This window comes from Halovenus halobia (genome assembly GCF_051414135.1).
GTDB lineage: Archaea > Halobacteriota > Halobacteria > Halobacteriales > Haloarculaceae > Halovenus > Halovenus halobia.
Genome location: NZ_JBLKOA010000006.1, coordinates 1 through 56297, shown reverse-complemented (window position 1 = coordinate 56297; position 56297 = coordinate 1). Strand labels below are relative to the sequence as shown.

The 56297-nt window shown below is 61.2% G+C and carries 52 protein-coding genes, 1 tRNA gene and 2 pseudogenes (1 of these 55 running past the window's edge); 27 read left to right on the top strand and 28 right to left on the bottom strand.

All coding sequences use genetic code 11. The features are described from left to right. Together ACMGFM_RS13190 and ACMGFM_RS13185 are read left to right on the top strand one after the other, a co-directional pair. A protein-coding gene (locus ACMGFM_RS13190; protein WP_436903113.1) for a methyl-accepting chemotaxis protein crosses the window boundary here: on the top strand, positions 1–361 show its 3' portion. Its footprint begins 1205 nt before the window's first position; the window shows 361 of its 1566 coding nt (coding positions 1206–1566); its start codon lies off the left edge, out of view; its stop codon occupies positions 359–361. A gap of 3 nt (positions 362–364) precedes the next feature. Then, entirely contained in the window at positions 365–1423 is a 1059-nt protein-coding gene (locus tag ACMGFM_RS13185) for a sensor histidine kinase (RefSeq protein ID WP_436903112.1), read from the top strand. A 1-nt stretch (position 1424) separates the two neighbouring features. On the opposite strand, the gene ACMGFM_RS13180 is transcribed toward ACMGFM_RS13185, so the two are convergent. The 3 genes from ACMGFM_RS13180 to ACMGFM_RS13170 are packed head-to-tail and all read right to left on the bottom strand — an operon-like array spanning position 1425 to position 3947. Beyond that, positions 1425–2249 carry an SDR family oxidoreductase gene (locus tag ACMGFM_RS13180; RefSeq protein ID WP_436903111.1) on the bottom strand — a complete coding sequence of 275 codons (825 nt, stop codon included), beginning with the start codon at positions 2247–2249 and terminating at the stop codon, positions 1425–1427. Between the two features lie 46 nt (positions 2250–2295). Continuing rightward, complete coding sequence (locus tag ACMGFM_RS13175) at positions 2296–3021, bottom strand: endonuclease V (protein ID WP_436903110.1); 726 nt, start codon at positions 3019–3021, stop codon at positions 2296–2298. Positions 3022–3023: 2 nt separating this feature from the next. Then, positions 3024–3947, bottom strand: coding sequence for a rhomboid family intramembrane serine protease (locus ACMGFM_RS13170; protein WP_436903109.1), 924 nt, complete (start codon positions 3945–3947; stop codon positions 3024–3026). A 161-nt stretch (positions 3948–4108) separates the two neighbouring features. Here ACMGFM_RS13170 and mptA point away from each other — a divergent pair, with 161 nt between their 5' ends. Next, positions 4109–5044 (top strand): GTP cyclohydrolase MptA, encoded by a 936-nt coding sequence (gene mptA / locus ACMGFM_RS13165; protein WP_436903108.1) that lies wholly within the window; start codon positions 4109–4111, stop codon positions 5042–5044. Between the two features lie 62 nt (positions 5045–5106). Then, a complete protein-coding gene (locus ACMGFM_RS13160) occupies positions 5107–5496 on the top strand; it encodes a hypothetical protein (RefSeq protein ID WP_436903107.1) in 390 nt (129 codons plus the stop codon). On the opposite strand, the gene ACMGFM_RS13155 is transcribed toward ACMGFM_RS13160, so the two are convergent. The 3 genes from ACMGFM_RS13155 to ACMGFM_RS13145 form a co-directional block, all read right to left on the bottom strand. Beyond that, complete coding sequence (locus ACMGFM_RS13155) at positions 5497–6417, bottom strand: sulfite exporter TauE/SafE family protein (RefSeq protein ID WP_436903106.1); 921 nt, start codon at positions 6415–6417, stop codon at positions 5497–5499. 222 nt (positions 6418–6639) lie between these two features. Further along, positions 6640–7443 (bottom strand): TrmB family transcriptional regulator, encoded by an 804-nt coding sequence (locus ACMGFM_RS13150; protein WP_436903105.1) that lies wholly within the window; start codon positions 7441–7443, stop codon positions 6640–6642. A gap of 72 nt (positions 7444–7515) precedes the next feature. Then, positions 7516–9150, bottom strand: a complete 1635-nt coding sequence (locus tag ACMGFM_RS13145) for a DUF255 domain-containing protein (protein WP_436903104.1) — start codon at positions 9148–9150, stop codon at positions 7516–7518. A gap of 91 nt (positions 9151–9241) precedes the next feature. Between ACMGFM_RS13145 and ACMGFM_RS13140 the strand changes: the two genes are divergently transcribed. Both ACMGFM_RS13140 and ACMGFM_RS13135 read left to right on the top strand, forming a co-directional pair. Beyond that, positions 9242–10318, top strand: coding sequence for a DUF373 family protein (locus tag ACMGFM_RS13140; protein WP_436903103.1), 1077 nt, complete (start codon positions 9242–9244; stop codon positions 10316–10318). 41 nt (positions 10319–10359) lie between these two features. Further along, positions 10360–10464, top strand: a tRNA-Arg gene (locus ACMGFM_RS13135). Positions 10465–10999: 535 nt separating this feature from the next. On the opposite strand, the gene ACMGFM_RS13130 is transcribed toward ACMGFM_RS13135, so the two are convergent. Continuing rightward, positions 11000–11560: a twin-arginine translocation signal domain-containing protein gene (locus tag ACMGFM_RS13130; protein ID WP_436903102.1), complete on the bottom strand. Its 561-nt coding sequence runs from the start codon at positions 11558–11560 to the stop codon at positions 11000–11002. A gap of 132 nt (positions 11561–11692) precedes the next feature. Between ACMGFM_RS13130 and ACMGFM_RS13125 the strand changes: the two genes are divergently transcribed. Further along, positions 11693–12199, top strand: coding sequence for a DUF2062 domain-containing protein (locus tag ACMGFM_RS13125; protein ID WP_436903101.1), 507 nt, complete (start codon positions 11693–11695; stop codon positions 12197–12199). A gap of 474 nt (positions 12200–12673) precedes the next feature. Here ACMGFM_RS13125 and ACMGFM_RS13120 read toward each other — a convergent pair whose 3' ends face one another. After that, complete coding sequence (locus ACMGFM_RS13120; RefSeq protein WP_436903100.1) at positions 12674–13342, bottom strand: DUF6517 family protein; 669 nt, start codon at positions 13340–13342, stop codon at positions 12674–12676. A 130-nt stretch (positions 13343–13472) separates the two neighbouring features. On the opposite strand from ACMGFM_RS13120, the gene ACMGFM_RS13115 reads away from it, so the two are divergent. Both ACMGFM_RS13115 and ACMGFM_RS13110 read left to right on the top strand, forming a co-directional pair. Continuing rightward, positions 13473–14339 carry a PhzF family phenazine biosynthesis protein gene (locus ACMGFM_RS13115; RefSeq protein ID WP_436903099.1) on the top strand — a complete coding sequence of 289 codons (867 nt, stop codon included), beginning with the start codon at positions 13473–13475 and terminating at the stop codon, positions 14337–14339. A 41-nt stretch (positions 14340–14380) separates the two neighbouring features. Then, complete coding sequence (locus ACMGFM_RS13110) at positions 14381–15190, top strand: DUF8155 domain-containing protein (protein ID WP_436903098.1); 810 nt, start codon at positions 14381–14383, stop codon at positions 15188–15190. An 8-nt stretch (positions 15191–15198) separates the two neighbouring features. On the opposite strand, the gene ACMGFM_RS13105 is transcribed toward ACMGFM_RS13110, so the two are convergent. From ACMGFM_RS13105 to ACMGFM_RS13095, 3 genes are all read right to left on the bottom strand, one after another. Next, a complete protein-coding gene (locus ACMGFM_RS13105) occupies positions 15199–16182 on the bottom strand; it encodes an ornithine cyclodeaminase family protein (protein ID WP_436903097.1) in 984 nt (327 codons plus the stop codon). Positions 16183–16237: 55 nt separating this feature from the next. Beyond that, entirely contained in the window at positions 16238–17245 is a 1008-nt protein-coding gene (locus ACMGFM_RS13100) for a threonine aldolase family protein (protein ID WP_436903096.1), read from the bottom strand. 204 nt (positions 17246–17449) lie between these two features. Next, positions 17450–17962, bottom strand: a complete 513-nt coding sequence (locus ACMGFM_RS13095) for a hypothetical protein (RefSeq protein ID WP_436903095.1) — start codon at positions 17960–17962, stop codon at positions 17450–17452. Positions 17963–18409: 447 nt separating this feature from the next. On the opposite strand from ACMGFM_RS13095, the gene ACMGFM_RS13090 reads away from it, so the two are divergent. From ACMGFM_RS13090 to ACMGFM_RS13080, 3 genes are all read left to right on the top strand, one after another. Further along, entirely contained in the window at positions 18410–20002 is a 1593-nt protein-coding gene (locus ACMGFM_RS13090; RefSeq protein WP_436903094.1) for a bifunctional N(6)-L-threonylcarbamoyladenine synthase/serine/threonine protein kinase, read from the top strand. Between the two features lie 186 nt (positions 20003–20188). Then, positions 20189–21166 carry a transcription initiation factor IIB gene (locus tag ACMGFM_RS13085; RefSeq protein WP_436903093.1) on the top strand — a complete coding sequence of 326 codons (978 nt, stop codon included), beginning with the start codon at positions 20189–20191 and terminating at the stop codon, positions 21164–21166. Between the two features lie 61 nt (positions 21167–21227). Beyond that, positions 21228–21407, top strand: coding sequence for a DUF7836 family putative zinc-binding protein (locus tag ACMGFM_RS13080; protein ID WP_436903092.1), 180 nt, complete (start codon positions 21228–21230; stop codon positions 21405–21407). Here the strand turns inward: ACMGFM_RS13080 and ACMGFM_RS13075 are convergent. Genes ACMGFM_RS13075 through ACMGFM_RS13065 form a run of 3 tightly spaced genes read right to left on the bottom strand, consistent with a single transcriptional unit; the run spans position 21399 to position 22696 of the window. Continuing rightward, on the bottom strand, positions 21399–21803 hold the full coding sequence (locus ACMGFM_RS13075) for a translation initiation factor IF-2 subunit beta (RefSeq protein ID WP_436903091.1): 405 nt from the start codon (positions 21801–21803) through the stop codon (positions 21399–21401). The two genes, ACMGFM_RS13080 and ACMGFM_RS13075, sit on opposite strands and share 9 nt — an antisense overlap. A gap of 39 nt (positions 21804–21842) precedes the next feature. Further along, positions 21843–22355 (bottom strand): acyltransferase, encoded by a 513-nt coding sequence (locus ACMGFM_RS13070; protein ID WP_436903090.1) that lies wholly within the window; start codon positions 22353–22355, stop codon positions 21843–21845. A 38-nt stretch (positions 22356–22393) separates the two neighbouring features. Continuing rightward, positions 22394–22696, bottom strand: coding sequence for a cupin domain-containing protein (locus ACMGFM_RS13065; protein ID WP_436903089.1), 303 nt, complete (start codon positions 22694–22696; stop codon positions 22394–22396). 102 nt (positions 22697–22798) lie between these two features. Here ACMGFM_RS13065 and ACMGFM_RS13060 point away from each other — a divergent pair, with 102 nt between their 5' ends. Further along, positions 22799–23035 (top strand): DUF2249 domain-containing protein, encoded by a 237-nt coding sequence (locus ACMGFM_RS13060; RefSeq protein WP_436903088.1) that lies wholly within the window; start codon positions 22799–22801, stop codon positions 23033–23035. On the opposite strand, the gene ACMGFM_RS13055 is transcribed toward ACMGFM_RS13060, so the two are convergent. Next, positions 23026–23274 carry a helix-turn-helix domain-containing protein gene (locus ACMGFM_RS13055; RefSeq protein ID WP_436903087.1) on the bottom strand — a complete coding sequence of 83 codons (249 nt, stop codon included), beginning with the start codon at positions 23272–23274 and terminating at the stop codon, positions 23026–23028. The genes ACMGFM_RS13060 and ACMGFM_RS13055 overlap by 10 nt on opposite strands. Before the next feature lie 127 nt (positions 23275–23401). Between ACMGFM_RS13055 and tnpA the strand changes: the two genes are divergently transcribed. After that, positions 23402–23791: an IS200/IS605 family transposase gene (gene tnpA / locus ACMGFM_RS13050; protein ID WP_436903086.1), complete on the top strand. Its 390-nt coding sequence runs from the start codon at positions 23402–23404 to the stop codon at positions 23789–23791. After that, positions 23788–25026, top strand: coding sequence for an RNA-guided endonuclease InsQ/TnpB family protein (locus tag ACMGFM_RS13045; protein ID WP_436903085.1), 1239 nt, complete (start codon positions 23788–23790; stop codon positions 25024–25026). The genes tnpA and ACMGFM_RS13045 overlap by 4 nt, the downstream gene beginning before the upstream one ends. 71 nt (positions 25027–25097) lie before the next feature. Here ACMGFM_RS13045 and ACMGFM_RS13040 read toward each other — a convergent pair whose 3' ends face one another. Then, positions 25098–25514 (bottom strand): hypothetical protein, encoded by a 417-nt coding sequence (locus ACMGFM_RS13040; protein WP_436903084.1) that lies wholly within the window; start codon positions 25512–25514, stop codon positions 25098–25100. A gap of 182 nt (positions 25515–25696) precedes the next feature. Between ACMGFM_RS13040 and ACMGFM_RS13035 the strand changes: the two genes are divergently transcribed. Beyond that, entirely contained in the window at positions 25697–25840 is a 144-nt protein-coding gene (locus ACMGFM_RS13035; RefSeq protein WP_436903083.1) for a hypothetical protein, read from the top strand. Between the two features lies 1 nt (position 25841). Here ACMGFM_RS13035 and ACMGFM_RS13030 read toward each other — a convergent pair whose 3' ends face one another. Continuing rightward, the gene (locus ACMGFM_RS13030; protein ID WP_436903082.1) at positions 25842–26852 is read right to left on the bottom strand and encodes a DHH family phosphoesterase; all 1011 of its coding nucleotides are present in this window, start codon (positions 26850–26852) and stop codon (positions 25842–25844) included. Positions 26853–26898: 46 nt separating this feature from the next. Further along, positions 26899–28218, bottom strand: coding sequence for a hypothetical protein (locus ACMGFM_RS13025; RefSeq protein WP_436903081.1), 1320 nt, complete (start codon positions 28216–28218; stop codon positions 26899–26901). Positions 28219–28418: 200 nt separating this feature from the next. Here ACMGFM_RS13025 and ACMGFM_RS13020 point away from each other — a divergent pair, with 200 nt between their 5' ends. Further along, positions 28419–31370: a PKD domain-containing protein gene (locus ACMGFM_RS13020; RefSeq protein ID WP_436903080.1), complete on the top strand. Its 2952-nt coding sequence runs from the start codon at positions 28419–28421 to the stop codon at positions 31368–31370. 8 nt (positions 31371–31378) lie between these two features. After that, positions 31379–33928: a CARDB domain-containing protein gene (locus ACMGFM_RS13015; RefSeq protein WP_436903079.1), complete on the top strand. Its 2550-nt coding sequence runs from the start codon at positions 31379–31381 to the stop codon at positions 33926–33928. A gap of 1 nt (position 33929) precedes the next feature. On the opposite strand, the gene ACMGFM_RS13010 is transcribed toward ACMGFM_RS13015, so the two are convergent. From ACMGFM_RS13010 to ACMGFM_RS12995, 4 genes are all read right to left on the bottom strand, one after another. Beyond that, entirely contained in the window at positions 33930–34355 is a 426-nt protein-coding gene (locus ACMGFM_RS13010; RefSeq protein WP_436903333.1) for an endonuclease/exonuclease/phosphatase family protein, read from the bottom strand. Positions 34356–34357: 2 nt separating this feature from the next. Beyond that, positions 34358–34681 carry an endonuclease/exonuclease/phosphatase family protein gene (locus tag ACMGFM_RS13005; RefSeq protein ID WP_436903078.1) on the bottom strand — a complete coding sequence of 108 codons (324 nt, stop codon included), beginning with the start codon at positions 34679–34681 and terminating at the stop codon, positions 34358–34360. A gap of 75 nt (positions 34682–34756) precedes the next feature. Beyond that, complete coding sequence (locus ACMGFM_RS13000; RefSeq protein ID WP_436903077.1) at positions 34757–36550, bottom strand: L-aspartate oxidase; 1794 nt, start codon at positions 36548–36550, stop codon at positions 34757–34759. Positions 36551–36611: 61 nt separating this feature from the next. Beyond that, positions 36612–36794, bottom strand: a complete 183-nt coding sequence (locus tag ACMGFM_RS12995; RefSeq protein ID WP_436903076.1) for a hypothetical protein — start codon at positions 36792–36794, stop codon at positions 36612–36614. A gap of 384 nt (positions 36795–37178) precedes the next feature. On the opposite strand from ACMGFM_RS12995, the pseudogene ACMGFM_RS12990 reads away from it, so the two are divergent. From ACMGFM_RS12990 to katG, 5 genes and pseudogenes are all read left to right on the top strand, one after another. Beyond that, a pseudogene (locus ACMGFM_RS12990) lies at positions 37179–37437 on the top strand (DUF4260 family protein). Positions 37438–37503: 66 nt separating this feature from the next. Beyond that, complete coding sequence (locus tag ACMGFM_RS12985; protein ID WP_436903074.1) at positions 37504–37980, top strand: Lrp/AsnC family transcriptional regulator; 477 nt, start codon at positions 37504–37506, stop codon at positions 37978–37980. 229 nt (positions 37981–38209) lie between these two features. After that, complete coding sequence (locus ACMGFM_RS12980; RefSeq protein ID WP_436903073.1) at positions 38210–39679, top strand: proton-conducting transporter transmembrane domain-containing protein; 1470 nt, start codon at positions 38210–38212, stop codon at positions 39677–39679. Beyond that, a complete protein-coding gene (locus ACMGFM_RS12975) occupies positions 39669–42056 on the top strand; it encodes a DUF2309 domain-containing protein (protein WP_436903072.1) in 2388 nt (795 codons plus the stop codon). The genes ACMGFM_RS12980 and ACMGFM_RS12975 overlap by 11 nt, the downstream gene beginning before the upstream one ends. A gap of 106 nt (positions 42057–42162) precedes the next feature. Further along, positions 42163–44307, top strand: coding sequence for a catalase/peroxidase HPI (katG, locus tag ACMGFM_RS12970; RefSeq protein ID WP_436903071.1), 2145 nt, complete (start codon positions 42163–42165; stop codon positions 44305–44307). A 16-nt stretch (positions 44308–44323) separates the two neighbouring features. Here the strand turns inward: katG and ACMGFM_RS12965 are convergent, their stop codons facing one another. Then, positions 44324–44473: a hypothetical protein gene (locus ACMGFM_RS12965; protein ID WP_436903070.1), complete on the bottom strand. Its 150-nt coding sequence runs from the start codon at positions 44471–44473 to the stop codon at positions 44324–44326. A gap of 50 nt (positions 44474–44523) precedes the next feature. Next, positions 44524–46407 carry an ATP-binding protein gene (locus ACMGFM_RS12960; RefSeq protein ID WP_436903069.1) on the bottom strand — a complete coding sequence of 628 codons (1884 nt, stop codon included), beginning with the start codon at positions 46405–46407 and terminating at the stop codon, positions 44524–44526. A gap of 283 nt (positions 46408–46690) precedes the next feature. On the opposite strand from ACMGFM_RS12960, the gene ACMGFM_RS12955 reads away from it, so the two are divergent. Both ACMGFM_RS12955 and ACMGFM_RS12950 read left to right on the top strand, forming a co-directional pair. Further along, positions 46691–47965, top strand: a complete 1275-nt coding sequence (locus ACMGFM_RS12955) for an MFS transporter (RefSeq protein WP_436903068.1) — start codon at positions 46691–46693, stop codon at positions 47963–47965. 83 nt (positions 47966–48048) lie between these two features. Next, a complete protein-coding gene (locus ACMGFM_RS12950) occupies positions 48049–48906 on the top strand; it encodes an alpha/beta fold hydrolase (protein WP_436903067.1) in 858 nt (285 codons plus the stop codon). Positions 48907–48992: 86 nt separating this feature from the next. Here the strand turns inward: ACMGFM_RS12950 and ACMGFM_RS12945 are convergent, their stop codons facing one another. From ACMGFM_RS12945 to ACMGFM_RS12935, 3 genes and pseudogenes are all read right to left on the bottom strand, one after another. Continuing rightward, positions 48993–50333 carry an MATE family efflux transporter gene (locus ACMGFM_RS12945; RefSeq protein ID WP_436903332.1) on the bottom strand — a complete coding sequence of 447 codons (1341 nt, stop codon included), beginning with the start codon at positions 50331–50333 and terminating at the stop codon, positions 48993–48995. A gap of 203 nt (positions 50334–50536) precedes the next feature. Then, positions 50537–51115: pseudogene (gene pgk / locus ACMGFM_RS12940) on the bottom strand (phosphoglycerate kinase); the annotation flags it as partial. A gap of 1682 nt (positions 51116–52797) precedes the next feature. Beyond that, the gene (locus tag ACMGFM_RS12935; RefSeq protein ID WP_436903066.1) at positions 52798–53514 is read right to left on the bottom strand and encodes a DUF5518 domain-containing protein; all 717 of its coding nucleotides are present in this window, start codon (positions 53512–53514) and stop codon (positions 52798–52800) included. A 301-nt stretch (positions 53515–53815) separates the two neighbouring features. Between ACMGFM_RS12935 and ACMGFM_RS12930 the strand changes: the two genes are divergently transcribed. After that, entirely contained in the window at positions 53816–54259 is a 444-nt protein-coding gene (locus ACMGFM_RS12930) for an LURP-one-related family protein (RefSeq protein WP_436903065.1), read from the top strand. Positions 54260–54450: 191 nt separating this feature from the next. On the opposite strand, the gene ACMGFM_RS12925 is transcribed toward ACMGFM_RS12930, so the two are convergent. Continuing rightward, positions 54451–54771, bottom strand: coding sequence for a hypothetical protein (locus ACMGFM_RS12925; RefSeq protein ID WP_436903064.1), 321 nt, complete (start codon positions 54769–54771; stop codon positions 54451–54453). Positions 54772–55327: 556 nt separating this feature from the next. Here ACMGFM_RS12925 and ACMGFM_RS12920 point away from each other — a divergent pair. Continuing rightward, positions 55328–56227, top strand: a complete 900-nt coding sequence (locus ACMGFM_RS12920; protein ID WP_436903063.1) for a CNNM domain-containing protein — start codon at positions 55328–55330, stop codon at positions 56225–56227. Positions 56228–56297 lie beyond the last annotated feature (70 nt).

Here is a 56297-nt window from a genome sequence, read left to right as displayed (position 1 = left end):
GCGCGCCAGTTCGCTCGCCGATGTGAACAGAGAAACGGCCACGCGTCGGGACAAACCGCTACTAATCGTCGGCAACATCGCTGGCGAAATCGCGCTGCTCGGTGAGGAGCAGGCCCGGCAGGCCCGCTACGAGAACGATTCGACGGTGTTCAATCCCGCCGATACGGTCTGTAACGTCGTAGACGAGCGGACCGTCGACGAGAGTTTTGGTGCCTTCTACGCCGGGGCGGCCGACCAGGTGCTCGAACTGACTGGCGACGGACCGAATCGAGAACTCACGCTGCGGAGCTCACCCACGGGCTCTGCACCGCCACGCCCGCTCCCCGCGACGAGCACTCCTGTCTCTCCCCGCGGTGATTGACCGATGGACCCACCCGACAACACGCGCGGTGGTCAACCACCTCACCAGAGTGACGGCACGTCAGACCGTTTTGGTCATCTCTTCGACCTGATCGGCGACGCGGTCATCGAACTCGAATTCGTCGACACGACACCAATCGTCCGGGCTGTCAATCCTGCCTTCGAGGAGATCTTTGGCTACGACAGCGAGCAGGTGCTCGGCGAGTCACTCAACGACTACATCATCCCGGAGTCGCACGACACCGACGCGAACGCGTTTGACGAGCGGACGGCCGCCGGCAAATCCAACCACGCGATTGTCCGCCGTCGTACGGCGACCGGACTCCGGGAGTTTCTCTACCGTGGGGTTCCCTACGAGCGCGAAGATGGCCGCCGTTTTGGCTTTGCTATCTACTCTGACATCACCGAACAGCGAACCTACGAACGCCACATCAAGGTGATTCACCGCATTCTCCGGCACAATCTCCGGAACGAACTCTCGGTCATCCTCGGGACAGCACAGTTGCTCGAAGCTGACGCCGACCGCGAGACTGTCCAGTCACGAGCAGCGACGATCGAGAAACACGCGCACGAACTCGCGAGCATCGGGAAAGAGGCCCAGACGCTGGAAGGGCTGCTGACCAACGACCGCCAGCCAGAACCCCGTGATGTTGTGCCGATCTGTGCCGACGCTGCTGAAGAAATCCGGGGTCACACCACGGGAACGGTCGAAGTGGAGCTTCCTGACCGCCTCCAACTGCTGGTAGTGCCTGAACTCTCGACGGCACTCGAAGCGCTGATCGAAAACGGACTTGCTCACAACGACAACGATGACCCAACAGTGTGCGTCAGCGGTGGGTACGAGGCCAAACGGGCTGTCGTCGAAATTGCCGACAACGGCCCCGGAATCCCCGACTCCGAGCGCGAACCTGTCTTCGCCGACGGCCAGATCACCCAGCTTCAGCACGGCACCGGGCTGGGTCTCTGGCTGGCTCGCTGCACGGCCGAGGTCTGTGACGGCCACCTCGAATACGACCGCGTGGATGGCTGGACGGTCGTTCGGTTAGTGTTGCGCCCGGCGTGAGCTAGAACAGCTTCCGAATGAATCCGAAAATCCCGTCCCGGAGTCGGTCCGGCAGAAACCGTGTGTAGGCAGTCAGTTTCGCGAATCCGCCCACTGGGTACCGCGGTTCGGGGTCGCTGAGCGAGGCCGCGTCGTGGATGACCGTCGCAACTTCCTCGGCTTCGAGCGCGAACGGCAACGAATTTGAGGTCAGCGTTGCGTCCTCGATTGCCTCGTAGACCCAGCCGTACTCCCGAGTCTGGGGTAACGCTTCCATCTCATCCTCCGCGCGGCCGCTGAATTCCGTCTTGACCGGGCCGGGCTGGACAACTACCACGTCGATACCGAGGTCAGCAACCTCTGCCCGGAGCGCGTCACTCATCGCTTCCAGTGCGAACTTCGAGCCGGCGTAGGGACCGGCTCCGGGCGTCGAAATCCGGCCGTAGACCGAGGAGACGTTGACAATGGTGCCGTCGCCCTGCCCGCGCATCAGGGGTAGCACCTCGCGAGCGAGTCGATGTGGCCCGAAGACGTTCACCTCGAACTGTTCGCGGACTCGTTTCGTCGAGATGTCCTCAAGTGGGCCGTACTGTGCGAAGCCAGCGTTGTTGACCAGACAGTCCAGCCGGCCAGCCTCCTCGTCGATTCGCGAGACGACACGCTCGATGTCACCAGCTTTCGTCACGTCGAGTTCGGCTGTGTGGCAGCCAGCCTCGCCCAACTCGGCGATGTCAGATTCGGTGCGTGCCGTCGCGTACACCTCCCACTCCTCGTCGAGAAAGGCCTCGGCGCTCTCGCGACCGATTCCCGACGAACAACCCGTGATGAGTACCGTCTTGTTTGGCATATCCGGCTGGATGGCCGGCACGGTGTTAAGTTCCTGCCATCTCCGTTCAGGTGAGTTCAGCCGCGTAGGCGTCGGCCAACCGCGTTGGCTCCGGAAGCTTGTAGTCCCCGCCGCAGGCGTCGACGATGTCGGTCGCTGTCTCGGCGCTGACGCGGTGGCCGGGGCTGACGTACAGCGGGTTGATATACTGTGTTCCGGAGTCGTACTGGCGGCTCTGGAAGGCGTAGCCGATGACGGTTCCATCAGGGGCGGTCACGTCGCTATCGGCCTCGATTGGGACGCGAGTACTCTCGGACAGTGGCTCGCCGAGGGACTCGCGGGGCCGACCGCAGAGCAGATTTTTCGCCACACCGAGTGCCGGCGTGTCGACTGCGACGCCGATGTGTGTCGCCAGCCCAGCTTCCCGGAAGTGGATTCGACCGCTGCCGTCGAGGACGAGCACGTCGGGGTCGGTGTCGACTTCTTCGAGGGCTGCGAGAATCGCGCCGCCTTCGCGAAAACTCAGCAGACCGGGAATGTACGGAATCTCTGTCTCTACGCGGGCGTGAGCGCGCTCGATGACCTCGCCATCCCGGAGCACGACGACTGCGCTGGTTGCCTGTCCGTCAGCAAATCCCTGGTCGACGCCAGCAATCAGTGTCTCCGAACCGAGCGGGTCGGTTCCCAGGTCGTCAGTAAAGACAGCCTGCTCGGCAATCTCCCGCTGGAGTGTCTCCATCTCCGTGCGACTCAACGCCGGGTCAGGACGAAACTCGGGGTGGTGAATCTCCATGTTCAGAATGGACCGCGACCGCCACCCGGCCCGCCGGGGCCGCCCGGTCCACCGCCCCCACCACCGAAGCGGACCTGCTGGGGCAGCCGAATCTTGTCTTTGATGCGGTAGCCGTAGGCCAGCCCAATGAGGACGCCGACGAGGTGGGCGGTGTGAGCAATCCCGAACGCGCCAGGTTGTCCGATGCCGATGAATACGGCGCTGACGACGACTGTCCCGGCGGTAATCAGCCAGATTGGTGCTGGAATGATGAAATACAGGTAGACGGTGAGGCCGGGGTTCATAATCGTCAACACGCCCATCAACGCCAGTGCCGCGCCGCTTGCCCCGACGACACCGGGACCGAGCGCTGCCTGTCCAATGGCCTCCGGGGCAATCTGTGCGAGGCCGGCGACGACGCCGCTGCCGAGGAACAACAGCGCGAACTGTTTCGAGCCGATATACTGCTCGACGAGTCGGCCGAAGAAGAATATCACGAGGCTGTTGACGAAGATGTGTGTCACACTCCCGTGGGCGAACACCGAGGTAACCCACGTCCAGACATACAGTGGATTCTCCGGCGAGAGGACGAACAGCGAGTTGTGGACTGCGCTGCCGGCCGTGACGGTCACGAGTCCCTGTAGAATGAACGTGACCCACATCAACCCGAGAAAGACGAACGTCATGTTCCCTCGGAAATAGGCCAGCGGGCCACCGGGTCCGGTGTCGATTCCGAGGCGGCCCAGCAGGCTTGCCTCCGAACTGTTGCCCGAGTCAACCGTCTCCTCGAAGCCGCTGTCGAAGACGGGGCCGGCCTGTTCCCACTCGTTGAGACCCGGACAGTCGTGTGATTCCGGCAGCCGGTGGTCGCCGCAGAACGTGCCGCCACAGTGCCGGCAGTTGTACGGCATACTCTCCTCCTCACCGCAGATATCACACTCTGCCATTGTCTCTCGTTCGTACGGCACTCGCAAATGAATTGTGTTTGCACCGACAGACGACCACCACTCCCGTCACCTCGCGTGACTGCAAAGTTCGTTGCTGAAATCCCGAACGAACGTTACAGGAACCGAAAGCAATAACCCCGTTTCTCCCATATAATGGTTCGATGAGTCAGCAACTGCCGGACGTGCAGGCCTCCAGTCCTGAGGTCACTGTTGGACTCAACCGCGTTGGTGTCACAGGCGTCGAGAAACTGGTCAAGGTCGCTCGTCCCGACCAGCGACCAATCATTCTCATGGCCGAATTCGAGGTCTTCGTTGACCTCCCATCATGGCGGAAGGGTGCCGATATGAGCCGGAACATGGAAGTGATTGACGAGACGCTGGAGGAGGCGGTCAGTGAACCGACCTACCGCGTCGAAGATGTCTGTGGTGACACTGCCGAGCGACTGCTCGACAAACACGAGTACACCACCAAAGCCGAGGTACGGATGGAAGCCGAGTACGTCATCAGAGAGGAGACGCCCGAGAGTGGGCGTCCCACTCAGAGTTCGGCGGACATTATCGCCGCCGCGACTGCCACAGAGGAAGAGGGAACGACCGAAAAAATCGGTGCCCGCGTGACGGGAATGACGGTCTGTCCCTGCTCGCAGGGGATGTCAGCCAGTCGCGCCCGCGAGACGCTCCGAGGGCTGGATATCGACGACGACACAATCGACAAGTTCCTCGAAGAAGCGCCACAGCCAGGGCACTCCCAGCGCGGCCACGCAACCCTCACCATCGAGAGTTCCGGTGCGCCCGAGGTCGACCTGAACGAACTGATCGAAGTCGCCCGAGACTCGATGAGCGCTCGCATCTACAACATGGCCAAACGGCCCGACGAAGACCACATGACCTACCAGTCCCACCAGAACGCCAAGTTCGTCGAGGACTGTGTTCGGTCGATGGCCGAGGGTGTCGTCGACGAGTTCCCGGATCTGCCGGACGACGCTATCGTGACGATGAAACAGTCCAACGACGAGTCCATCCACCAGCACAACGCACATGCCGAACGTGTCGCTGAATTCGGGACGCTGCGGTCGGAAGTCGACGGCCAGAACTGACCCGCTATAATTGCTGTTTGAGTCTTCTGAACGCCTTTTTATGCTCGGCGTGAGGACTCACTATGAACAGTCCACTCTCCGACGACGGCAAGTTCGATATCACAATCGCCGTCGGTGCGTTCGTTGCCCTGTACTGGATTCTCTACATCGACCCGCTGACCGGCGAGTTGCTCGGGCTGGCCCTCGGGAGTCTGCCCGTCCTCGCCGGCGTTGCCCGCTACGTGGAGCCTGAGCAGTACGTGAGCCAGACGCTGGTCGGGCTGGCCGCGGTTGCACTCGGCGGCGCGGCCCCGGCCACAATTTTGAACGATACGCCGGCCGCTGACTGGCTGGTCGGCAGTCAGCCGCTCCCGCTGGCGCTTGGATGGCTGCTCGTTGTCGTCATCCTCGCGCTCGTCGCGCGGCGCTCGCTCCGGACGGTAATCACCGCCGACGGCCCCGCGCCGACGTAATCACAACAGTGCCGGAATCGCGTTCCTGAAGATGTTGAGCGAGATGACGAACAGCAGCGCCACGACGAACCAGTTGAACTTCTCCTCGTCGATCTCGAGTCGGCGGAGATACGTTCCGATGAGCAGGCCGACGATAGTTACGACGGCGATGACCGACCCCAGCCACAGGCGATAGGCCGTCATCAGGTCCGTGAACAGCACCATCTGGACGATTCTAACGGTGAAAATCGTCGCTAGAACCATCGAGAGACCGCCGATGTATCGCTCGGTGTCACGCTCGAAGGTGTGGAAATACGCCGGGAGCAACGGCCCAAGATTCGCAACCGCGAGCAGGAAGCCCTGCAGGAACCCGGCTGTTCCGAGTGCCACCGGATTATGCGTCTCCTCGACGGTTACAAACCCCTGGACAACCTGGAAGACGACGTAGCCGAAGATGACGACACCAATCAGGAACGGGACAATCGGGCCGGTCCTGAATTCGGCGAGAAAGCTGACCCCGAGTACGGACCCGACGATGGCTAACAGCAGAAGCGTCCACTCTTCACGGACGAAGGCCAATCCAGTGTCTGTCTCGCCAATTTGAAACATATTGAGCATCCACGGCGGAATCGCGAGTACCACGACAGCGAGCGTCGGGTCGATTACCGACGCGAAAATCGGGGTGGTCACGATGGCATACCCGAAACCGACCATTCCTTTGATTATCCCTGCGAGGATTGCCACGAGCAGACACACGACCAGAAAGCCCCGCGAGATGTCGGACTGGAGCCCCTGGCTCAGATTCCCGAAACCGGGAAAGAACACGACTGACCCCGCGACGACTGTCAGCGTCGCGACGACCATGACAACTTCTCGGTACTGCAACGAGACAACATTCGAGACGAACTGGGTTGGATTGATTCGTGGCTCCTGTGAACTCATGATGTCCTCCGCGAGAGAGGTCTTCGATACGTTACCGGCCGAGAGTACATTCAGCTTCTTTTATCGGAGACGCGTGCGCCTGTCCCCGTCGCCGCGACAGCCGCTATGTTTCCTTTCCAGGCCCCGATAGCCGGAGCTACAGGAGTCGTTGCTCTCGAAACCTGTCATAGAATGCGGCAAAAGTATCTGGAAGTCTGGGGAGCTCAGCGACGCTCGCTCACCTCACAGTTCGAGTTCTGTCGCTTCCTCCCACCGTGGGTCGAAGGCACTTTTGACGTTTGCGGCAAACTCCGTATCTTTGAGATTGATGATCGCAAACAGCTCAGAGGCGTCAGTCGGATGGGGCACCTCGATACAGACCTCACCCTGGTCGATCAGCGCGAAGGTGGCGGTGACGTCCTCGCCGACTCGAACCTCGAAATCCGAGTGGTTCTGCAGGTGATAGCGGTAGCGGCGGCCGACGCTTTCGGGCAACTGTGAGACGACGTTCGGATGCAGCAGAATCGAGACGTGAACGCCGCGTTCGATGGCGGCTTCGAGTTCTTCAGCGATCTCTTCGCCGACGATGTCTAGGTCCACGTAGGAGGCTGTCGTCGCGGCGACGAAGTTAACCCGTTCCTCGGCGGCCTGAATGCGCTCGACGAGCAACTCTGCGGCCTCGTCGCCGCCGAGTGCCGCCGTCCAGAACGGCTCGTCGACGGGGTCGGCCGTCTCGAGTTTGTCCTCCAGTTCTGTGGCGATATCCTCGTACTGCGTAATCTTCTCTTCGAGTTCGTCGCGTTTGTTCTCGAGTAGTCGGTCGAGAGCAGTCTCAGGTTCGACGGCGACGTACTTTTTCGGGCGGCTTGCGGTCTGACTCCGGATCAGGTTGTGTGTCTCCAGACTGTTGAGTACGTCGTAGATTCGGCCCATCGGGACGTCGCTAGTCCGCGACAACTCCTTTGCCGTTGTCGGGCCGGTCTGCAGTAGCGACCGGTACGCGCGTGATTCGTACTCGGACAGGCCGAGATCCCTGAGACTTGTCATTACCTACCCTCTCTGTGTCCAGTGGCATAAACGGATCGGCTGTTTTATGAAATTCAAAACTAGTTTTCGGTTTTACTCTGTGAGCAGCGACTCCAGTTCCTGCGGGGTTGTTGCCGTTCCCTCCTCGCTGCCGTCGACGACGAGTCGTGCGGTTCCATCGGGGAGGTCAGCGGCGGCGCTGTCGGTCTCGTCTGCTGGCCGCGGTGCGACCACAGTTTCGTGGTCGGTGAGGCGCAAGGCAGCACGGTGCAGATCCGTTCCAGCTTCCGTTCCGACCTCGACAACCTGTGGGCTCTGGAGGCGTGACGCGGCGGAGGCAAACTCCGCGACTTCGACGCCCATCCGGTCGGCGGCACCGGCGAAGGCTTCGATTGCGTCGCGTGCGGCGGCCTCGTACTCGTCGTTGCCGGTCAACAGCGCTAGGTCGAGCAGCGCTTGGGCAGCGTTGATGTTCGTATCCAGCGGTGACAGCGCCGTATCGAGCAAAGCAACATCTCCGGCCGGCCCGTCGTGGAACTCGCCGCTGTCTGCCTGCAGATTCTCGACCATCCACTCGGCAACCGCTGTTGCAGGCCCCGGTTCGCCCAACACAGCCCACGATGTTGTTAGTCCCTGCAACACTCGGGACTGGTCGAGCAGCAAACCGGACTCACCGGTGTCCTCCGCAGTCTGGAAGTGTGTCACCTCGCCGTCGTCGATTAGCGTCTCGGTGAGATGCGTGCGGGCGCGACGGGCGTACTCTCGGGCTGTGTCGTCGTCAGTGTAGGCGACGTACTGGAGGAGCCCGTCGATAGCGACGCCGTTGCGGTCTGCCAGCACCGTCTCGTCAACCGGCGGCGCGTCGGCGTCTTCGCGGGCGGTTGGGTCGAGGGTGAAATACTCCTCGTCGCCACCCTGACTGGCTGCGAAGCCGTCGCCGGTCCACAGCGTCGTGGTCAGATAGTCGACACCCTGCTCGGCGGCGTTACGGTAGGTGTTGTTGCCGGTGTAGCGGTAGCCGTGTGCGAACGCACGAACGATAGCTGCGTTCTCGTCGAGCAGTTTCTCCCGGCGGGCCGCACCCCAGTTTCGGTTGCGCGCAACTCGATAGAAGCCGCCGTCGTAGGTATCGAGCAGGTGTGTGTGGATTGCTTCGAGTGTGCGTGTCGCCTGGTCCGGTGCCCGAACGAGCGCGAACTCGATGGTTCGGGGCATCGGGAACTTCGTGTCGCTGCCCCACCCACCGAACTCCTCGTCGTAGGCGCCCAGCAGTTGCTCGACCATATGCTCCTCGACGCGGTCGGTAATTGGCCCGTTCGGTGGCACGTCATCCTGGACTGCTCGTGGTTTCGAGCCAGCGTCCTCGCCTTTCGTATCCCACGTCTCACGGACGCTGTCGAGGATACCTCGGAAGCCGTCGACGCCGAGCAGCGTCGCGCCGGTGAGGATATCTCCCGACGGGGTCAGAAAGACAGTCGAGGGGAAGCCGCCCATGTTGTACCGCTCGCGGACGCGGGGGTGGCGGTCGGCGTCGACTCGAATCGGGACGAAGCCGTCGTTGATGTTCGCGGCGATGCGCGGTTCGGCGTAGGTCGTCTCCTCCATCTCGGCACACTCCTCGGCCCAGGGAGTGACCAGCGAGAGAAGCACTGGTTTGCCCGACCGCTCGGCGATATCGAAGGCGGCCTGGCCCCAGTCGTTCCACTCGACTTTCGTGGCGTCAGTCATACACCCGCTTCGGGAGTGAGCCCTAAAGCCGTTTCAATCCCTGTCTGTCAACCCCGAAGACAGATAACGCGGCCGTGCATATCTCCGAGCAATGCTGCTGGTCCTGTGTGTGGACCTCGACGACGACCTCGGCCGCAAGACCGGGGTTGAGACGCCCGTGGTCGGCCGGGACGCGGTCCGGGACTCGGCGGTTGCGCTGGCCACGGCCGACCCCGAAGACAGCGATGTGAACGTCCTGTTCCAGGGTATTCATCTCGCCGAGGAGATCACAGAAGAGTCCGTCGAGGTCGCTGCTGTCACCGGTATCGACGGCCGCGAAGTCGAAGCCAACCGACGCGTCGGCGAAGAGGTCGACCGCGTGCTTGCCGAACTCGCCACCGGTGAGGACGTCCGCGCGGTGGTTGTCACCGACGGCGCACAGGACGAGAGCGTGATTCCGGTCATTCGCTCGCGAGTGCAGATCGACAGCGTTCGCCGCGTTGTCGTCCGCCAATCACAGGACCTCGAATCGATGTATTACACGATCAAGCAGGTGCTCGACGACCCCGAGACCCGCGGGACGCTACTGGTCCCGCTCGGTATTCTGCTCCTGATCTATCCGCTGACGATTCTCGCCAACGTGATTGGCTTTCCCGGCACGGTCTTCGGCGTTGTCTCGGGGATGCTCGGGCTGTACATACTGGCGCGTGGTCTCGGCGTCGTCGAGTGGGTTGACCGCGCTGTCGAGACAACTCGCACGGCGCTGTTCACGGGCCGGGTGACGCTCATCACCTCGCTCGTCGCGGCGGCGTTGCTGGTCGTCGGCGGCGTCAGCGGTGTCGGAACGGTCGACAGTATGGGCCGGGACAGCCTCGGCGCAATCGAAATCGTCGCCGCGCTCATTTTCGGTTCGATCGAGTGGGTTGCCGCCGCCGGCGTCACGAGTAGTTTCGGTCGCGTGACCGACGAGTATCTCTCCGGTGAGTTCCACTGGCGCTATCTCAACGCCCCGTTCTACGTGCTCGCGATTGCCGGCGTGTTGCACGGGCTGAGCGCATTCTTCCTCGACCAGGGCTCGCTCGAATATCTGGCCATTATGTTGACCGGCGGGACGCTGCTCGGACTGGCGAGTACGCTCTCCTTTGCCGTGGCTGAGTCCCGGGCCGGTGACCGAATCGACGCGGCCTAGAACGCAACAACGAAATATGTCCACTCGCAGATCATAGACGAGGGCACGTAGCTCAGTCCGGATAGAGCGTCGGACTTCTAACGCTGGTACGGCGTGTGGCGGCGGAAGTCATCCGACGGTCGTGGGTTCGAATCCCACCGTGCCCGTGAAGCCGCTGAACGACAGTGAAGCGTGCTGAACCAACGCACGCAGGGGATTCGGACCACGGCAGACCGAGCGGGCGTGGTTCGAGCGAAGCGAGAACCACGGTGCGAACGGCGACGCCGTGAGCGAAGCGAGGTCTGGCCTCGGGTGAGAATCCCACCGTGCCCGTCCACCTTTTTCATCGTCGCCTTTCCTCGCGGCCAGAGGCCGCTGCGGGAAGGCTCCTCGAAAAACGTGGGTGAAAAAGGCCGACGGCTCGGTTATCCCTCGCCGTCGGTGAAACGCCTCGCTTCGCTCGGCGTATGCTCAACACACCACAGATCACTCAATTCGCATCTGTACTGAGTGAATCCGCAATTGATCCCTGCATCCTGATTGAATAGCTACAGTCCCGATATCACAAGACGGCAGACGAATCTATTCGTCGTCTTCAGACGGAAGCTCGTCAAACGCTTCCTCGATTTTCTCCGGCGTCTCCGCTACCGCTTCGTCGCTCACGGGCTGCTCCTGTCGTTCATTCCATCTCATCGTTCAAAATCACAATACATCAGACATGAAGTGGAGGTCAGATTCTGCAGTGCCGTCCTGTGAGAGATACCAGTCCGTGAATGTCTTCGGCTCTGCGACGACAAGATCGCCATCCATATTCGAATGTCCTTTGCCACAGAGTTCGTAACACTGTGCTTCGTACACACCGACCTCACTCAGGGACACTTGGACCAGTGTCTCTAAGTTTGGAAGAACATCTCGTTTTAGTCTGAGTTCCGGGACGCCGTAGTTGTGCGGGACATCACGGGAGGAAAACGTCAGTTGGACGGGCTCATTCTTTGGAAGGACAAGCGCGTCGTTGTCGTCGGTCACATCCAGGTCAACCTCGTAGTTGTCACTGTGGAGGCCGCTGTGGTACTCGTACTCCCAGCCGAACTGATAGCCGGTAACGTGAACCTTCAGGATGTTTGGACGGCTGTCGACACTCTGGTCAGGCTTCTCTTCGTCAGCCGGGGTCGTTGAACCGCCGCCGAGACAGCCGGGAACAGCCACAGCACCCGCGACGCCGAGGGTCTTGAGCGCGCGCCGACGCGTATACTCGCCAGCCATTATCGCCACTGTACCACAGGACTCTCAAATATCTATCGAAAATATAACATTACTCTCCGCTATACCGGTCTGGAGACCAACGTATATCTCTAAGGAAAGCGTTGATATATTCCACGCTCGTAGCTACAGTGAATGGTTCGCCAGCGGGTTGAGGAAACTCTCATAGAAGTCAAAGACCGGCTGATTACGGCCTTTGTCGAGGACCACACGTCTCACGAGGTGGCGTTTAGCTACTCCCTTGGCGTGTTCATCACCGCCCTTCCCTCGCTGGGCACCGGATTACTCGTATTTATCGCGCTGGCCTTTCTGTTCGACCGCATCAGCAAAATCGCGCTGTTTGCTTCTGTCGTCGTCCTCAACCCCGTCGTCAAGTGGGGTGTCTACGGCGCGAGCTACTCGCTGGGGCGGCTGATTCTCGGCCCCGTGCCGGGCGTGACGTTCAGCCGGGCCGACGTGTCGCTGTCGGCCGGGCCAGACATTCTGGTCCGACTCTGGCTTGGGAATCTCATCCTCGCGATAATCTTCGCCGTCGTCGGCTACTTCGTCGCCTTGCGTGTCGTCAACGAGTTCCGCCGGCGGGTCCACAGCGACGACCACCCGGACACCGCCTTTCCGACCGAACCGGCGACCGACGAATAAGTTATATGCTGAACAGGCGCAATACCACGTCGTTTACGGCGTGGATACGCGCCGTCACATTGGGAATTGCAAATGTTTTTGATGGACGGCAGCGTATGTTTTAGTGTCGGCGCACTGGTTACGACCCCAGTGTAGCTGAGCGCCCGACAACTGGCGGTTCGAGTGTCCGCCCACGCTGGAAACAGAGTGTGCCCCACACGGGAATCAAACAACAAGCACCGGGCGAACATCTGCGATGCAAGTAACACCGAGTCCGTTAACGCCGACCGAAGCGCCTGTGGCAAAAACAACACAAGTGCTTCTTCTCGGTTGAGGATAGGTGTACCGGGGGCTTGGCACTCCCAGGAGACTGTCCATCGACCGGCCACACACCGATTCCAACGGTGTACTGGCTTGGCAGTCTGTAAACCTGACATTCCCAACGCAGCGGTGTGGTGCCGTGGGATTCCTTCCGCCTTCAGGCGGAGGAGGATGTCAACCGCTCTCTTGAACCGATTTCATCAGCTGGAGGACATTTTGTTCTTCGCCAGGCAGCGTGGTCGGATAGCCGCCGACGGTGACGAGGAAGTCACTGCCGAGTTCCACCGCTTTGCTGATGTGTAAGTAGAGTTCGACCGGATTGCCCTCGAACTGTGCGTCGGCACGGAACTTGGTCTGCGTCGTCTCTTCGCCGTTGATACTGATGTCCTCCGACGACTCTTCGCTCGGTGCCGCGACGCTGTCGTACTGCTTTTGGACCATTCTGGCGATGCGCCTGGCCGTCATGTCTTTGACTGGATTGAACTTTTTGCCGAGGATTTCGACCTGCGGCGTCGTCAGCGCCGTGAAAATTGCTGCGTCAGCGTCGCCAAGCCCTGGCAGCTGGACTGATTTGCGGTGTTCGGCAATCTTGTTCGTCACGGTTACCGTTCTGCTCTCGCCGCCGGCCTCGAACTCTCGTTCGATCTCCTGGTCGGAGACGCCGTTGAGTTCGTAGTTCGTCTCGCTGAGGACACTGTCGGGCACCTGTGACGGGCTGGCCTCGAATTCAGCCGAGCCCCCTGTAATGAAATCGAGACAGCCAGCGAGGCCAGCCGTTGCTGTTGCCCCTACTCCGGCGAGGTACGCTCGCCGCGAGCGTTGCGGTCCGTCGTTCCCAGTCATACTCGTGTTCGGGCGACCAAGATAAATAGCCCTTGTGGGCCAGGATGAGACACAGTTTGATTGCGTCCAGCGAGAACACCTCGCCGACGAACGACGGCGAGCTTTTACTGGATGGCACCGAACGAGCAGTATGTCCAGCCCGTTTTCCATTGTCGACGTATTCGCCCGCGAACGCTACGCTGGCAACCAACTTGCCGTCATCACCGACGCCGCGGAGCTCGACAGAGAGACGATGCAAAAAATCGCCGCGGAGATGAACTACTCTGAAACAACATTCGTTACCGGCGAGCCAACTGACGGCGCGTGGCCGGTCCGAATCTTCACGCCGACAGACGAGGTCCCCTTCGCCGGCCATCCCACCCTCGGGACTGCCGACGTCATCCGACGACGCCTCGCTGACGGCGACCCTGACGAAATCGTGCTCGACTTGCAGGTCGGCCGTGTTCCGGTCACCGTCGACGGTGACCGCCTGCAGATGCGCCAGCAACCTCCCGAGTTCGGCGAGGGACTCGACCACGACACCCTCGCGGCGGTGCTCGGACTCGCCCCCGACCAACTCGACCACGAGTTCCCGGTTAGGGTCGTCTCGACGGGACTCCCGACGATTATTGTCCCGCTCAGGGACCGTGACGCGCTGACTGCTATCGACCTTGACCTCGACGCCTACGAGAACCTCGTTGGCGACCGGGACGCAAAACTGGTTCACGCGTTCTGTCCCGACCCACGGGACTCCGAGAACGACCTCGCAGCGCGGATGTTTGCACCCGCGCTGGGCGTCCACGAGGACCCCGCGACCGGCTCAGCAAACGGCTGTCTCGCCGCCTATCTCGCCGCCGAGGAGTACTTCGGGTCGCCGACAGTCACCGCCCGCGTCGAACAGGGCTACGAACTCGGCCGTCCGTCGCTGCTGGTGCTGAGTGCTCGGCCCGAGGGTGACGAGATTGCTGTCGAGGTTGGCGGCGACGTCGTTCCGGTCGCTCGCGGCGACCTACTGTAACCACCGATGGGTCTATAGTTCGCTCGGCCAAGGCTGTACTGATGACAGCCACGTTGGGACCGGAGCAGCTATTCCAGTACTACCGGTTCTCGCTGTACAACTCTCCGTTTACCGCCCACGACGAGGGCTGTGCAATCGACCTCTATCCCGAGACGGGGGCGCCCTCCCCTGTTGCCGGCGAGGTTATCGAGACGAAAACAGTCACAGCGCCCTCGAAACCCTACGCCGCCGAGCACGACCACCTCATCCTCATCGACACCGGTGAGTACGTTGCTCGCACGCTCCACGTCGACCCTGCCGTCGAGGCTGGCGACGAAGTCGAGGTTGGTGACTCGCTGGGGACACTCGTCCGCGCGGGCTTTTTCGCTCCGTGGGTGCCAAACCACATCCATCTGGGCTTTCGCACCCACGACGCCAATCCCTACCGGGCGTCGGGGTCGCTCCCAGTCACCGCCAACGTCGAGTTGACCGGCGTCGAGTGGGATGGCACCGGGACCGTAACTGACGCAGGAGAGACGTGGGCGCGACTGGACGCCCCCGTCCATCCTGCCCCCGGCGAACAGTTTGCGGGCATCGAGAGCGGTGGCGGTGTTCTCGACGGTGGGTTCCCGCACTACGACGGTGGTGGTGTCCTCGCCGGTGGCACGGAAGCGACCCTCGCGGGCCAGTCTGTGGGCACCCTTGCAGACCGAACTGTCGAGTGGGACGACTGCACGGTCCTCGCGAACGGCACGCCAATCACCGGCGTTGCGCTGTTCTGTGCCCAAGACAACATCGGCGCAAAACTCGTCGGCCGTGACCTCTCGCTGTCGGCCGGAGAGAGCGTAGACGTAACAGTTGAGAAATCCTGACCCAGTCGCTACGTATCGGTTCCCACAAGGGCAAATTCTGTCCCAATGTCGTTCTCACTGGCGTGGTTGTAGATGACTCGCGCGGCAGCGACATCCTGAATTGCCAGTCCAGTTGAGTCGAACAATGTCACTCCGTCGGGGTCGGGGCGGTCGACACGGCCAGTCACCACGTCACCGAGTTCGCCGTGAATGTCCTCGTCGCCCAGTTTCCCTGCCCCCCAGGGGACGTTGATTTCGCCGGAGTGGGTACACTGCTCGTAGTCGTCGATGACGATGGTGGCGTCTTTGATCACGTCGAAGGCAATTTCGTTTTTGCCGGGGGCGTCCGCGCCCATCGCGTTGATGTGTGTTCGCTCGCCGACGGCCTCGACGACTGGCTCGGTCACGGGCGTCGTTGTCGAGACAACATCACAGGCGGCGGCCTCGGTGAGCGACCCCTCGCGAACGTCGAACTGGTCGCCAAACTCGGCGATGAAGGCCTCGATGGCTTCCTCGCGCAGGTCGCTGACGACGACCGTCTCGATGTCGCGGACCTGCGCAATCGCTTCCAGTTGCGTGTAGGCCTGAATCCCGGCCCCGACAAGGCCCAGCGAGTTCGCGTCCTCGGGGGCCAGATACCGGGTTGCGACGGCCGCGGCCGCACCTGTCCGAAGGCGTGTCAGTCCAGTTCCGTCCATCAGTGCCAGCGGGAACGCGGTCTCTGGGTCGGAGTAAATCATCGTCCCGATGACCGTCGGCAGGTCGTGGTTCCGTGGATTGTCGGCGTGTGAGTTGACCCACTTGATGCCGGCGGCTTCCCACTCGCCGGTGTCGATGTAGGCGGGCATCGACCGGAAGTCACCGTTGTACTGCGGCAGGTCGATGTAGGATTTTACGGGCATCTGTGTCTCGCCGTCGGAATAGGCCGCAAATGCGGATTCGACGGCGTCGATTACCTCCCCCATCTCCGTACTCGCCGTGACATCGTCGGGGTCGAGAAGCAGCGTCTCCATATCTCCTCGTTTCGCTGGCACCCACTTATAGATGGGTTGGCAGTATCTCCCGAACTCAGATTGCTCGCTCGACGCCCTCGATTGCGTGGTCGATATCGCTATCGTCGACATCCCAGTGCGTGCAGAACCGAATCGTCTGCTCGGCGAAGGGCACCCCCAGCACGCCCTCCGCTTCGCAGTCCTCGAGCACCGCCTCAGCCGGTCGGTCGGTGTGGACGAGGACGATATTCGTGTCGGGGTCGTCGACGGTCAGTCCGTCAACGCTGGCCAGTCCGTCGGCGAGTCGGTCGGCGCGGCGGTGGTCCTCACGCAACCGCTCGCGGTTCGCCAGTGCCTCGAGTCCTGGTGCAGCGATCATCCCGGCCTGTCGCATCCCGCCGCCGAACAGTTTCCGGACGCGGTGGGCTTCCTCGATCAGCTCTTCTGGACCAGCGAGCATCGACCCGACCGGCGCGCCCAGTCCCTTCGAGAGACAGCACATCACCGTGTCGACCGGCTCGACGAAGTCGGCGGCTGAACAGTCCTGCGCCGCCGCGGCGTTGAACAATCGCGCGCCGTCGAGATGGACCGTCACGCCGAGTTCGTGGGCGGCCTCGGCAGCAGCCGCGATTTCCTCGGAAGTGAGGGCAATCCCGCCGCGGCTGTTGTGGGTGTTCTCCATTGCGAGTGCGCCCGTGCCGGGTCGGTGGCCATCTGCCTCGACGTAGCCGTCGTGGACCTGTTCCGGGGTGATTGCCCCCCGCGGCCCCGCCTCAACCGTTCGGGGCTGGACCTCGGCGTGCTGGGCCAGTCCTGCCAGTTCCCACTTGTAGATATGGCTCTCGCGTTCACAGAGCAGTTCCTCCCCCCGTTCGGTGTGGATGCGGCCCGCAATCTGGTTGCCCATCGTCCCTGAGGGAACGAACAGTGCGTCCTCGGTGCCGAGTATCTCGGCGGTACGGGCTTCGAGTTCGTTGATTGTCGGGTCTTCGCCGTAGACATCGTCGCCGACCTCGGCGTCCCGGGCAGCCTCACGCATTTCGGTGCTTGGCTTTGTGACAGTATCGCTGCGTAAATCGATCATACGCCCCGTACTGTCTCGATGGGGAAAAATCCGACACGTATGAGGAAGTGGAGTGTTCTCTGTATCATTGGGGCTTTCTGGCTCCGTTGAAACCCTCAGCGGTTGATACAAACGGCGTGCTGCATACAAGGCGCGAATGCAGCACGGCGCAGATTAAGCCTCAGGGCCGAGTGCTTCGGCCAGTGCAGGACAAGTCGTGACCGCTCAGGACCGAACGGCGCCGGCAAGAACACCCCCAAAAATCAGAGTAATAAACAACCCTAGACGATACGCTAAACGGTAAATAAACTGATTGACAGAACTTGGTTCAGGACCGACCTTCTGGACGGTCAGTACGTAGGGTTGAGAATCTTTCCGGACACAATTCTGTCCTTCGGAATCCACGGCTTCAAAATTAAACTCGTGATAACTATCAGTAATATATACCGGGCGGTCGGCTTCGGCTGCAGAGGCAGATTCTTCTTGTGCTTCTGAAACTGTCGAATCAAATGCTTCCTGTGCTTCTGAAGAGAGTTCATTATACTCGTACACATTATCATCATCTATAGTCTCACAATCGTTGTAAGCGGGGTGGGTATCGTATCCATATTTCTGGTCAGGTACAGACTGGAGCCCAAGAGCACCCCATGTAGCAATCACCAAAGAAATCACAATGATGGGCAAAAGAATTGATTTTGGATTCTCATAATCTAAAAAAATGCCGAGGCCAAAACTCATACCTCCAATAACCAAAACGAAGATTATAACTGACGGATTCGACAGTATACTGAAAATATCTTCAACAATTAAAAGGACCATTATTGACGCCGAAGAAATCATGTTTGCCAATCACTTTGTCAGTGATATATGCCTTGTGTGAATCTGGGTTTGAGAGGAAATAAGACTGTACTGACCAACAGTGGGTCATCTTGGCCAATGCGCAGGGTGCTGCATACGTACATCCAACGAGCGACTGTTCCGCTGCCGATGGAGTGAAACGAACGGCAGCAGTCTGCTACATACATTCTCTCTATTCAGCATCATTCCTGGGACCTATCACTGTCTGAAGGTTTCAACAAAGCCGGCTTTCTGGGCATTCGTAGTCAATACAGCACCCATTCTCTCTCGCCAGACCAATCGAATCGAAGTAGTCTTCACCCCTGCATAGCCAACACAGAGCAAGCGATGGGCGAGGACACACGAGTGCTCGGCATCGAGGGGACGGCGTGGGCCGCCAGCGCCGCGGTTTACGACAGCGCAACAGCGTCTGTCGACATCGAAACCGAGGCGTATCTGCCCGACAGCGGCGGCCTGCATCCCCGGGAAGCCGCCGAACACATGGCTGAGCACCTCCCCGACGTAATCGAGCGAATTATCGACCACGCACGCGAGGAATACGGCGACGACCCGTTCGACTGCGTGGCCTTCTCCCGCGGCCCGGGACTGGGGCCCTGTCTGCGACTTGTCGGCACTAGCGCCCGTGCCGTTGCCCAGCGCTTCGACGTGCCGCTTGTCGGGGTTAACCACATGGTTGCCCACCTCGAAATCGGCCGCCACCAGTCCGGATTCGACGCGCCAGTCTGTCTGAACGCAAGCGGCGCGAACGCGCACCTGCTTGGCTATCGCGCCGGCAGATACCGAGTTCTCGGCGAGACGATGGACACCGGTGTCGGCAATGCCATCGACAAATTCACGCGCCACGTTGGCTGGTCACACCCCGGCGGCCCGAAGGTCGAAGAACACGCCAAAGACGGCGAGTACGTCGACTTGCCCTATGTGGTCAAAGGAATGGACTTCTCGTTTTCGGGGATTATGTCTGCCGCAAAACAGGCCTACGACGACGGGACGCCCGTGGAGGACATCTGCTGTGGCCTGCAGGAGACGATCTTTGCGATGCTGACGGAAGTCTCCGAGCGTGCGCTCGCGCTCACGGGCAGCGAGGAACTCGTTCTCGGCGGTGGCGTTGGCCAGAACGAGCGTCTCCGCGAAATGCTCTCCTCGATGTGCGAGCAACGCGGTACCGAATTTTTCGCCCCCGACAATCGGTTTCTCCGCGACAACGCCGGAATGATTGCTGTCCTCGGCGCGACGATGTTCCGGGCTGGCCAGACGGTCCCGATTGCGGAGTCGAGCATCGATTCGGACTTCCGGCCTGATGCGGTCGAGGTCACCTGGCGCTCGGCAGAGAGATCGGTCGCCCGGGACCGAAGCGAGTTCGTCCAGGGCGCAGAATCGGCGGTCACCATCTCGGGCGATATTGTCGAGAAACACCGCCACGAACGGGCGTATCGCCACCCCACGCTGGACGAGCGGCTGCGTCGCGAGCGGACACGCGGAGAAGCACGACTGCTGTCCGAGGCTCGCCGACACGGTGTCGCGACGCCGGTAATCTGGGATATCGACACCGCAGAGACGCGGCTGACACTCCAGCACGTCGGCGACGATGACCTCCGTGACGCACTCTCCACAGTACACGTCCGCACGCTTGCCAAACAGCTCGCCCAACTTCACGAGGCCGGCCTCGTCCACGGCGACCCCACCATCCGCAACGTCCGGGTCGGCGACTGCGTCTCGCTGATTGACTTCGGACTGGGCTATTACTCCGGCGACCCGGAAGACCACGCGATGGACCTCCACGTTTTGCTCGGCAGTCTCACTGGCACCGACGACGACGCTGACCGGCTGCGGAGTGCTGTTCTCGACGCCTACCGCGAAGCTGGTGACGATTCTGTCCTCGACCAACTGTCAGAAATCGAGGGACGTGGCAGGTATCAGTAAGGCTTTTATTCTTTCTGGAGACGGAAATCCATGCTAGACACACCCAAACTACCGCCTCAGGCCGTCAGACGCTATTATAGCTGATACTGGTGAGGAAACATTTATAAACTTCCACGACTAACTATATATTAACTAAGCCCGCGTAGCATATTTATAGATTGCTCCCGCGGCAACTGGAGACAAATTATGAGTGAATCACAGCGGACCAACGGCCGAGAGCGGACATCCGAGCACGAGGAGACTGAGTCCAAGCAGACAGAGGCGGAGACGGAGGTGTGCCCAGAGTGTAGCGGCAACCTCGTCAACGACGCCGAACACGGAGAGACGGTCTGTCAGGAGTGTGGACTGGTCGTCGAGGAGGACGAAATTGACCCTGGCCCGGAGTGGCGAGCTTTCGACTCCAGTGAGCAGGACCAGAAATCCCGCGTCGGTGCACCGACGACGAACATGATGCACGACAAGGGACTGTCGACGAACATCGGCTGGCAGAACAAGGACGCTTACGGCAATTCGCTGTCCAGCCGACAGCGCGAGAAGATGCAGCGACTCCGGACGTGGAACGAGCGATTCCGCACCCGCGACTCCAAAGAGCGCAACCTCAAGCAGGCACTCGGCGAGATCGACCGAATGGCAAGCGCCCTCGGTCTCCCCGAGAACGTTCGCGAGACGGCAAGTGTCATCTACCGCCGCGCGCTGGAGGAAGACCTCCTCCCCGGCCGTTCCATCGAAGGTGTTGCGACTGCGTCGCTGTACGCTGCGGCCCGACAGGCCGGGACACCGCGTTCGCTCGACGAAGTCAACCACGTCTCCCGCGTGGACCGTATGGAACTCACCCGGACCTACCGATATATCGTCCAGGAACTGAACCTCGAAGTCCAGCCAGCCAATCCGAAAAGCTACGTCCCACGATTCGTTTCGGAACTCGGCCTCTCCGAGGAGGTCGAACGACGCTCGCGCGAACTGCTCGACTCCGCCGAAGGGACGGAAGTAATCAGCGGCAAATCGCCGGTCGGACTCGCCGCTGCGGCAATCTACGCCGCCTCGCTGCTCACCAACGAGAAGGTGACACAGAACGAAGTCAGCGATGTCGCAGATATTTCCGAAGTGACGATTCGCAACCGCTACCACGAACTGCTGGACGTCGAAACGAACGCCGCAGCCTGATTCCTCTCCGCGGTCTGATACGCGACACAACGCTTTTCATCTGTGCGAGTCACCCACACACATGGAAGAAACAGAGGTCCGCGTGCTCTGTCCAGAGTGTGGGAAAAACTGGCGGAGTGACCCAACCGAACTCCCGGCGACCGACGCGAACTTTCACTGTCCGAACTGTCACGCAAGCCGGCGGCTCTCAGAGTTCATGCGAACGGAACACGACCTCAGAACAGTCAAACAGTTAGGTTGAGGTCGGTGAGACGGCACCGCAGGCCGCGCAGTGGAGCACTTCTGCGCCCTGCTCGCGCTCGATATCGGTATCCGGGAGGCCACACTCCGAGCAGAGCACGTACTGCTCTGCGTAGGCGTCGAGTGCTTCCCGGACTCGCTTGGCGTCGAACTCGCCGGTTAGCCGCGCTCGGCCGCTCTCGTCGATGTGTGCGCTGGTCCCGACCTCGTCTTGCAGGAACTTCAGCAGGTGGTCCTCGTCGCGGCCCAGGTCATCACAGGCCTGCTGAAAGTTCTCGAAGACAGTCGCGTGACCCTCCTGACGGACGTCTGGGTCGGGAATCTCGAACCGCTCGGAATCGGCGTTGATATCGGGTGTCTCGCTGATTCCTCGGTCAAGCATGTCATCGTAGTCCATAGAGAATCGTTGCTCTGCCAGCAATAAAAGCCGTCCTGTTTACTCCGCGGTCGCCGGCACGCCCGTAACGGTTGTCTCCGGGGGCACGTCCTCCGTTACGAGTGAGTTGGCGCTGACCTGTGCGCCCTCGCCGATTTCGACGCCCGGCAGAATAATGGCGCTCGCGCCAATCATTGCTCCCTCGCGGATATGCACCTCGCCGGTCCGGTACTCCTCGCGCAGGAACTCGTGACAGAGAATCGTCGCGTCGTAGCCGATGATCACGTCGTCTTCGATGGTGATCAGCTCTGGCCAGAAGACATCCGGCGTCGCCTCCAGCCCGAAAGCGACACCCTTTCCGATGGTCACGCCGAGTCGGCGCAGGAGCACCCGCTTGAGCGCGAGACTCGGTGAAATACGACAGAGCAGAATCACCGTATAGTTGACCATGACCTGAAGCGGATTCCTGATCTGGTACCATCGCCCCAGCGACGTTCGGACGTGTGGTCGGGGATGTCGCTGGACACGCTCACGCCGGTCCTCGGTATCGTCGTCGCTCCGGTCGGCCGCCATAGCCCGGTTTCGGTGGGCAGGAACTTCAAACTCGCGGCCTAGTCGACCCGCTCGGCAAGCACAATGAGCGCCTCGCTGTCCTCGACGGCGTACGGCGAGACCTCCCGCCGACCGTCGAATCGGATGACGTCGCCGGCCGAGAGGTCGTACGTGTCGTCGTCGAGGTCGAGTTCGATGGCTCCCGACCGGACGGTGAGCACAATCTGGCGGTCGGGATGGGTGTGCGGGTCGACCCGTTCGCCGGCGTCGAGTGCCAACTGGATGACCATCGGTTCGCCGGCGTCGAAGGGCCGGGCGTGTGGCGCGCCGTCGAGTTCGTCGAGTGACGCCTGCTCGGGCATAGCCGTCCGTTCGACGGCCACGGGGAAGTGGGCTCTCCCGAACATTTCCCACCGAATATATTCGGAGCAATCCACAGGGGAGTTGGTTCCCAGTCACTCAGTATGAGTCAGCCAGAGGGTACCGAGCCAGACCGACGACTCGATGTTCGCCAGATTGAGGGGGGACCGTTCGACGACATTATGGCCGAACTCGACGCGCTCGGCCCTGAGGAGACGCTCCTGCTCCAGAGCAGTTTCGAGCCCGAACCGCTGTACGACGTCCTTGCAGAGCGTGGCTTTACCCACGAGACCGAACAGGTCGAACCCACGCTGTATCACGTTCGGGTCCGTCACATCTGACCGGTCGACTCGGGGCCGGCGAGAAACCACTCGACGAGCCGCGCCTGTCCTCGCCGCAAAATTGTGCTCGCGGTCGATTTGTCGACATCGAGTGTGGCAGCCAGCTCGGCGAGTGTACACTCACGAGGCACTGCGAGGTAGCCCTCTCGCACTGCGGCGTCGAGCACCTCGCGCTGGCGCTCGGTCAGCAGCGACTCAGCATCTGTTCGCGTCACGAGTGATACAGACCGATAGCGCATACCTCCGTCTAAAGGCGGAGGTCAAGCGGTAGGCATAGTGCGTCAATCCATGAATCCCGCGATTGCTGGATTTCCCACCGATTCACCGTCAGTATTAACACCTCGTAACCTATAGTGTGCAATACGAATGAAGACCACACGGCACGCGACTTACAACCTCAACTATCACATAGTGTGGTTGCCGAAGTACCGCAACTCGGTACTCGTCAACGAGGTCGCAGACCGTGTGCGAACCATCCTCCATGAAATCGCCGACGACAAAGGCTTGGAAATCATCGACCTGACCGTTCAGCCCGACCATATCCACCTGTTTGTCAGTAGTCCACCGAAGCACGCACCGTCACTCCTCGCCAACTGGTTCAAGGGCATCTCCTCGCGGAAATACAACCACCGCTACGCCGACAACGACGGCGAGAAGATTCGATGGGCACGGGGCTACTACGCAGGAACGGCGGGTCACGTCTCCAGCGAAACGGTTCAGGACTACATTCAGCGTCACGAGGAGGGCGACACATGACGGAACTCACCAAGACGCTGGAACTGAAACTGGTAGACCCGAACGCACACAAACGGCGGAAGCTCTGTGAGACGCGGGACGCCTACCAGCAGGCCCTTCGAGATGCGTTCGACGCTGGTTGCACCACGCAGACCGAAGCGAACGACGTGGTGGTCAACTACGACCTGTCAGGATACGCGAAGAACGCCCTCAAAAAGTACGTCCCGCAGTTGACGACGACGTACGACGCGGGCGACCTTCACGACGACCACCCTGTTCGGTTCACCAACGAGGGGCTATGCCTCGATCACCAGCCCGAGAACGCTATCGAGTGGTACGTCAAAATGCCGCACCATGATGACTACCATCTCTGGATGCCAGCACAACCGAACCCCGACCAACGGGATTGGTTGGAAGCTTTGAACGCTGGTGACGCGGAGATGGGCGAGAGTCGGCTGTTCCAGCGGGACGGGACGTGGTATCTCCACGTCACCGCCACCCGCAACGTGGAGGGCTGTTCCAAAGTGTCCGAAAATGAACGGACGCCTATCGGAGTGGACATCGGAGAAGCATCACTCGTCACGGTGTGTCACCGCGACGACTACGGTTCTCCGACCCGCCCCGAACTATGGGCTGACGAAGGCAAAACCGTTCGTCGGCTCCGCAAGACCTACTTCACCGCTACGCGACGGCTTCAAGAACGCGGAAGTGACCGTCTCGCCGAGTCGTTCGGTGACGACCTATGGAACCAGATAGACGACGTGTTCCATCGTGTCACCCGCGAAGTCGTGGAGCACGCCGAATCCGTCGAGAATCCCGTGCTGGTAATGGAAGACTTGACCTACATTCGGGAGTCGATGGACTACGGCGAGTATATGAATCGCCGTCTTCACGGGTGGGGATTCGCTAAACTCCACGCGCAGATACGGTACAAGGCCGTTGAGAAGGGGATTCCCGTCGAGACGGTGAATCCGCGTAACACGTCGAAGAAGTGCCATGCGTGCGGTGAAGTTGGGTATCGCCCGAAGCAGGCGACGTTCAAATGCACGAACGACGACTGCTGGATAGGCGAGTACCAAGCGGACGTGAACGGGGCGATAAATATCGCAGACCGCTACCTCAGCGGAGAGAGTCGTTCCAGAGAACACGAGAACGACAATGACTCGGCTGAGGATGGGGCGCATTTGACCGCGCCACAAGACAGCCAAGCCGATGCTGAAATCCAGCAGTTGACGCTTGGAACGTATGCGTCTTGAAACCACAGGGCCGTTGCACTCGCCCTGAAATCCCGTGGCGGGATTCCCGCGTCTTCAGGCGCGGGAGGAGGTCAATCCAGTTCGTACGACAGCGGCGCGCAATCGAGTACCTCCTGCAGTTCGTCCAGTTCTGCCCGCGTCCCAGTGAGGTCGAAGGTGTACCAGCCACGCTCGACGTCGACGGGAAACTCGATTGTCAGTCCGGCTGTCTCGACGAAGCCGTAGAGGTCGGTCTGTGTCGTCTCGTATTTTGTCAGTGCACGCCCGGAATCGGATTCTAACAGCTCGTAGGAGACGATTTCGGGATGTGTCCTGATCGCCTCGGCGGCTTCCGCTGGCGACTCGCCGAGGACTTCTCCAAGTTCGAGCGCGCGGCCGTCTATCTGGTAGCCCGACAGCAGTCGAAACGTCGTCTTCGGAAACGCTCGGGAGAGCTCTGCAATCCACAGCGAGGGCGGGAGTTCGATGCGAAACCGTGCGCTGATCATCCCGTACGACCCTCACCGCGGCAGTCTCGCCCGACCCAGTGTGGTCCCATTGCTCGCAACATACCGGGCACTGTCCACGCAACAGATATCAACGTATCGCCTGGACTGGTCGTTGTCCCCGTGCCCGTCGCAACTGCCAGCCAAGCAGTACACATTTGAATCACGGTCGCGATGGCTTTCGTATGACACTGTTCGGTACCCTTCGTCGTCTCGTCGTGTACGGATTCGCCCTCGTTGGCCTCGCAACAGTCCTGTTTGTACTCTTTTCGTACGGCTGGGACGGCGGCCCGCCGGAGGTCCACCTCGAATCGTCCGAGGCCGAGTGAGTCACTCCTCGCTGAGGTTGAGTGCGCCGATGAGCCGTGCAGTGACGACACGCTTGACCAACTCGACGAGGTCAATTTCGTCGCCAACGGCGTCAGCGAAAATCCCCAGGGGCACCTCCCCGCCGGCCATCTCTTGGTGACCGCCAGCGCTCCCGACGTCGTCAAAGGCCGTGTCGAGTGCTTCTCCGATGTGAATCCGTGAGTCTGTCGAGCGTGCGCTCAGGTGGATACTCTGGTCGACAATCCCGAAGACGATCGCTGTCTCGACGCCCTCCAGTGTTGCCAGATAATCCGCCGCTTGCGGGAGCGCGTCACGTTCGTTCGTTCGACTGACGTGGGTGATGAGTACCGACCCACGAACGATGCGGTTGCCGATGGACCGACCGATTGCGTCGACAGTTTCGCCGGTCACCGACGGCGAGGAGAGTTCACGCAACAGCGACCGGTCTGCCGTGTCGTGGAGAAACGCTGCTGCGGTGTACTCGTCTTTTGTCGTCCCACGGAGAAAGCTGAGTGTTTCTCGCCGAATCGCAAAGAGCAGAGCCGTTGCCAGTGGTGCGTCGACCTCGATGTCGAGTCCACGCACGTACTCGGTGAGAATTGTCGCTGTTGCGCCAATCGATTCACGGTGGTCGACGAACGTTGCCGTGATCTCGTCTGCCGGGTGGTGGTCAATGACGATGTCGACCGGCGTTCCCTCGGGGACGCGGTTGTTCGCACCCGGGACCGAGTGGTCGACGAAGGCCAGCAGGGACCCCTCTGGTCGGTTCTGGACAATCTCCGGCTCGAACTCCCGCAGGTCGATGTTGAGCAGATTGATAAAGGCGCGATTCTGCTGGTGTGAAATATCGCCGCTGTAGAGGATCCGTCGCTCGTCGATGCCTGCCTCGGCGGCGATACGCCCGAGTGCGAGCGCACTCGCCAGACAGTCTGGGTCCGGGTTGTTGTGACAGACGATGGTGAGCTGCTCTCCCGTCGTGAGCAGCTCCTGGAGCGACGCTGCGTTGGACATACTTCCAGTACCACTCCCTCACACAAGAGTTCTCTCCAGCTCGGCCTCAGTTTTTGCGTTCGTCGTTGATGTCTGCCCCGGAACTCTCGCCAGGGAGGATGTCGCCGAGTGCAGCCCCGAAGGAGGCGACCGTCCAGACGACGCTGATGCGGGCCAGCGCCACCACCGGGTCGGCCCAGCCGTTGAGCCGCCCCCACATCGTCATCATCGCCGCCGCGGTCAGAAAGGAGACGACGGCGATGCCAACCATCCGCCGTGGGATGAATCCAAAGATGGGCCGGTTCACCTGCACGTCCTGCGGTCCGGCCCAGTAGACCAGCCCGAGAATCATTCCCAGGACGAAGATGGTGTTGATCACGAAGTACACTGGAAAGACACCGACCCGAAAGGAGAGGAAAAACTCGGCGATGTCGAAGACGCCGTCCTCGACGAGAAACGGGATGGCAAAGAAAATGCTCCCGACGAAGGACTCGGCGATGTCCCGGGACGTGTATTTCTCGATCCGGTCACCGAAGATATCGTCGAGCGTTGCCTCGACTGTCTCCTCGCGGAGACGACTCACTTCCTGTCGGTCGGTGTCGCTTTCCAGTACTGCATCGAGGTCATCGAACTCTCTGTTGAGCGCCTCGATGAGGGCACTGTCACTCATTTCTTGGACCTCCGGCGGCGGCGTTTCGAGCGTCGGGTCCTCCTCGACCAGCCGCGAGCCTTGCTGTGCGATGCCGCTTTCGAGAGCCACGGCTGGCGTCGTCTGGTCGTCGGAGAGAATATCACCGAGACCAGCACCGAGTGAGCCGACAGTCCAGATGACGTTGATGCGGGCCAGTGCCTCCACCGGCGAACGCCAGCCCCCGACTCGTCCCCAGACGGTCATCAGCAGTGTCGCAACGACGAAGGAGACGGTGAGTGTCATCACCAGCCGGACGGGCACGACACCGAACAGCACGTCCGTTTCGGCTCTATCCTGGCCGGTCCACTCGATGAGTGCGTAGGTCACCACCACGACGAAGACGGTGTTTGCGAGCAGAAAGACGGGAACGCCCGCGACAGTCGAGCCAAAGAGATGGCTAGCGATGTCGAAGATGCCGCCCTCGACCAACAGCGGCGAGGCGAAGATGACGCTGCCGATAAACGCCTCGGCGACGTCTCGCCTGTCGAGATTCCGAACCCCGGAACCGATGAGTCCGCGGTCGTGTGCTTCGACCAGCAGGTGTTTGACGTCGCGAATCTCGTCCTGTGTTCGGTCGTCAGCGCCCTCTCGAAGCGCAATCAGGTCCGTAAAGAGGTCCTCGATGGTCGCGGTGTTGTCGGGTTCGACCTCTTCGAGGTCGGCGTCGGTCTCGGTCGCTGGCTGTGACTCCGACATTCCGTATGGTGGCTTTTTGCGGAGCACCGGTATATATCTCGTCCTGTCGGTCGACCAGTCGGCGAGTAGAGTTCCCTCTGAGGGTTGTTCGCGACTACGTCTCGAATGGGGCTGTGGCCCCGAACTGCCGTTCACTCGCTGAGTGCCCGTCTCGCAGATTCCGGGATTTAAGTGCCAGACTGCCATCGGCCAACGTACGCATGTCCGAAACGGCGCTGGGCTCTCTCTCCCATCTCGGCTGGGGGCCCAGACTGGCTCTCTGCTATCTCACGGCAGTGTCTCTGATTGTCGGCGTCCCTGCTGTTGCCGCGACACCCGGCGTCGCGGAACAGCGACCGGTCGACAGCAGCACGGCGCTGGCAGCCCAGGACACGACACTGGTCGTCGACGACGATGGTGGCGGCGACTACGAGTCGGTTTCGGCGGCGCTCGCCAACGCGAGCGACGGTGACACCATCCGCGTTCGTGCCGGTACGTACAGCGGCTTTCGGCCGACGAAAAACGTGACAATCACGACGGCTGGCGCGGTCGTCGAAGGCGCAATTCGTCTCTCGGGCACGGCTGCGTCCCCGACAATCGAGGGATTCACAATACGACCGTCGGCGGAGGCCACGAGCGGTGTCGGTGTCTTCGCCGACGACTCGCGCGGCGACTGGACGATCCGTGACATCACGACCCGAAACATCGAGTACCACGGTATCTCGGCGCTCGACAGCAGCGGCGACTGGCGTGTCACCGACTCCGACATCCGCGGCAGTGAAATCACCATCGCGGCCGCTGGTTCGACCGGAGACTGGCGCATCGAGCGGACCGTTATCGCTGGTGACGAGTCGAGTGTTACTGGACAGAACGGCGTGATTCGGCGCAGTACAATCGTCGGCACCGTCTCCGGGTCTCGGGCCCCTGGCGAGCGACCGATTGACGCTCGGCGGAACTACTGGGGCCAACCCGGTGGGCCGAGAGACGGTCAGTGTACCGACGATGTCGATTGTTCGGCGCCACTCGATAGCCCGCCGGTCAGTTCGTCTGACCCGGTCACTGACCCTGGTGACGGCGACGGTGAGGACGGGACGGAGACAGACAATCTGGCTCCGACGGCGGTTGTGAGTGTCAACCAGCCCACGACCGAATTCTCGCTCACAGCGTCCGTCGGCGAGACGTTGCGGTTCGACGGGTCGGCCTCTGCTGACCCGGACGGCGAGATTCACTCATACGAGTGGTCGGTCTCCGGGCCGGCGACTGCACAGGCGACTGGTCCGCGGTTCGATACGAGCCTTCCCGAGCCAGGGACGTATACGGTGACGTTGACGGTGAGCGACGGCACGGCGATGGACACTGCCGGATTCACGGTCGACGTGTCTGCGACAAGCGACTCGCCGCCAACAGCTATTCCCCCCGTTGCCGCAGTGTCGGCTCCTGACTCGGTGGCCACCGGCGAGACGGTGCAGTTCTCGGCGGCGGACTCGGTCGACCCCGATGGTCAACTCCGCGGGTACGACTGGGATTTTGACAATGACGGCACCATCGAGGCGAGCACGACCGGCCCGACAGCGACGTACACCTTCAGCGAGGCCGGCCGCTACGACGCGACGGTGACTGTCGTCGACGACGACGGCGAGACTGCGACCGCGAACACGTCGGTCCGCGCTGTCTCGGCGACGCCCCCCACGCCCGCGCTGAGCGTCAGCCCCATTGAGGGCGACCGGCAAGTCGCGGGCCGAGGACTCACCTTCGATGCGAGGGCGTCGACAGCCAGTGCTGACCGGGAGATTGTCGCCTACGAGTGGTCCTTTGGCGACGGGACGACGCGGCGCGTCCGGGCCCGTGACGGCGAGCCACCGCGACCCACGACAACGTACACTTACGATAGTGCCGGGTCCTACGTCGTGACGCTGACGGTCGTCGACAGCGTGGGCGTCGCGGCTACGACGAGTCGTCGCGTCGAGGTCACATCACCGCCGACCCCACAGATTGGGCCGGTCAGTCCGGAGAAACCGGGTCGACTCGTCCGCGGTATCGACCTCGAAAACAGCTACATGGTCCCGGTCGATGCCCGCAACGATATCGAGACAGTCACCGCCACGTTCCCCACCGGCGAAACTATCGAGGCGACCCGAGCGAGCGAGGCCGGCGAGCACACGACCTGGCGACTCGGCGATGTCGATATCGACGCAGTGACTGAACCGGGGCTGAACACCGTCGCGGTCCGGGCGACCGACGAGCAGGGTCACACCGGCGTCGAAACATTCACCATCGGTGCCTTCGAGCCGCCGGGCTGGTTCGAGTTCGCCATGGGTGACAATCCGACGGTTACCCGCGATGAAGACGGACGCTGGCTCCTCGAATCGAGCGCCCCGACTGTCCCGCCGGGCGGCCTGGTCGGCCCGACCTACTCCTTCAGCCCGCCGGTTTCACAGCTCAGCGGGGAGTACGCGCTCGGGCTCGGCGCTGAGTACGGCTTCGAGTACGTCTTCGCCCAGAGCCGAGCCACGGCGAGCGGGCACGGCAGACTCTCGCTGACGACACCGGTCGAAGGACTGGACCTCGACGCGGACATCGGCACCGGATTTGGCGGGTCACGTTCGCGAAGTTTCTCTTTCGACATCAGCGGGACCGCCCGGGTTACCGACAATGCACAGCGGGCAGTCTTCGAACGCGGCCGGGTTGCGTTCGGCACACAGGCCTCGGCCACCGTCCCCGTTGCTGGTGTCGCGGTCTACATCCCGACGCTCGATACGACTGTCGGCGTGGCCAGCGTCGACCTCACCCTGACGAAAGGGTTCGAGCCCGGTGTCACGCTCGCGGTCAACGACGCCCGGACGGCGCTTGCTCCCGAGTCAATCGAGTTGACCCAGACGGTCGACCTGAAGGTCACTGCCGGGGCCGGCAGTTCGGTCGACTTCGGCTTTGGCCGCGTCGGACTCGAAGCCCGGGGTATCGTCGGTAGCGGCGCGCAGTTCACGACCGAGGTCTACCCCGACGTAGACCTCAGTGATGTGACGCTGTCGCTGCGCGCGGGTGTACGCGGCTGTCTCGGCCCCTGCGCCACGACGTGGCTACTCGACGACGAGTACCCACTTACAAGCGAGAGCCGTGCTGTGGCACCAGCCCTCGATACCACACTGTCGCCGACGAATCCACTTCCAACCTGATTATTGCTATGACTGATACTTCTCAACACGGCTGCCAAACGTTCGATCCGTCCGACACGGTGACCCACGGGCCGGTGGTCGACAGCAAGCCCAGCGCAACTCGTGCCGGTCTCATCTTCCTCTTTGCTGCGCTCTTGCTCGCCGTCGCGGCCGCACCGGCCGCCGGGGTGCAAGACGACCCCACACCGGCCAACGTCACCCAGTTGACCGACAACGACGTTGCCGACCGACCGCCGACCGTCGCCGTCGGTGAAGACGGTCCCGTCGCGGTGTGGGCCGGCCGCGACCCCGGAAAATCCGAACTCGCTGGCTTCGAGCTGTATACGGCCAGCAGAACCGACGGCTCGTGGTCCGAAAAGCGGCAACTGACCGACGACCAGCGACTCGACATTCGCCCGGACCTCGCCAGCACTGGCGACTCACAGTTTCTTGTCTGGAGTCGCGAACGAGCGTCCGGTGGGTTCGGGATTCGCGGTGCCAGGCTCACCGGCGACGGCCTGGGCGAACGCCTCCAGTTGACCGAGGACGGCGAAGCGTTACACCTGAACCCGACGGTCGTCGGCAGCGGCGACCGCTGGCTGGTCACCTGGTTCGTCGATCAGGACGGCAACCTGTCGACGACCAACGACCACGCCACCCGCTACGCGCTGGTCGACGGGCTCACGCTGGATGTGCTCGACTCGGGGGAGTTCGACGACAGTTCGTACATCGCACCTGCCGTGACCGGCGGCGGCTTCGAGATTGCGGTCGCGCGGTCGGTTGGTGGCGAGGGGACCGTCGAACGGCTCCGGCTCACCGACGGCGGCACGGAGACTGTCGAGACCTTCTCGGCGCCCGGCCTGACGGCGCTTACCGCGAGCGGGGACGCGACAGCCTGGGCGAGCGTCGGCGAGATGGAATCGATTACCGTCGCTGACGACGGTACGACGACCGTTACGACGAACGCGACCAGCATCCGTGACCTCTCGTTCGTCCCCGGCGCACCGCGACCAGTTCTGGCGTATCAGGCCCGGTTCCCCGACAGCAACGGGGCCGTGCCAGCGTATCACGTCCGCGCCGGCGACGGCTGGACGACGCCGCGGTTGCTCTCCGTTCCGGGGACGACAACCGACCTCGGCACCGCGGCCACCAGCGACGAACTGGTCGCGCTGGCCTCGACACCTGAAGACCCGGCGGGCACGACCGACCTGCTCGCACTCTCTCGTCGGTTCCAGCCTGATTTAACCGTCGACGCGACGGCGAGGACGGACTCCGCCGCAGTCGGCACCGAGACGACAATCGAATACACCGTCACAAACCGCGGCGACACGGCCGCGCCGCCAACGGTTGTCGTGCTCCGGGGTCGAACTGGCGGCGTCGATTCCGCGACGGTCCCCGAACTCGGTGTCGGTGAGTCGACGACAGCGACCTTCTCGGCGACTGTCGACCGCGCCGGCGAGTTCGAGATAGTCGTCGACCCGGCCGGACAGGTCGACGACCGCAACCGGACGAACAACGACGCGGTGGTCGTCCTCGCACAGCCAGACCTCGGCGTGACTTCGGTCCGCGAGCGCCGCGAAGAGGGCCAGCTTCAGGTCGAAGTTGGCGTCGAGAACACTGGGACCGTTCCGGCTGGTCCCTTCGAGGTTCGCGTCGAGGCGGGCAACGAGACAGCGACCGGCTCGCTGCCTGGTCTCGGCGCTGGCCGAGAGATTCCGGTGACAGTCGGGCTGAACGCCTCCGGACTTGCCTCGTCGGTCTCGGCGACAGTCACTGTCGACCCTGACGGCGCGGTTAGCGAGCCCGACACCACGGACAACACGCGGTTGGTGACATTGCTCCAGCCGGACCTCGCCGTCGCTGAACCGGTGACCGTCGAAGAGGCTGCCGACGGTGGTACTGTGCGGTTCGGTATTCGCAACGGCGACACCGGCGCGGCGACGGCCACGGCGACGCTCGTGACCGCCGAGGACGTCGTCTCACAGACCGTCGAGATTCCGCCGGCCCGCGACGAGAACGATACCGTCGTTATCCGGACGGCGCTGAACGTCTCGACGGCGCCGGAGGAGGACGCCTTCGGTATCCAGGTCGAGCCGGAGACGCTCGACTCGAACCCGACCGACAACGTCTTCGGCAACCCGCCCGGCGGCTTCCCCGAGCCACAGCCGGAGCTGTCGCTGTCGGTCGAATCGCCCGAAAACGAGACGACCGTAGCGCCCGGCGAGGCGGTGCCGGTGCGGGTCGCTTTCGAGAACACCGGCGACGGCCGCGCCCGACGGACGCTCACTGTCGAGGGGTCGACGACCGTCGAACAGCGTTTCGAGGTCCCGCCCGGCGACGTGACGGCGTTCACCGTTGAGGTGGCCGCACCCGGGCAGGCCGGCCAGTTCGACCTGACACTGCAGGCCGGGGACCTTTCGCAGACGCTCTCGCTGGAGGCTGCGAGCAACGGGTCGACGAACAGTACGGCCAGCGCGCCGGGCTCCGGTCCTGGTGGTGGCGGTAGTCTCCCGATAGCGATTCTCGTCGTGGCTGTCGTGGCCGCGCTGGGCGTGCTCGCGTACCGGCGACTCGACTGAGTTATATTGTGAGCGTCACGACGACCGGCAAGTGGTCAGAGGGAAACTCGCCGTCGACAGTTGTCGCGTCGACGCTGTACCTCCGAACGTCGAGATTCGTGGTCACAAAAACGTGGTCAAGGGTTTGGCCGTCTGCCACGGACCCGAACTCGGTGAACGTCACTTCTGGTCCCGTCCGTTCGCTGGCGACCGTTCGCGCGTCACGCAGGTCTCGCTCGAAGTCCGACCCTGTCAGTTTCTCGTACGGCGCTGACCCTGGCTTGGCGTTGAAATCTCCGAGGACGACAACCGGTCGGTCTGGCGGCGCCGCGTCGACACGCTCCCGGAGCACCCGGACGCTTTCGAGGCGTGCCTGCTGGCCGACGTGGTCGAAGTGGGTGTTACAGACCGTCAGGCGCTGTCCCTTCTGGTGGCGAACGACTGCCATCGTCACGACACGGGGGTACTCCGCGTCCCAGCCCACAGTTCCGGGATCGCCGGATTCAGAGAGCCAGGTCGTCTCGGCGTCGAGCATTTCCCACGGTGACCGAACACCGAGGGGCACGTGCTCACCCGAGCCGGGTTCGTCGGCGACGCCAACCACTCGTATTCGGGGAGTCCCGTCGCGAGTTCAACCTGCTGCTCGCCGGTACACTCCTGCACCCCGAGAATGTCGGAGTCGGCCGCCCTGACGCGCTCGATAACGCCGTCGCGGCGGTTCGGCCAGCTATGTGTGCCGTCGTCGAGAATAGCGTGCCGGACGTTATACGTCATCAGGGTGACGGGGTCCATCACTCTGGTTCGAGGCTTGGAGACACTTCGGTCGCTCGGAACCCGCCAGCGTGGCCGCTACTCCAGTTGGTGGTAATCGAGTTCGTGGTTCTCGTCCAGCGCGGCCTGAACCTCGGTGCTTGGCTCGCCGATGCCCCGGGTGTAACTGCGCATCCGCCCGAGGTCGGCCCGCGCGTAATAGATGTTGCGCCGCCAGTTGGCCTCGGTTTCGGTGTAATCCGTCCGGTAGTGAGCGCCGCGAGATTCGGTGCGTTTCAGCGCGCCGCGAAGGACCGTCTCGGCAACGGTGAGCATGAAGCCGATGTCGACAGCGTACTCGAAGGAGTCGCTGGTAATCGGTCCGACATCCATGTCTCGGGCCTGTTCGCGGAGGTCGGCCAGTCGGTCCAGCCCCATCTGCAGCGTCTCTTCGTCGCGCAGGATGCCCGCGTGCTCCCACATAACACTTTGAATCTCGGTGAAGACCGCCATCACATCGTGTTCGCCGTCACGGTCGGCCAGCGCCTTCAGGTCACTCACGTGTGGCTCGACAACCGAACCGACGAAACCGCCGGGCAGGTCGCCGGACCCGTCGACGCGGTCAGCAATCCGCTGGCCGGCGACGACGCCGAAGGCAACCGTCTCGGCCAGTGAGTTGCCGCCGAGTCGGTTCGCGCCGTGGACGCCGGCCATTGTCTCGCCGATGGCGTACAGGTCGTCGACGCTGGTCTCACCGTGTTCGTCGACGGCGACGCCGCCCATGCCGTAGTGGGCAGTTGGGGCGACTTCGACCGCCTGTTCGGCCATGTCGACGCCCAACTCTTGGAACCGCTCGTACATCCGGGGGAGCCGTTCCTCGATGAACGCTCGGTCCTTGTGCGAGAGGTCGAGATAGACGCCGCCGTTGTCGGTGCCGCGGCCCTCCGCAACCTCCTTGGCGATGGCACGGGCCACCACGTCACGGGCGTCCAGTTCCATCTGGTCCGGGGAGTATCGCTCCATGAACCGCTCACCTTCGGTGTTGTACAGCCGTCCACCTTCGCCACGGACTGCCTCGGTGACCAGTCGGCCGCTCCACGGGGCCCACTCTGGGTCGTCCTCGTCGACAGCCATCCCGGTCGGGTGGAACTGGACGAACTCTGTATCCATTAGCTCTGCACCAGCCTCGTAGGCCAGCGCTGGGCCGTCGCCGTTGTTCTCGTCGTCGCGGGAAGTGTGGCGGTTGTAGATCGCCGCGTAGCCGCCTGCCGCGAGTACGACCGCACCGGCGTTGAACAGTACGCTCTCGCCGGTGTCCATATCGAAGCCGACAGCGCCGTGGGCGCTCTCGCCGTCCGAAAGCAGCCGCGTAATCATCACATTCTCGCGGTAGGGGACTTCGAGTGCTTGGGCGCGCTCGACCAGCGTGTTCAGCATCGACTCGCCGGTGTGGTCGCCGGCGAAGGCGGTCCGGCGGAACGACTGTGCGCCGAAATAGCGCTGGTCGATTTCGCCGTCCTCGGTGCGGGAGAATTCCATCCCCCACTCGTCGAGTTCGCGCAGACGCTCGGGCATCTGCCTGGTGACTGTCTCGACCTTCTGGGGGTCGTTGAGGGAATGGCCTTCGTTGAGGGTGTCGGCGGCGTGGATGGCCCACGAATCTTCGGGGTCGTGGGTGCCGAGTGCACCGTTGATTCCGCCACGGGCCCACGTCGTGTGTGCGTCGCCGTGCCCGCGTTTGCCCAACACGAGTACGTCGTCGACGCCCTCCTCGGCGAGTTCGATAGCCGTCCGGGCACCGGCCGCTCCGGCACCGATCACCAGCACCGACACGTCGACGCGTTCGTCGACAGAGCCGTCGTACTGTCCGCCAGCGGGGTCTGCGGGAGTCATACCTAATAGTAAGGGACGAACACGTATGAACCCGTCGCGCGCGTGCGCGCGAATCGCCCCGCTATGTCTCCTCGCCCGGACACCCGTCACGAATTCTGAAGCCGTCCGCACGCAGTTCGATTCCGATCTCTTTGACCGGGCACTCGTAGCCTGCCCACTCTATCGTCGCCTCTTCCCCCAGTACCAACATCTCGACGCGCAGGTCGTACTCTCCAGCCTCGAGGGTTTCCGGCTCTCGGTGCACGCCTCACCAGGGGCGATCTCCCCGAATCGAACCCTTCGACGACGCCGAGGTTATCTCTCGTGGTCTGGAGAACGAACGTCACCGGGTGTGTCTGGGAGTCGCTGTTCTCGACGGAAATCCGAAGCTCTGAAGACTCCGGGTCCGGGTCAGCGGGTTCGCTGGGTTCGTCGCTCTCGTTCGAACAGCCCGCCAGCCCGGCTGTCAGCGTTGCGCCAGCGGTCACGAGGAAATGACGGCGTCGCAGATGTATGTTACCACACCTACATGTGAAAAGCCACCAGACACCGGGCCAGAAGCAGCCAGCACGAGGTGTCACGACCCCGCAACACTGCCGCGTCACACCGCCACTCGGCTTTAGGTGCCAGCCAGCCCTACCAACGGTGCATGCATCCTCGAACCATCCTTCGCATCGAGGGGTTGGCTGTCCTTGTACTGGTGCTGGCTGGCTATTTCACACTCGATGGACCACTCTGGCTGCTGGCTGTGCTTGCACTGGCGCCCGACCTGTCGATGCTCGGCTATCTGGGCTGGTCACATCGGCGCGGACCGACTCGTCGGCTACGGACTCAAATACGCCTCGGGATTCAAACAGACCCACCTCTCGACGCAACCAGCCCCAGTTGAACAATTTACGAAAGAGTGACAGCGCCGTTGTGCCCCCAGCAGCGCAGGTACAACCATAAAGTGGCTCTGTCGCGGAGGGTCACACATGGGTGATGAGGACATCGACGAGGTGGACAAGGCTATCCTTCACGCGTTGCAGGAGGACGCCCGCAACAGTTCCTCGGGGGATATCGCAGAACGGACGGGCACCTCCGACAGCACCGTCCGCAAACGGATTCAGCGGCTCGAGGCCGACGAGATAATCAAAGGCTACAGCGCGGACGTGGATTACCAGCAGTCGGGCTATCCGCTCCGAATGCTGTTGTTCTGTACCGCGCCGATTCCCGACCGTGGTGAACTCATCGACGATATTCTCGAAATTTCGGGGGTTGTCTCCGTGCAGGAACTGGTCACGGGCGAACAGAATCTCCTCGTCACTGCCGTTGGCGAATCTGATGACGATATCACGCCTGTCGCACAGGAACTGCTCGACATGGGACTGACCGTCGCCGACGAAGTCCTCGTCCGCAGCCACCGAACGACGCCGTTCGACGAGTTCGAGTCTGAGACCGACGATTCCTGACCGCTCTGTCCGTCGGCGCTGATTCACTCCCGGCAACAGCTGCCGCCATGCCGTCCGAGCTATGACTCCAGTTCACATATTAGGTCGTAATATAATCATTATGTTACTGAAGTACGAATTACACGAACGAACTGGTAATATAGAAAGATTTATTGCCCAATCTGTTCGTACACTTGGGTAGACAGACCGACCACCCTGGCCTCGGGCTGGTCGGTCAGGAACGCAGACGATGACACAAAAGACGCAGCCTTCGACGGTGGGACAGCTTCCGACGCCAGAGACCGAGTCCTCGCCCGTACCGGTCGTGCTGACACGGCTGGCGTGGACGCTCTTACTGGGCAGTATTGCCACGCTGACTGCCTTTCTCCTCCGGGGCCGGCCGTGGGAACTGCCGGGCGTGACCGTCGACGGCCTCACAGTCATCATGTGGCTCACAGTCACCTTCTTCAGCGCCATCGTCCACAGCTACTCGCGGCGCTATCTCGCCGGGAGCAAGACTGCCGAGGCGTTTTTCGGGCGTGTGTTCGCGTTCACGCTCGTGGTGATGGTGCTGGTCGCGGCCGACCACCTCCTGCTGTTTGGGGCCGCCTGGCTTGGGATGGGGCTGGTGATGGCCAGTCTGATTGGCACGCTCTCGGCGTGGCCGCAAGCACAGGCTGCGGCGGCACTCGCACGCCGATACTTCGTTGCCAGCAGTGCTGCGCTTGCGGCGGCACTACTGGCACTCTGGGTTGGGACCGGCGCAACCACGGTGTCTGGCGTCACGGCGGCCGCGGAGTCGACGCCGTTGGTGGTCGCCGCTGCCGGGTCGCTCGTCCTCGCGGCGATGATTCAGTCGGCACTGCTTCCCTTCCAGTCGTGGCTGCTCTCGTCGATGACGGCACCGACGCCGGCCTCGGCGCTGATGCACGCTGGCTTCGTCAACGCTGGCGGCGTCCTGCTCGTCCGCTTTGACGGTGTTGTCACTGTCGAACCCGCAGTTATGCTGGCAGTCGTGGCTCTGGGCGCGGTCAGCGCGCTGGGCGGGAAACTGTTGAAGACGGTCCAGACAGACGTGAAGGGTGAACTTGGCTGCTCGACCGTTGGCCAGATGGGCTTCATGCTCATGCAGGTCGGACTGGGCTTCTTTGCGGCCGCGATTACTCACCTCATCCTGCATGGCTTTTATAAGGCCTACCAGTTCCTCAGCGCAGGCGAGCAGGTGGCCCAGCAGTCACCAGTCAAGTCGACGACAGCCCGCTCGACTGGGCTCGTCGAGGCGGCGGTCATCGTGCTGACCGCGCTCGCTGGCGGCGCACTGTTCGCTGGCCTCACTGGCAAGGGGACGAAACTCGGCGGCGGCTTGCTGCTGGTGCTCATCGTCGTCCTGACTGTCCTCCACGCTGCCCGCGAGGTGACGACTCGCCCGTCACTGCCGGCAAGCGTCCGGTACGTCGGTGTTCCGCTGGTCGCGCTGCCGGCGATTGCGCTGTACGCCGGCGTCTACCGCGCTATCGAAGGACTGCTCCCGGTTGCAGCGCCACCGACGGAGTTGACGCTTCTCCACGGGCTCGTTGCCGTGGCCTTCCTCGGCGCGTATCTGGCAATCGAGAGTGGGCGCTACAAGCACAGCGAGCGCCTGTACGTGTTCCTGTTGAACGCCACGCAGCCACCGACCGACACGCAACTTACCACCACGGAGGAGTACAATGAGTACTGACACCGCAATCGAAGACTGTATCGACTCGGCAGCCAAGGCAGTTGGCTCTGTCTGGCCGCTACACTCTTTTGTGACGGCGAACCCACTCGCGGGCTTCGAGGACCAGCCGTTTCACGAGGCTGTCGGCGAGGCCGAGGCGCTGCTCGGTGCCGACGGCTACCCCGACTCTGCAGTCTTCCGCCGCGCCTACGAGGACGGCCGCATCGACACCGAGATACTCGAAGCGACCCTCGCTGCCCACGACTACGAGACCGACCCTGAAGCGAGCCTCGACGCGATGGACGGCCCAACCACGGAATCGACCCTGCCAGAGACAGAGGGCGTCGACACGGTGCTCTCGAAGTGGCTGGCCGCCTTCCTCGACGAAGGGCAGGCGGCGTGGCCGATGCCAAACCGCGAGGACGGCTTCTACGAGGCGTTCCGAAGCGTTGCTACCCACGACGGTACCATTCCAGACAGCGACGCAATCACGGACCTGCCCGACGACCCAGCCGACGCAATTCGTGACGCGCTGGCCGCTCACTCGGTTGACGAGTGGGAAGCAATCATGGAGTGTCAGTTGGCCGCGCTTCCGGGCTGGACTGGCCTGCTCAAACAGCGCGCCGTCGACGAGGGCGCTTGGCAGTCAGCCTACCCAATCACACTGACGGGCTATCTGGCTGTGCGACTGACGCTGGTTGAGGCCTTCGACGCCGTGTTTGTACCCGACACTAAGGTCGAACCCGACACATCGGTTCCTCGCGCCGAGTGCTGGCTTGGGGCGTGGGAAGACAGCTACCGCGACGAACTGGTCGACCCGATTACCGACGCCAGCGAATCACTGAGCGAGGCTGACGAGAAGCGTCCCGACGCACAACTGGTCTTCTGTATCGACACGCGCTCTGAGATCATCCGCCGCCGCGTCGAAGCCACTGGCGACTACGAGACACACGGCTACGCTGGCTTCTTCGGCGTCCCGATGCAGTACTCTGGCTACGACTCGTCAGTCTCCGTCGACGCGTGCCCGCCGATTGTCGACGCGAAACACTACGTCACCGAGGAGCCAACCAATGGCGAGAACGAAGAGCGCTACGACCGCTGGGCGGGCCTGCTCGACGCTGGAAAGACGGCCATCAAGGACCTGCGCTCGAACGCCGCGACGGCGTTCAGCTTCGTCGAGAGCACTGGGGTCGGCTACGGTGGGGCGCTCGCGGCCCGCACGCTGGTTCCGGGCCGAGTTCGTGGCCTACTCGGCGCTGCTGCGGACCGCACTCCGGCCGACCACACTCACTGCGCCCCCACGCTCGACCACGATTCCGACGCTGGTCACGACCTTCCGCAAGGACTCACTCTCGACGACCGCGTCGAGTACGCCGCGACGGCCTTCGAGTTGATGGGCATCGAGGAGTTCGGCCGCCTGTTCGTCTTCACCGGCCACGGCAGCGAGACCGCGAACAATCCGTTCGATTCGAGTCTGGACTGTGGAGCCTGTGCGGGCAACCCTGGCGGCCCGAGTGCTCGCGTCCTCGCGACAATCTGCAACGACGAGGCTGTTCGCGAGCGCCTCACCGAGCGCGGCGTCGACGTCCCCGACGATACGGTCTTCCTCGCTGGCCAGCACAACACGACGACCGACGAAATCGACCTGTACGCGAGCGAGGTTCCGGAGAGCCACGCCGACGACTTCGCCCAACTGCGCGATGACCTCGACACAGCGCGGACACAAGCTGCCGCCGAACGCGCCGGTGACATGGGCGCTGACACGGCCAACGGCGTGGCCGAAACCGAACGCCGCGCCGCCGACTGGGCAGAGACTCGCCCCGAGTGGGGGCTGGCCGGCAACGCGGGGTTCGTCGTTGGCCCTCGCGAACTAACTGACGGGCTGGACCTGGACGGTCGCGCATTCCTGCACTCCTATGACTGGCGGACCGACACCGACGGCGACGCGCTCGAAGCTATCATTGGCGGTCCGATGGTCGTCACCCAGTGGATCAACACGCAGTACTACTTCGCAACAGTCGACAACGCGACCTTTGGAAGTGGCTCGAAGATTACCCACAACCCCGTCGGCAACGTCGGCGTCTACCAGGGCAACGGCGGCGACATCATGACCGGCCTCCCGCTGCAGTCACTGACCGCCACCGACGACGACCTATATCACCAGCCACTGCGCCTCTCGACGGTGATTCATGCGCCTGTCGAGCGCGTCACCGAGATTCTCCGCGACAACGAGGCGGTGGCCGAACTGCTGGACAACGACTGGCTCTCGCTGACCGTCGTCGACCCGACGCAGGACCACGCGGCCTTCGAGTACGAGTCCGACATCGAGTGGACGCTGCTGTCCGAAGACGCACCGACGCCCGAGCAGACGCCTCCCCCCGCGGCCGCCGACGACTGACTTGTGCCACTGGCAGTTCACGAATCCAGAAGATTCAGTTTGTCGAACCGAAGGGTCCCTTTTCGATTGGACAATCTTAACTACGAAAAGAGCCAACTATACGTTGATGAGCAAAACCAATCAAGAGTGGTGGCCGGAAAGTTTAGACCTGAGCAGTCTCGACCAGAACGCCCGCCAGTCTGACCCCCGCGGTGACGACTTCGATTACGCGGAGGCCTTCGAGTCCCTCGACTACGAGGCACTCAAATCCGACCTGACGGAGATGATGACAGACTCGAAAGACTGGTGGCCGGCAGACTACGGCCATTACGGACCGCTATTTATCCGGATGGCCTGGCACAGCGCCGGCACCTACCGAACGACCGACGGCCGTGGGGGCGCGGCCGGCGGCCGACAGCGCTTCGAGCCACTGGGTAGTTGGCCGGACAACGCCAACCTCGACAAGGCCCGACGCCTGCTCTGGCCGATCAAACAGAAATACGGCGACCAGATTTCCTGGGCCGACCTTATCGTGCTCGCGGGCAACGTCGCGATGGAATCGATGGGCTTCGAGACCTTCGGCTTCGCCGGCGGTCGCGAGGACGCCTTCGAGCCCGACGAGTCAGTCGACTGGGGACCAGAGACGGAGATGGAGTCCTGGGACCGCTTCGACGCCGAGGACTTCCTGCAGAGTCAGCTTGGCGCGACGGTGATGGGACTGATTTACGTCAACCCCGAGGGTCCCGAGGGCGAACCCGACCCCGAGTGGTCGGCCGAGCGCATCCGCACGTCGTTCAGCCGGATGGCGATGGACGACCGACAGACCGCCGCGCTCATCGCCGGCGGTCACACTTTCGGGAAAGTCCACGGCGCGGACGACCCCGAGGAACACGTCGGTCCCGAGCCCGCAGCCGCCCCAATCGAGGACATGGGGCTGGGCTGGGAGAGCGACTACGGCTCCGGCAAGGGCGACGACACCATCACCAGCGGTATCGAGGGGCCGTGGAACTCCACGCCGACGATGTGGGACACCTCCTACCTCGACAACCTCCTCAACCACGAGTGGGAACCCGAGAAGGGTCCCGGCGGCGCCTGGCAGTGGACGCCCGTCGACGCCGACGAGGTCGAGGACGCGCCAGAAGCCCACGGCGACGGCGAGCAGACGCCGATGATGCTGACCACTGACGTGGCACTCAAGCGCGACCCCGAGTACCGCGAGATTATCGAGGAGTTCTACAACGACCCACGAGAGTTCATGACCGCCTTCGCCGAGGCGTGGTACAAGCTCATTCACCGCGACATGGGCCCACCGGAGCGGTTCCTCGGCCCGGAAGTGCCCGACGAAACGATGATCTGGCAGGACCCACTGCCGGACCGCGATTTCGCACCTGTCGACGAGAACACGGCCAAACAGCTCAAAGACGAGATTCTCGACACCAACCTGACGACCCAGCAGCTCGTTAAGACGGCGTGGGCCTCCGCTTCGACCTACCGCAGCAGCGACAAACGCGGCGGCGCCAATGGCGCACGTATTCGATTCGAACCCCAGCGCAGTTGGGATGTCAACGAACCCGACCAGCTCGAAGAAGTCCTCTCGACCTACGAGGATATCAAGGCAGAATTCAACGACTCGCGCTCGGACGGCACCGCCGTCTCGCTGGCCGACCTCATCGTCCTCGGTGGCAACGCCGCAATCGAGGAGGCAGCGGCTGCGGCCGGCCACGATGTCGATGTGCCCTTCGAGCCCGGTCGCGTCGACGCCGAGGAAGAGTGGACCGACGCGGAGTCTTTCGAGGCACTGAAGCCCGCCGCCGACGGCTTCCGCAACTACATCGGCGACGACTTCGAGGGGCTCGACCGCACGGCCGAGGAACACCTCGTCGACCAGGCCGACCTGCTCGACCTGACGCCCGACGAGATGACGGCCCTGCTCGGCGGTCTGCGCACCCTCGGTGTCTCCTACCAGGATACCAGCCTCGGTGTGCTGACCGACGACACCGAATCGCTGGATAACGACTTCTTCGTCAACCTGCTCGACATGCAGTACGACTGGGAAGAAGCCGACGAAGACCACGTCTACGAGGGCTACGACCGCGAGACGGACAGTCTGAAATGGGAGGCGACGCGCTTCGACCTCATCTTCGGGTCGAACTCACGCCTTCGCGCTCTCGCAGAGGTCTACGCGAGCAATGACGGCGAAGCGGAACTCGTCGAGGACTTCGTCGCGGCCTGGCACAAGGTCATGACGGCCGACCGCTTCGACCTCGAGTAAGCCGACGCGTCGTTTTTTACAGATACTGTTTCGTGACGTAGAAGCCGACGAGACTGACCAGTACGAGCCCAATTGCGACCAGTACCAACAGTTCGGGCCCAAGCGCCGACGATGTCGCTTCTGCCGACTCTGAGTGGTTGTGGTCGCTGTGTAGCAGTACCCACATCAGTGGTTCTTGCAGACGTGGCTACAAGCTAATTTCGAAGGCCGCTGTCCTCAGTCACTCTCTGAGGCGTCGGCCAGTTCAACACCGGTAAACTCGAAGCGAGCGCCGCCGTCGGCCCCCTCACCGACACTTACCTCCCAGCCGTGGGCCTCCGCGATACGCTTTACAATTGTGAGTCCGAATCCGGTCCCGCGGTGAGTTGTACTTTCCCCGGGGCTAAACACCTCCTCTCGCCTGTCCTCTGGAATCCCCGGACCGGTGTCCTCGACATACAGCCCTTCGTCCCCAAGTCGGCCAACGCGGATAGTAACCGCTTCTCCGCCGTGCTCTATTGCGTTCCGAAACAGATTCTCGAAGACGTGTCGCAGTCGACTCCGGTCGCCCTGCAGCGTCATCCCATCGGTCACTGTAACTGACGCCGAAGCTGTCGAGATTGTCTGCCAGCAGTTCTCAACCAAGTCGGCCAACGCGATTGGTTCTGTTTCGGCGACAGTCTCTCCCTGTCTGGCCAGCGTGAGCGTGTCGGAAATGAGTTCGTCCATCCGCTCGAGTGAGCGCTCGATTGCTGGCAGGTGTTCGCTCGTACACTCCTCAGCCAGCAGACCAGCCCGGAGCTGTGCAACGTTCAGCGGGTTTCGGAGGTCGTGGCTCACAATCCTCGCAAATTCTTCCAATCGCTCGTTCTGTTTCTGTAGCTCGGCCTCTCGCCTCCGTATCTTCTGTTCGTTGTGAATCCGGTCGAGTGCCGCCTGAGTGTTTGCCGCAAGGATTCGGGCGAGTTCGATGTCTGTCTCCTCGAATGCATCTGCTTCTGTTGCCGAAATAATAAAAACGCCGTACCGACCAAGTGGCAGACAAATCTCACCCTGCACCAGACTGTCTGTGTTGTACACTTCCTCAGCCTCGGAGAGATCGTTGAAAATCCGCTCATTTCCGGTCTGATACGCTTGCCAAGCGATGCCCTCGTCGATGACCGGCACCCCCTCGAACAGAGCCTCGCTCCTCTCGGAGACGGCTGCCGGTTCGAGTCCGCCGGCAGCCTCGTCGTAAAAATGGATGCCGTTCAGCGGCAAATCGAGTATTTCCACCGCTGTCTGGCTCGCGGCTTCGGCGACCGCCGCTGGCGTCTCTGAACCGAGCAGTTCACGCGTCGCTCCGTGGAGGCGACTCACCTGCTGCTCGCGCTCTTCGCTCCGTCGCGTTTGTTCAACCCGCTCGGTTACATCACGGCTGCTCACGACAATTCCATTGATGATCTCGTCGTCCACTCGGTTTTTGAGCGTTGACTCGATCCACGCCCACGACCCGTCCGCTCGACGGAATTTCGTCTGAATTGTCTGCGTCTCGCTGGGGTTTGCAAGTATGTCCTCGATTGCGTCGGCGACAGCCTCTCGCCCTGCCTGGGACTGGTAATTAAAACCAACCTCACCGACCAGTTCCTCGGGTTCGTAGCCAAGGACACGCTCGACAGCAGGGCTTACGTAGGTAATCTCCCCCGCTGGTGTGATGATTGTCGCAACATCATTGACATACTCGACAATTCGCTTGTACTGGCGTAGCTCCTGTTGGCGTGGTTGCCCACCGCCTTGCTCTGGGTGCTCTACCTGTTCGATAGTTCGCGCTAACTCTGTGTGGTCCTCACGCTGCTGGAGATGTGTCACGCCTGCTTTGCCCGCGGCCGCAGCGGCCGCTGCGCTGGAGCCGGACGTGTACAGGACCACTGGAACGTTGCCGGTTACAGTATCGAGGACCGCCTCATCGTCTGCGTCCGGAATTGGATACTCCGACACGATACAGTCATAGTTCCCAGCCTGGAGGCGTTCTCTGGCCGCTTGCACACTGGTGGTGTCGACAGTGAACTCCCCGGTCGATTCGAGCCCAGATGACACTGTTTCTGTGAACTCCGGTTGACTGCTCACGAGGAGGATACTCATCGGTCTCGTCATATTTTTATTAACCGGCAGTACCCAGTTACCGCTTGCACAGCGGCACTTTTAGTACAAATCACGCGATTCTCTGATCTTGGACGTACATATAATCTGCATCCACATCAATATATTCCAAATACGAAGAAATGGACAGTACCGGCGGTTTCGTACTGAGCCATCGACTTTCTTGATAGCGAATACTATCGGTATTAGTATGATTCCTCTGGATTTAGATTATGCGTATCATGTCGCGGCGCTTTTTACTGAGCAAATCGGACGCCGATGAGACGTGAGCACGCTCGATTCGTTGTTCGGTGACGACAGCGCCGTCCTCAGTGACACGAGCTTTCAGTTGCTCCTGCTGGCGAATCTGCTGCCGCCGCTGGGCACTGCCTTGCTCTCGCCGGTGCTCGACTCACTGGTCGGCCCCTTCGGTACGACAGCGACAGATATCGGGCTGATGATGTCGTTTTTCACCGCGCCGCCAATCGTCGTCATTCCGCTGGCGGGCCTGCTCGCCGACCGCTACGGCCGCAAGCCGGTCATCGTCACCTCGCTGGTGCTGTTCGGAACTGCCGGCTCTGCAATTGCGCTGACGACGAATTTTCGGGTTGCGCTCAGCCTTCGACTGCTGCAAGGCGTTGCCTTCGGCGGGTTGACGCCGGTGCTTATCACCAGCATCGGCGACCTGTATACTGGCACCCGGGAGGCGACGGCGCAGGGGCTGCGGTTCACCGGCTCTGGACTCGCTCAAACCGTGTTTCCGCTGATTGCCGGCGCGACCGTGGTGATTGCCTGGCAACTCCCTTTTCTGATCTACGCGATGGCACTCCCGATTGCGCTGCTCGTGGCGCTCACATTCGAGGAACCAACCAGCCCAGACTCGACGCCGGAGACGACTGACGGCGGCGCTGACGAAGATGGCTCGTATATCCGAGACCTGCTTGCACTCGTCGCCAGGCCGCGGGTGCTCTCACTCGTCCTCGCCCGTGGCACGCCAATCGTCGTCTGGATTGCCTTCCTCACATACAACTCGATTGTTGTCGTCCGGATTCAGGGCGGAACCCCCGGTGAGGCGGGGCTGCTGGTCGCGCTCGGCAGTCTCGCGTACGCGACCGCAGCCAGTCAGGCCGGCCGAATCACGTCGATGGTCGACAGCCGGTTTGTCCCGCTGGTGGCCGCCCACACCGTCCTTTCGGTGGGATTCGTTCTGGTGCTGTACGCGCCCGGATTGGGGGTCGCCGCGGTTGGCATCCTCCTCAGTGGGGCGGGCTTCGGAACGGCACTGTCGCTGTACCGAAGTATCGTCACCGGACTGGCCCCTCGACGTCTGCGGGCCGGTGTGGTTGGCCTCTCGGAGTCGAACGGACGGCTGGTCGCGACGCTGACGCCGGTGCTCATGGGTCGGCTCATCACTGCAATCGCTCCCCAGGTCGGGTTCACAACCGCCCTCCAGCTATCGGGTGTCACCGCGGCAGCCATCGGTGGCGGTGGCGCCGTGCTCTGTCTGTTCGTCGCGAAACTCTCGCCGAAAACCGCAACAGAACGCGCGACTGCGCAGTGAGCCAGCGCGTCGTTCGAGGGGGTCGACACGCTGTCGGGTGCAAAAGCGGGAACATTTACTTAGGAGACTTCTACTAGGTTAGAATGCCAACAGTCTCGGTCGAGGGGGGGTCGCTGTTCTACGAGCGACGGGGAAACGGGCCACCGATTGTGTTCATCCACGGCGGCTGGCAAGACTCGACAGTCTGGGCCAGCCAGGTCGAGCACTTTGCCGAGCAGTATGACGTCATCACCTACGACATCCGGGGGCACGGACAGAGTGGCCCGACGGAGACGACCCAGTACTCGGTGGAGTTGTTCGTTGACGACCTCGAAACGCTGTTGCTCGAACTCGATATCGACCAGCCGATTCTCGTCGGAATCTCGGTTGGCGGGCTGGTCGCCAGAGCCTTTCTCGACCGCCACCCCGAACAGGCCCGCGGCGCTGTCATCGCCGGCCCATTTCAGTCGATGACGCCGCTTTCGTTTCCAACTGACCTGAACCCGTTTCTTTCGCCTGTTCAGGGCGTCTCGCAGATGGTTTCGACAATTGGCTCCGCGGCGACGTTTCGCTCGCTACTCGCCTCGATGCAGGCCACCAACGGCGGGACATGGCTCAGTCTCGACTCGGACGTTCGCGAAGAGGCCATTGCCACTGCGGGAAACGTCTCGAACGCAGAGTACACGAAGCTGTTTCGGGTTATCTACGAACACGACCCACCCGACATCTCTCACGTCGAGGCGCCGCTGCTGGTGCTTGCCGGCGACCACGAGGTCGGACAGATCAAGCGACAGGGCCAAACCCTCGCTGAGAGCGTTCCCAATGGCCAGTATAGAGAGCTTACCGACGCTGCGCACCTGGTGAACCAGGACAACCCGACAGCGTTCAACAGCGCCTGTACGGACTTTTTCGAGCTGTTGGAAGCTACCGACGGCGGTTCCAGCGCTGTCACGGAGTCTTGAACGGCGGGATTCTCTCGCTGTATCAAGAGAGGGTCGACTGTGGTCGTAGTCCCGGGAGTCGCTACTAGCGGGACACACAGTCACTCTCAGTCGCCTGCTTCTCTGTCGGGAGTGCTGGCACGCTCGGCCATCATCTCGGCTGCGCGGTCGGCCCAACTGCCGTACCGGAAGCCAGCCGCAACCACGAGCAACGACCAGGTGTAGTAGCCGAAGATTCCAGCGTAAAAGCCCGTGACGCCCCAGCCGAGGACGACGGCGGTGACGTAGGAGAGTCCCAGATAGAAGCCAAGCAGTCCCGTCGCTCGTGCAATCAGTGGCGTCATCGTATCGCTGCCGCCCTGCAGCGCGCCAGCGAGCAACACGAACAACACAGTAACGGGAGCAGTGAGTCCGTACACTGTCGCAAAGCCAATCGCTGGGGTGACTGTCTCTGGGTCGTCAGTGAATAGTCGGACAATCGGTTCGGCAAAGGCTGCGAGCAAAAGCCCAATTGTTCCGACGGTCAGGAGGCCGAGCAGCGCAGTCGCCCAGCCCTCGAACCGGGCACGTTCGGCGTTACCGTCACCCAGCGCCTGCCCGACGACGATACTCGCTCCAGTCCGAAACCCTCTCGCCAGGGGGCTGGTGACCTGCTGGTAAACCCGCCGCCCGATCTGGTAGGCGGCGTTGACCTCCGCGCCGAAGGCAAGCAGGAGAGCATTGAATGGAAACTCGACGAGCGTCGCGAACAGCCCCTCGGCGACTTTCGGCGCAGAGACGACGAGCAACTGCTTTGCGATGACGAATCGCTGTGGACGGACATAGCCAGCAGTCGTGTACTCCGTCGCCAGCAACACCACGAACACAGTTGCGGTGAAGACGTTCCCGATCGCAGTCGCGAGGCCAACACCGATAATCTCCAGACGGGGCGCACCGAACAGTCCCAATCCTAAAACGAGCGAGAGACCGATGTTCAGGCCGTTCGAAACGAGGTTGACGTACATCGGCGTCCGGGTATCGCCGGTCCCTTGGAGTGCCCGTGCGCCAATCAGGGCTACGTGCCGTGCTGGTGACGTCGCGAAGATGAGCGCCAAGTAGGTCCCCCCAAGCGACGCAATCTCGGCCATGTCTTCGTCCTCGGTGAACAGCCCGAGGATGCCAATTGCCTCCTCACCGAGGGTCAGTCCGAACGCGACCATCGGCAACCCGAGCAGAGCACCGAGGACGAGCGCCTGCGTAATCGCTTCGTCCCGGGTCTTCGTCGCGCCGCGTCCGGTATCTTGGCTCGACAGCGCGATTGCACCGGCACCGAGACCCAGACCGACCCGGAGCGGAACGCGAGCGTAGAGGTCTGCTAAGCCGACCGCCGCTACCGCCAGCGGTGAGAACAGCGCTGTCACAAACACGTCTGTCGTCCGCATGAGTGTCCGGGAGGTTTGTTCGACCATCACCGGCCACGACAGCGCGCCGACTCGCTTCCAGACCGACAGCAGCCGATCTCCGTCGAGTCCCACGCACACCGATCAACGCAGGAGCTACTTCACTCTCCGGATGCCGGCGGTTCTGGTGGAGACCTGACCGCTCCCTGGATACATCTTCCCCCGAAGGCAATACTCGAAGTTGTGCAAAATATAACCGCTACAGTACCGCCTCAGTCAGTCGTTAGTTCTCTCGTCGGAGATTTCTCTCCCACGAGGGCCTCGACACCAACCAACGGAGCACCAGTGAGTGCACGGATGTAGGCACCGCCAGCGATGGAGACGTGACTGAAGTCGTCCTCGTTCATGCCGTACAGTTCGATTGCTCTGGAGGTGTCCCCGCCACCGACGACAGAGAAACAGTCCGTCTCGGCGATGGCTTCTAAGATCGTGACGGTCCCGTGTGAAAAGCGCGCGTCCTCGAAGACACCCAGTGCTCCCTTGACGAAGACCGCTTCGGAGTCACGGACGACATTGGCGAATCTCGCGGCGGTGTCGGCCCCGACGTCGAAAAACGCGCGCTGTTTGTCTTCGATGTTCGCAACGTCGATTTCAGCGCGCTGCCCGTCGTCGCCTTCGTAGGCAACGTCGGAGGCGAGCAGTAGTCGGTCACCATGATTTTCGACGATGTCCTCGATGAGTCCGTGGGCCTCGTCCCACTGGCGACCAAACAGGTCCATGTTGTCGTTGGTGTCGTACCCGACAGGATGGCCGGCCGCTCGCAGGAATAACTGGCCCGTCACGCCGCCAACCCGCGGTGGCTCTGCTATCGGGACAGGTTCGACATCCCGAATCTTAATTGAAAACAGTAGGCGCACAATCCCTGTTGGCAACTAATCAGAGGAATAACAATAGCGTCAGGGGATTACCACTTGTCGACCCTCCCGCAATTTGGACATTTGGCTTTTATTTTATCTCCGCGGATTAGCCGATTCTCCTTTTTGACGTTCCCGATGTTTTTGAGGCATTCGCCGTGGAATGCAGCGCCACAGTCGCACCTCCCATTTGACGACTTGTCTGTTACTTCTGAGCCACAAACGGTGCACGGGTAGGAGTCACTACTGAACAGACCCATAGGTCAGAAAGAAATTCGAAAGCAGTTATATTAAAAGTTAATATAACTCAATGTTCACAACTGACGGTGACCAGTGCAAGGGTTAGAAAGAGAGAGTGTTCGACATACTACGATGTATCCAGTGTCTTAGGTGTGCCACGGCGTCTGGCGAACGTAGTACTCTACTACAGGTACTGACGCGCATCTCTACCGATTTCCTTACAGTGGTCCACAAACCCTCTCTATTCAGCACCCTGTCTGTGACAGCAACTGGATAGAACAGGTTGACAATAGTAGATACAGGGTGCATATATCATACTGTGGCATATCACAGAATAACTCAGTAATTGTGACACCGTTTCAGGGCTGGCAACTTTGCCCTTTGAACTACTACCGATACGGGTATCGATTGATTATGCCCGGAGGGAGTCGTTCGAATTCACCAGCAGTTAGCGTTATCGGGGCTATCGTCGCGCTCATCGCTCTCGTCGGTTACTTGGTCTTCGACTGGTCGTTCAATGGCTCTGCAAACACTATGCCGACAGCTATCGGCATCACCGTCGCAGTCTCCGCTATCGGGTGGACACTATACAATCGGATAAATTTGTCCAATGGAGCGTAATATGGCTGGCTTGAGTCGAGATGAGATTGCAAGTATCGCAGTTATTGGGGTCACTGTCGCCGTGTTCGCCTGGTATCGAACCGACTTGATCGGAATACAGCGTTGGACAAACGCTATTATTGCGTTACTGGTGAGTATCGTCGTGGCAACGACTACAACTTTTATTCTGAAAAAGTGGAATCCGAGATGGTATCGTTCATAACTAGAACAGACGCGTATTACTGGTGGTGACGCCGACTCGATACAACTGAGCGGACAGTGAGGTATCCGTATAAATCTCCGGCAGGAACGGGACCATCAAATGAACTGTCGTACTTATCCGAGACGACATTCACTGAGACGTTCACTGCCGTTTCGTCCATTTGCTGCCTGTCTCCGACGGCCCTCCTGCCCACGCTGTAGTTCTGACTGCTGTCTTAGTGTTGTGGCTGTCCGCCGAGCTGCTGGTCGGCCTCACCAAGCAGAGCAATACCGGTGCCTGCTGACGCCGCCGGGTCAGCTGATTGTCTCGCCAGTCATCAACTGAGCGTTGGTCGGCATACCAGTTTTGATGTATTCAGGCTTGCCTCCTTGCCTGGTGGCACTCATAAAAAGAACCTGCAGGCCTGAGCTAGGGGGCTCTCAAGTGTGAACCGGGCAACCTCTGGAGGGATGTCTCCAGTCTCACCACTGACGAAGCGAACTCAACGCTGATTGGTTACCTTTCGCTCACAATGAGTGCCGCCAAGGAGACGATATCGCCTCTTTCAGTATTAGATTCAAAATAGACGTGCAGCCAAGAATCCACCAAGTGCGCCGAGACAGGTGTTGATTGCCAAGGCAATCAGTTCGGCGACGAGGATGAATGCAGCGAGGAAGGCACTATCTGCAAGTCGACCGACTGCCGTACCCCCAGCAGTAAACCCGATAGCAATGAACACTACCAACGGGACCGTCAGCCCAGTGCTGGCCAGTCCCGATACAGCGCCGGTACGAGCATTTGAGTCGCCGTTGTGAAGATACGCTGCGGTGGCGCCGCCCGCGATAGCGGAGCCGGGGATAAACGAGACCAACGCTGTCACGACACCACCGTAGGCGACGGACGCCCAGAATGTTGCGGTTGTCCCACCCGCCTGTGCAACACGGCGACGGGTGTGCCGGCGCGCGACAACGAACGCCGCAGCCACGAGGAGACAGACAATCCCGGTCACGAATATTCCTGCGGCGAGCCAGTCAGTGAACGACCCTGCAGCTGTAACGAACTCTGACTCGGTAAAGCCGTTGAGTTGCACACTATCGTCGGCGACAGCCTCGGCAATTGTCGCTTGGTCAACTCGGGTGTATATATTGACGCCAACGACTACCAAGGCGAGTCCAACAATACCAGTCAAAATACCCAGCAGCCAATCAACTATCGCCGGCACCGGATCATGCCCTCCCGACGACTCATCAGCGGAGGGCCGCCTCGTGTCTTGGACGGTATCTATGTCGGTCATATTGGGTACTCAGAACGCAAATATATTATCTTCCAAAGCTGTGTCTCTCAGGCTGAGACCTGCAATCAATTAAATTCCTCAGGCCTGTCTGTTGCTTAGTTTGAAACTGTCGTCGTGTATTTAAATACATCACCGTTCAAACATGTCGGACGATGGAGAACCACGGCAATACGAAACCACTGCGCTCAATCTTTCCGGCAGTCAATATATAGTCGAACAGACAGGAACGGACAAGAATCTCCAACCTGAGTATGAAGCTAGGGATGTTACTGGCGACACGATTTTTCGCTGCACCCATCAGATGTACGAGGGAAACGATACCTTCCCCTTCGTTAACAGCGAGGGAACTGAACTATGTACTGTCGAAGCCAGCAGTAATTGGGATGTCGCCGGCGACTACCTGCTCACGGATAGCCAGGCTGGCAAAGAACTCGTCGTTCTGGACAACGACATTTCACTCTTGCAAGATACGTGGCGAATCCGTGATGCTGAAGACGAGTCGCTCATAGCCGAAATCAACTCACGTGGCGCACCGTTCACTGTCGCTCGAAAGCTCTTGCCAGTGGGCCAGTGGCTCGGACACAGATTCGAGATAACAGATGCCGACGGCACTGCTATTGGGACTATCGAGAGTGAGACCGCCGTACTTGACCAGTACGAAATCACGATTAGCGACAGTAGTTCAGTGCCAATCGATCCGATAGTGACAGCAACAGTCGTTATCGATGCAATTCAGGGTAATTGACCGCGCCCAACGTGCCCTCGGCGGGTTCACTTCTCGTACTTTCGTGGAGTATGCCACACGCAGGCCACAATGACATCCTCCGCGCCGTGAACGGCGGGAGTCTCTCGCTGAATCAAGATAGTCAGCATTGCGTCTGATGGACACAACCTCAATCAACAATTTACAGCGAACTGGTCAAAGAATACCGGTCGCTACAATCGGCTATATAGAACAGAGATGACCACAGTCAGAACTACGACTCCGCCAAGCAACCTGACGATTCCACCAAACGCGAGTAACTGTGCACCGATCAGTGAAACGAAAGCATTGGCCAGCGCAACCCACCGCTTTCCCTTCGTTGCAGCGTATGAAACTCCAGCAATGAGTAGCGCGATTCCTAATCCAGCGACAATCAGATTCACTCCAAACGGATCTTGAATAACAATCCCACCGACCAGAAGTACCAAGCCAAGCAGAACGACCCCCGAGATAGAACGGTTCTTCGTGATTACTTCTCTCGGGGCAGTTTCCATACAACCACAAGTGTACGAGTGCTGATAAACCCGCACGTACAGTCTCTGTTTGCGAAAATCGATTACCAGACTCATGCGATGGCTCCTGACCAGGCTGGGCGGGTAATTCATCGAGGGTTGCGAGACGGTCTTGGCCAGTCGAGAGGGCGACTGTGCGCCAGAGGACGACCTCGTCACTGTCAACTACCATGACGCTTGCTTCCACAGCGCGGTCGAGATAACTTCGGAGATTTCAATGTCTGGTGATGGACCCAGTTGTGGCACAGAACAGCCAACCGTCGTTGCGAGAAGTATTGAACCACCGAGTTGGAGGGCAGTACGGCGCTCCATATACCGCACTAATCAATATTTTTGAAACACGCGTTCTGTTAGATTGCCTGTGCTGACTGTATCCTCTGTATTCAGCGCTCTGTTTGTGATAGCAACCCGATTAGAGAATTTGCTGGCCCTGAATGCAGGGTGCGAATACCACAGTCTGATTAGGACACTCTTTTTTTGCTACGTTATTGTTCTGAGATGAACACTATTTTTTGTTTGCTGTTGGTACGACTGTACGATGGAACCGCTCGAAATCGGATTACGGATCTTGGGTGGCATCATTCTCATCGGGGTAAACGCCTATTTCGTTGCAATCGAATTCGCGCTGACCCGTGTTAGGCAGTACCCCGAATCGGAGTTCAATACCCCCGGTCTTGAACTCGCCTGGGAGATGACCAACGACTTGGAATTTTATTTGACAACGTGTCAAGTCTGGATTTCCGCAACGAGTATCGCCCTAGGGATTATTGCCGAACCTGGACTGGCAGCCCTGTTTGAGCCGCTGTTCGAGAACACTACGCTCGCATCAATTGGGGCCGGCTCGGTCCTCGGGTTTCTCATTATCAACCTGGTCCACCTCACGCATGGTGAACAGACACCGACGTACCTCGGGGTCGAACGCTCCAAACAGGTCGCTCGGTATGGCTCACGACCACTTTACTGGTTCGCGAAGATTCTTGCGCCGGCCATCTGGGTCGGTGACTCGGTGGCGAAGGCGACACTGGGCCTGTTCGGTATCAAAATGACCCAGGCGTGGACAGAGACCGAGAAAGAAGTCATCGAGACCCGCGCAGACCTCCGGAACCGGCTTGGCTCAGTTCTTGAAGAAGGCGACCTGCCCGAGGAACGCCGTGAAGAGATTATGAACGCCTTGACCATCGGCGAACAGTCCGTTCGAGAAGTGATGATTCCCCCCGAAGAAATCGTTGCACTGTCCACTGAGGAGACTCCCAAATCGAATTTCCAGACACTCGAAGAACACCCACACACACGGTACCCATTGGTTGGTGACACTCTGACTGAGTTCAAAGGTGTCGTCTATAGTCCAGCGCTGTTTAGTCACCGTGAGCAACTGACCAACGGCGATAGTCGGTACTTCCCAACCGACGTGAGCAGCGGAACTGAAGCGTCGCTCTGATTGAGGAAGACGTCCGGTTCAGAAGTGTGTTAAAGCTCCCTGAACCGGACGGTGTTCTTTCGGCAGCAGA

What these genes read in the sequence shown, in the direction of transcription:
- ACMGFM_RS13110 (WP_436903098.1), top strand. Translation starts at nt 14,381, where the DNA reads ATGACAGCCACGTTGGGACCGGAGCAGCTATTCCAGTACTACCGGTTC.
- ACMGFM_RS13130 (WP_436903102.1), bottom strand. Translation starts at nt 11,560, where the DNA reads ATGGCTGGCGAGTATACGCGTCGGCGCGCGCTCAAGACCCTCGGCGTC.
- ACMGFM_RS13175 (WP_436903110.1), bottom strand. Translation starts at nt 3,021, where the DNA reads ATGGAGATTCACCACCCCGAGTTTCGTCCTGACCCGGCGTTGAGTCGC.
- ACMGFM_RS12985 (WP_436903074.1), top strand. Translation starts at nt 37,504, where the DNA reads ATGGGTGATGAGGACATCGACGAGGTGGACAAGGCTATCCTTCACGCG.
- tnpA (WP_436903086.1), top strand. Translation starts at nt 23,402, where the DNA reads ATGAAGACCACACGGCACGCGACTTACAACCTCAACTATCACATAGTG.
- ACMGFM_RS13120 (WP_436903100.1), bottom strand. Translation starts at nt 13,342, where the DNA reads ATGACTGGGAACGACGGACCGCAACGCTCGCGGCGAGCGTACCTCGCC.
- ACMGFM_RS12975 (WP_436903072.1), top strand. Translation starts at nt 39,669, where the DNA reads ATGAGTACTGACACCGCAATCGAAGACTGTATCGACTCGGCAGCCAAG.
- ACMGFM_RS12960 (WP_436903069.1), bottom strand. Translation starts at nt 46,407, where the DNA reads ATGAGTATCCTCCTCGTGAGCAGTCAACCGGAGTTCACAGAAACAGTG.
- ACMGFM_RS13025 (WP_436903081.1), bottom strand. Translation starts at nt 28,218, where the DNA reads ATGTCGGAGTCACAGCCAGCGACCGAGACCGACGCCGACCTCGAAGAG.
- mptA (WP_436903108.1), top strand. Translation starts at nt 4,109, where the DNA reads ATGAGTCAGCAACTGCCGGACGTGCAGGCCTCCAGTCCTGAGGTCACT.
- ACMGFM_RS13125 (WP_436903101.1), top strand. Translation starts at nt 11,693, where the DNA reads ATGGTTCGCCAGCGGGTTGAGGAAACTCTCATAGAAGTCAAAGACCGG.
- ACMGFM_RS13035 (WP_436903083.1), top strand. Translation starts at nt 25,697, where the DNA reads ATGACACTGTTCGGTACCCTTCGTCGTCTCGTCGTGTACGGATTCGCC.
- ACMGFM_RS13090 (WP_436903094.1), top strand. Translation starts at nt 18,410, where the DNA reads ATGGGCGAGGACACACGAGTGCTCGGCATCGAGGGGACGGCGTGGGCC.
- ACMGFM_RS13080 (WP_436903092.1), top strand. Translation starts at nt 21,228, where the DNA reads ATGGAAGAAACAGAGGTCCGCGTGCTCTGTCCAGAGTGTGGGAAAAAC.
- ACMGFM_RS12950 (WP_436903067.1), top strand. Translation starts at nt 48,049, where the DNA reads ATGCCAACAGTCTCGGTCGAGGGGGGGTCGCTGTTCTACGAGCGACGG.
- ACMGFM_RS13155 (WP_436903106.1), bottom strand. Translation starts at nt 6,417, where the DNA reads ATGAGTTCACAGGAGCCACGAATCAATCCAACCCAGTTCGTCTCGAAT.
- ACMGFM_RS13015 (WP_436903079.1), top strand. Translation starts at nt 31,379, where the DNA reads ATGACTGATACTTCTCAACACGGCTGCCAAACGTTCGATCCGTCCGAC.
- ACMGFM_RS13180 (WP_436903111.1), bottom strand. Translation starts at nt 2,249, where the DNA reads ATGCCAAACAAGACGGTACTCATCACGGGTTGTTCGTCGGGAATCGGT.
- ACMGFM_RS13160 (WP_436903107.1), top strand. Translation starts at nt 5,107, where the DNA reads ATGAACAGTCCACTCTCCGACGACGGCAAGTTCGATATCACAATCGCC.
- ACMGFM_RS13005 (WP_436903078.1), bottom strand. Translation starts at nt 34,681, where the DNA reads ATGACGTATAACGTCCGGCACGCTATTCTCGACGACGGCACACATAGC.
- katG (WP_436903071.1), top strand. Translation starts at nt 42,163, where the DNA reads ATGAGCAAAACCAATCAAGAGTGGTGGCCGGAAAGTTTAGACCTGAGC.
- ACMGFM_RS13140 (WP_436903103.1), top strand. Translation starts at nt 9,242, where the DNA reads ATGCTGCTGGTCCTGTGTGTGGACCTCGACGACGACCTCGGCCGCAAG.
- ACMGFM_RS13040 (WP_436903084.1), bottom strand. Translation starts at nt 25,514, where the DNA reads ATGATCAGCGCACGGTTTCGCATCGAACTCCCGCCCTCGCTGTGGATT.
- ACMGFM_RS13095 (WP_436903095.1), bottom strand. Translation starts at nt 17,962, where the DNA reads ATGAGTTTTGGCCTCGGCATTTTTTTAGATTATGAGAATCCAAAATCA.
- ACMGFM_RS13185 (WP_436903112.1), top strand. Translation starts at nt 365, where the DNA reads ATGGACCCACCCGACAACACGCGCGGTGGTCAACCACCTCACCAGAGT.
- ACMGFM_RS13070 (WP_436903090.1), bottom strand. Translation starts at nt 22,355, where the DNA reads ATGGCGGCCGACCGGAGCGACGACGATACCGAGGACCGGCGTGAGCGT.
- ACMGFM_RS13170 (WP_436903109.1), bottom strand. Translation starts at nt 3,947, where the DNA reads ATGGCAGAGTGTGATATCTGCGGTGAGGAGGAGAGTATGCCGTACAAC.
- ACMGFM_RS13055 (WP_436903087.1), bottom strand. Translation starts at nt 23,274, where the DNA reads ATGCGCTATCGGTCTGTATCACTCGTGACGCGAACAGATGCTGAGTCG.
- ACMGFM_RS13000 (WP_436903077.1), bottom strand. Translation starts at nt 36,550, where the DNA reads ATGACTCCCGCAGACCCCGCTGGCGGACAGTACGACGGCTCTGTCGAC.
- ACMGFM_RS13075 (WP_436903091.1), bottom strand. Translation starts at nt 21,803, where the DNA reads ATGGACTACGATGACATGCTTGACCGAGGAATCAGCGAGACACCCGAT.
- ACMGFM_RS13020 (WP_436903080.1), top strand. Translation starts at nt 28,419, where the DNA reads ATGTCCGAAACGGCGCTGGGCTCTCTCTCCCATCTCGGCTGGGGGCCC.
- ACMGFM_RS13030 (WP_436903082.1), bottom strand. Translation starts at nt 26,852, where the DNA reads ATGTCCAACGCAGCGTCGCTCCAGGAGCTGCTCACGACGGGAGAGCAG.
- ACMGFM_RS12920 (WP_436903063.1), top strand. Translation starts at nt 55,328, where the DNA reads ATGGAACCGCTCGAAATCGGATTACGGATCTTGGGTGGCATCATTCTC.
- ACMGFM_RS12945 (WP_436903332.1), bottom strand. Translation starts at nt 50,333, where the DNA reads ATGGTCGAACAAACCTCCCGGACACTCATGCGGACGACAGACGTGTTT.
- ACMGFM_RS12965 (WP_436903070.1), bottom strand. Translation starts at nt 44,473, where the DNA reads ATGTGGGTACTGCTACACAGCGACCACAACCACTCAGAGTCGGCAGAA.
- ACMGFM_RS13085 (WP_436903093.1), top strand. Translation starts at nt 20,189, where the DNA reads ATGAGTGAATCACAGCGGACCAACGGCCGAGAGCGGACATCCGAGCAC.
- ACMGFM_RS12980 (WP_436903073.1), top strand. Translation starts at nt 38,210, where the DNA reads ATGACACAAAAGACGCAGCCTTCGACGGTGGGACAGCTTCCGACGCCA.
- ACMGFM_RS13150 (WP_436903105.1), bottom strand. Translation starts at nt 7,443, where the DNA reads ATGACAAGTCTCAGGGATCTCGGCCTGTCCGAGTACGAATCACGCGCG.
- ACMGFM_RS13065 (WP_436903089.1), bottom strand. Translation starts at nt 22,696, where the DNA reads ATGCCCGAGCAGGCGTCACTCGACGAACTCGACGGCGCGCCACACGCC.
- ACMGFM_RS13115 (WP_436903099.1), top strand. Translation starts at nt 13,473, where the DNA reads ATGTCCAGCCCGTTTTCCATTGTCGACGTATTCGCCCGCGAACGCTAC.
- ACMGFM_RS13145 (WP_436903104.1), bottom strand. Translation starts at nt 9,150, where the DNA reads ATGACTGACGCCACGAAAGTCGAGTGGAACGACTGGGGCCAGGCCGCC.
- ACMGFM_RS13010 (WP_436903333.1), bottom strand. Translation starts at nt 34,355, where the DNA reads ATGGCAGTCGTTCGCCACCAGAAGGGACAGCGCCTGACGGTCTGTAAC.
- ACMGFM_RS12930 (WP_436903065.1), top strand. Translation starts at nt 53,816, where the DNA reads ATGTACGAGGGAAACGATACCTTCCCCTTCGTTAACAGCGAGGGAACT.
- ACMGFM_RS12935 (WP_436903066.1), bottom strand. Translation starts at nt 53,514, where the DNA reads ATGACCGACATAGATACCGTCCAAGACACGAGGCGGCCCTCCGCTGAT.
- ACMGFM_RS13045 (WP_436903085.1), top strand. Translation starts at nt 23,788, where the DNA reads ATGACGGAACTCACCAAGACGCTGGAACTGAAACTGGTAGACCCGAAC.
- ACMGFM_RS13060 (WP_436903088.1), top strand. Translation starts at nt 22,799, where the DNA reads ATGAGTCAGCCAGAGGGTACCGAGCCAGACCGACGACTCGATGTTCGC.
- ACMGFM_RS13105 (WP_436903097.1), bottom strand. Translation starts at nt 16,182, where the DNA reads ATGGAGACGCTGCTTCTCGACCCCGACGATGTCACGGCGAGTACGGAG.
- ACMGFM_RS13100 (WP_436903096.1), bottom strand. Translation starts at nt 17,245, where the DNA reads ATGATCGATTTACGCAGCGATACTGTCACAAAGCCAAGCACCGAAATG.
- ACMGFM_RS12925 (WP_436903064.1), bottom strand. Translation starts at nt 54,771, where the DNA reads ATGGAAACTGCCCCGAGAGAAGTAATCACGAAGAACCGTTCTATCTCG.